This window comes from Clostridium guangxiense, assembly GCF_021043395.1.
GTDB classification, from domain to species: domain Bacteria; phylum Bacillota; class Clostridia; order Clostridiales; family Clostridiaceae; genus Clostridium_S; species Clostridium_S guangxiense.
In genome coordinates this window covers 1-51,295 of sequence record NZ_JAJNKE010000031.1, presented here as the reverse complement: position 1 = coordinate 51,295, position 51,295 = coordinate 1, and the positions used below count along the sequence as shown (strand labels likewise).

The following is a 51,295-nucleotide window of genomic DNA, read 5'->3' as shown; positions in this document are numbered from 1 at the left end:
TAGGAGTTTTTTTCTGCTCAACGGCATAAGCCTTTTTTCTTCCACTTGCTTAGCAAGTGGTTTCCTTCGTTACACAAAAAATTGCACAAGCCTCATATAGCTTGTGCAATATATATTCCTTAACTACGTCCTCTTATTTTCTTTATAGCTAATACAACTGGCACTATTATAACAACTGCAACAGCAGATTCTATAGAACCATTAAGCCCAGCAACCCCATATATAGCTTTTGCAGCACCACTTACACTTATTTTAGCAGCCTGTGCATATCTTTCTGCATACAAGAAATAAATCATTGTAAGTACTCCAACAGTATTGGTAAGTGTTCCAACTACAGCGGTTATACCAATTCTAAGTGGTTCATTGCACTTTTTAAGTAATGCATAAGTATAATAAGCAGTAACCCCTATAAGCACTCTTGGTAAAATTGCAACCAATGGATTCATAAAGGCAAAAGAAAGCACACTAGGAGTCATCATATTTTGGATCATACTAAATACTCCAAACATAAGTCCTACTAAAATTCCAACAACAGGTCCTTCTATAATTGCACCTATAATTACTGGAATGTGCATAATTGTTGCATGAGCAATTGGAAATGGTATGAAGCCATAACCAGTTAGTCCCAAAGTTACAGAAATTGCAGATAACAGCCCAACAATAGTTAGTTGCCTTGTCTCAAATTTACTCTTAGCTAATACATTTTTATTCAATTTTTCCCTCCGTTCTTATTCCACTTTAAGGATATAAGTCGAATAATATAAATTAATTTTATTTAGGCTACAGTTTCAGAAGAATACTGTTTCCAAAGAAATTCAAGATTATTATATCACACAATTTAAAATTTTTTAACAAATAATTTAAAAAAGTACTGTTACTTCTCGTAAAGGATAAAGCAAAAAATGATAGGATTAATAAAAACTCTATCATTTCTCATAAAATTAATTTTTAACCATCTTATCAAATGCTTTTTCTACTTTTGACTTATCCTTAGAAATAACAAAAATTATAAAATTTTGTCTATCCTGCAATAAACTATTTTTAATTAACTTATATTTCTCAGGTGAACTTCCTTTAAAATCATTAGCTCGTTCATTTAACCTTTTTTGTATCTTATACCTAAGTTCATTTATACTACTTAAATACTTAACTTTAAGAACTAAAATTTCTTCAGGATTATCTTTGGATTTTGATGTATATAAAGCAAAATCTGTAAGTTCAACTTTATTTATCTTATATAAATCTTCAAGTCCTTTAGCATCTTCTTTTTTTAATGTAGATATATCTCCAATATTTTTAATTTTTTCATCAAATTCCTTAACTGTTACACTTCCTTGATCTATGCAACCTGAAGTCATAAAAATAATTATAACCACAACACTAATCAATCGAAAAATCTTACTCAACCAAACATCCCCACACATTTCTTATATTCCTAAGTTAAATAAACTCTAATGCGTTTTTTCTAAATCGCTAATATTAACACTTCTGCTATGTATTGTATGGTCCCATTCCTTATTATCTTTATCTAAAATTGCCTGTATGCAAATAGGTAACCATGTTATTATATAAATTGGCATTATTATATAATATATTAGTACTTTAAAATTAAATTTTCTCTCTGCAATAAGCAAAATTGGTGTATATAAATAAATTACTACTCCAACTATAGACATAAATATAGCAAGCGCACTAATACTGTGGTGTGAAACTGCAATGCTATTATAGTTATTCGAATAATTAAAAAGCTGTATAACTACTCCCACCATATTTATAAGTGTTGTTAAACCAAATAAAATAAATAGTATAGGTTGAATAGTATAAATCGCGCAATCTATTGCCGTAAAACTTGCCTTTCTTATGCCCATTTTTATAAGTTTAAAAAAGTATCTGCTACTTACATCTACAAAACCCTGCATCCACCTTTTTCTCTGTCTCCAAGATTGAATTAATGTAAGAGGTTTCTCATCATAAACAACTGCATCATAAGCAAAATCAACTTTATATCCATTGGATACTAATTTGCAAGTAAACTCTAAATCCTCTGTTAAACAAGTGGCTCCCCAGCCTAATTCTTTAAGTATTTCTATGTCCATGCAGCATCCAGTACCACCAAGTTGACTTGAAATTCCAAGATTGACTCTTGAAAGCTGAGCCATTCTATTATTTGCCCAAAATGTTATTGAATAGCTTCCAGTAATCCAAGTATCCATAGGGTTTTTGCTATCTAAATAGCCTTGAATTACCCTAGAACCTGAATAAAGTTTTTTATTCATTTCCTTTAAAAAGTTTCTGGATACAAGATTATCAGCGTCAAAAATACATACCGCATCATATTTTTTATCCATGTTAAATATTTTGTTAAACATCCACTCCAATGCATAACCTTTTCCCTTTTTCTTGTCATTAAATCTTTCGTGAACTAAAGCCCCAGCTTCTCTTGCTTTCTTAGCTGTGTTATCTGTACAGTTATCAGCAATTACAAATGTATCATACAATTCCTTAGGATAATCTAAATTATTCAAACTAACTATTATATCGTTAATAACAACCTCTTCATTATGAGCAGCAACTATTAGTGCAAACTTTTTTTCAGGCTTTATTAATTTTAAATTCCCTTTTTTATAAATTCCAAACAAAGCTATTATTAAATAATATATGGAGAAAACAAAGGCGAAATATGTTAGTGAATTTGAAAAAAAGATTAGTATATTTCCGATTTCTTTCATTATTATCCTCCCTAAATAAATTTCAAATCTTTAAGCGCCATTATATTCAAATTATAAGTAACTTAATTTATATAGTGCTAGGTACAACCTTTTCCTTATAATTATATATGTCTTATTAGTAAACGTCAAATAAGCATTAAGCGTAAGTTATTACTGTAATTTTAACCAAATATTAATACTTTGCTCTGCAACTGCTTTAACTTATCACAGCTTAATACCACTAAATTTCCATTTTCTAAGTATGACGCTTTTAAAAACACATCCCCTTCTTCACATTTTATTAATTTTTTATTATTATTTCCAATTATCTTTACATAATCCCCATAGACAATCCCTATATTTCCTTCATTGTATATAAAATCAATTATGTCAAGGGTATTTTCTATATTTATTTTTTTAAAGCTTCCATCTAAATTGTATACAAAAAATTCATTATTACCATTCTGTACAATTGCCTTATAGTTCTTGGACGCGATATCGATTACACTTTTTATATTAATGTAATTACAAAATCTATAAAATGAAGGATATAGCCCCATAATTTCTTCCTCTTTAAGTATTTCTAAATTGCCCTTATTCAAATCCATTCTTATAAAAGTCATATTATATAAATCAAGTATTATAATATCATTATCGTACCATAAATAGACTTTGGAAAATATAACATTCTTTAAGGTATTTTTAATAAAAATAGTTTTAACATCATAATTATTAAGATTAATATGTACAAAGCATCCATTTTCTGGGCAAAATAAAATTATCTCATCAGATTTGCTATTTACATAAGAATAATGTATAACAATATCTTTAAAAATATTTATTTTCCTTACCAATTTAAGATTACAATCCAAGACTTCAATACCTTCATATCCATCGTTAATTATAATTTTATCTAATACAGTTTCCATAAAATATATATCATTTTCTATGATTATCTCTGCATGCTTCTCGCTCATAAATATCCTCCTTAAATATCACAAAAATTATAAGTCTTATATCTATTATAATTATCGTATATTAATTGGAATTCTGAAAAATATCCAGCATGTCTTTGGCGGCTCGTAACAACTCACTTTTATTATTAGTTTCAGGTTTTTCAATAACAATTTCAAGCAACTTATTAAGTATTTTACCTATAAGTCTTCCATCTTTTATTCCAATATTTATCAAATCGCGGCCATTTACAGCTAAATCTTTTAATTTAAAGCAATTGTTTTCAGCAATAACCTTTTTAAACATTTCTTTAGCAAGGTTAATTTTTTCATGACGCTCTTCATAATACTCTGGATTTTGTGACCTTATATCCGCTTCTTTTATTTTTAGTAAATCAATAAAGTTTCTTTCTCCTATAATACTTAAAACCTTTCTTACCTGTCTAAAAGTGTTCAACTCAACATCATGAAACTTAACAAGAATTTTCACCTTCTCTATAGTGGCATTATCATATTTTAATCTTTTTAGTATATTTTCTGCCATAAGAAAGGATTTTTCCTGATGACCATAAAAATGATCTATTCCCTTATCATCTCTAGTTTTACAAAGCGGTTTTCCAATGTCATGAAAAAGCATAGTAAGTCTAAGTGGTAAATTTCCTTCCACATATCCTAAAGATTTTTCTATATGAACGCCTACGTTATAAATATGATTTGGATTGTTTTGCTCACACTTAAAGCAAATTGAATACTCCGGAATTATATAATCTAATAATTGATAGTCATAAAGATTTGCTAAATAATTTGGGTTATGTGACATTAAAATTTTATTTATTTCATTTTGTATTCTCTCTACAGATACCTTTTTAATAAGACTATGATTTGATTTTATGGCCTCTGCTGTTTTTTCTTCAATTTTAAAGCTTAATTGTGCTGAAAATCTTATTGCCCTAAGCATTCTAAGTGCATCCTCATTAAATCTTTTATCAGGATTCCCAACGCATCTTACCACTTTATTATTTAAATCCTCATATCCATTAAAATAATCCACTAAACCATCTTTTTCATTGTACGCCATAGAATTTATTGTAAAGTCCCTTCTGGATAAGTCCTCTTTTAAATCATCTGTAAATTCAACACTATCAGGATGTCTTCCGTCTGAATATTCTCCATCTATACGAAACGTTGTAATTTCATACCCATTCTTGTCAATCATTACAGTCACAGTTCCATGCTTTAAGCCTGTAGGAATCACTTTATGTCCTGCCTTTTCAAATATTTTTATCATATCTTCTGGCTTTGCTGACGTTGCTATATCCCAGTCATTTGGCTCTTTTAAAAGCAAGCTGTCTCTTACACATCCACCGACAATATAGGCTTTGAATTTATTTTTTTGAAGTATACTTACGACATAACTAGGCTTCTCAGGCACTTCTATCATATAAAGATCACCCACTTACAATATTTTTATGTATAGATAAATCATTCTTGTTAATTTAATTTTCCAACGCATTATATACAATTCTACCACAATTCCATTTATGTTACAGCCTATAATTATTTTTGCCTTATTTTCTACTTTTATGAATACAAAGTCTAAATTTAAAACAAAGCCAACTATAAAGGTGCACAGAATTCTTACATTCTGTGCACCTTTAAGTAGTTAAATTTAATTATCACTCTTTGTTACATCATATCCAAACCACTTATTTGATATCTTTGATATAGCTCCGTCCTTTTTAAGTTCATTGTATGCTTTTTGATAAGCGTCTTTTAAGGCTTTATCATTTTTTCTAAAAGCAGCTCCTATTGGTTCTTTGCCTAAATATTTTTCTACCTTTTTAAACTTTCCAGGGTTTTTAACCATGTAGTAATCTCCTACCATTGGGTCAGCAACTACTGCTGCTATTCTTCCATTTTGAAGATCTAAAAAAGCATCCGTTGTAGCTTCATATTTTTTTACATCTTTAAGTCCTGAGAGCTTGCTTAAAGCATCCTGTGAGGTTGTTCCTGCTTGACATCCTACAACCTTCCCCTTAAGATCATCTGGACTTTTTATTGAATTATCGCCAGTTTTTAAGAATATAGCACAGCCTCCATTTATATATGGATCAGAAAAAAGCATTTTTTTCTTTCTATCATCAGTTATGCTAACAGTTGACTGTACAAAATCAAATTTTTTAGAATTAAGCGCTAAAAAAATACCATCATAGGCATTTGTAACTATTTGAAGCTTAACTCCAAGTTTTTTTGCCACTGCATTTGCAACATCAATATCAAAACCAGCTATTTTATTATCTTTGTCTCTAAATTCCATTGGAGGATAATCATCAGAAAGTCCTACCTTTATAACTCCTGCCTTTTTAACACTATCCAATGAATCATCCTTGCCCTTACTACCAGTAGAACAGCCTGCAAGAAGTGATATGCAGAGCATTAAGGCTAATATTATTGATATTTTCTTTTTCATAAAACCGCTCCCCTAACTCATAATATATACACGCTTGCATTTAAATACAAGATTTATATATGATGTTTCCATCATAGGACGACCTACCTATATCGCCTCTATATCTACATGTATATTTATAAATATTATAGCGTGTTTATTCATAAATTACAACCACTATTGCTGATACCAATAAGATTGAGATTTATACAATTGCGTGTATATACCATTTTGGTTAAGTAACTTCTCTGGTGTTCCATCCTCTACAATACCTCCATCACTCATGACAAGAATTCTATTTGATAATCTTGCAGCACCAATTCTATGAGATACAATAAGAGAAATCTTTCCTGATGACATTTCTAAGAATTTCTTGAATATACCTGCTTCAGCTAGTGGGTCTAAAGAAGCTGTTGGTTCATCTAAAACTATCAAATCAGAAGTTTTAATATCTCCTCTTGCAATTGCGACTTTTTGCCATTGTCCTCCAGAGATATCTATTCCTCCATATTCACGTCCCAGTATAGTATCAACCCCGTGTTGATAATTTTGAATGAACTCTAAATAGCTATGATTTTTAATGTATTCCTCTACATATGACTTATCATAAAGCATATCTGATTTTCCAAAACCTATATTTTCACCAACCGTCATCTGGTACCTTGTGAAATCTTGAAATACAGCGGAAACTCTTTCATAGAGCTTATTTCTATTTAATTTAAAAATACTCACGCCATTGTATAAAATATCTCCTAAAGTCGGTGTATATAATCCTAAAATCAACTTAGAAAGTGTACTTTTCCCCGCACCATTTTCACCTAAAATAGAAATACTTTCATTTTTATTAATAGTTAAGCTTAAATTCTTTATTGTGCCCTCTTTACTATGAGGATATCTAAAACATACATTAATAAATTGAATGGTATGAATTGGCTCTGTAAGCTCTTCATGTCCTTGCTTTATCCCATCTTTATTATTAATTAAGTTAAAATAATTTGATATAAAAGGAATGCTATTTATTGTTTTCGTTACCTTATCTATTAAACCCTCTGCATGCTCTTGAACTGTAGAAAATGCTGTCAGCATAGCTGCAAATACAGAAACAGTAATATCACCGTGAAATGCCATATAAGACGACAATATTATGCCTATTCCTAATCCAATAGGACGGCAGGAATCTAATATTGCAGTTCTTATGAATTGCTTTTTTTCATACTTCCAAACATCATCTGTTATTTCTTTCAAATTATCATAATATTTTTTTTGCATATAATCATTTGTACCAAATATACGCATATCCCTATTCGTATTTCTACCGCATAAAATTCCCCACAAATAATCCGTAACTCTTAACTTTTCTGTTTGATTATTACGCAAAATAAAATATTCCTCTCCACGTAAATAGCGTGAAATAAAATAAGGAATCATCGTGAAAACAGCTAGAAGCATAAGCATTGGATTGTAAGAACCAATAATCGAAAATATAGATCCAATTGCAGAAACAAGCAAAGGGATATAAATAATGGAATTCACAATATCCATAATACTGTCATTGTAAGCATTCTCTTGTGCTTTATATATATTATCATAAAGTTCATTGTCTTCAAATAATTTCATTTCTGTATTTAGCACTTTATTATATACATTTTTTAATAATTGAATCCTAAATTTCTGTAAAAGTAAAGATCTTAAGTACGCATCGGCTGGAGTATACAAATAGTAGCTTGGACAAATTACAACAAATGCAATAAAGGGTATTATAAGTGCAGTATAATTATTTCCTCCTCCTATAATATTTTGCAGGGCAGTCAGAATAAGAACATTAAATTTAACTTGCAAACCTTCTAACATACCGACCAATATAGACAAAATTAAAATTGTATAAAACTGCTTTTTAGCTGATTTGGCAATTAAGTAAACTGCTCTAAAATATGCTTTCATGAAATATTCTCCTCCCTATACCATTCTGACTGAACCATAAACATTTTATAATATTGCTTTTTTTGTTTCATAAGCTCTGCATGTGTGCCATTTTCTATAATCTTTCCATCCTCTACAACAAGAATTCTATCCCCGATCTTTGCACTTCCTAATCTATGTGAAATTAAAATACACATCTTATTACCCGCTAAGCGTATAAAAGACTGATAGAGTTCCGTTTCTGATTTGGGATCTAATGCTGCTGATGGCTCATCCAAAATCATAATTTTAGCATCTGATAAAAAGGCTCTTGAAATACATATTTTTTGCCACTGTCCCTCTGACAAGTCTGAGCCTTCCCCATAAACATTGCCTAGCAAAGTGTCATAACCATGTGGCATGCTATTAATAATGTCATATGACAACCCTTTTTTTGCTGCCTTTGTAATCTTCTCATCATCATTTATATATTTTATATTTCCAAATCCAATATTTTCTCGAACAGTAACTTGATACTTTGTATAATCTTGAAATACACAGGAAAGTAACTTTTGTCTTTCCTCAACTTTCATGTCATATACGCTTCTTCCGTTTATTGATATACTTCCAGAATCAGGCTTGTATAACCCAAGCGCAAGCTTAATTATTGTGCTTTTCCCTGCTCCATTTTCACCGACGACAACTAACTTTTCTCCCTGCCTTATAGAAAATGAAATCCCCTTTAATACAGGTTTATCACATCCTTGATATATATTTTGCCATTCTATTATATACGGCTCGTTCTTCTTCAGCTTTGTGCTGCTCATCTTCTCTTTTTAATTTAACTAATATCATTGGCAGCACAGTTGCAAATGATATCGGAAGTGCCCACCAAGCAATTCTTATTATAATAAGTGATAGTAAAATTGTTGAAATAACATTTTTGCAAAATTCAGCTACATTAAACACTGTATTTGCCATATCTTTTTCCGAATTTTTTTCTACCCTTTTACACAAATCATACACATTAGTATTCTCAAAATTCATATATTCAATTTTCTTCAATTTATTTGAAATCATTAATTTGGCTTTAATATTAATTTTCTGGTTTAATCTTAATTTTAGTAATTCAACAAGCTTATTTATAATAGGAAACAAAATCAAGGCTAATACCATAGCTGTTACCCAAGGTAATATTTCATTGAATTTCCCCCATGTTTTTAATGAGCTTATAACTATATTAAGTACGTTACGTAAAAGTAAAAGATTAACGATTTCATTTAAGCCAAGTACTAAAATCAAACTAAATGTTACAACCGTTAAAAATGGTGCACAAGAATACATCACCTTAAATCCCTTAGTAATATATCTCTGTTTTTTTGCATTATCGTAATTGCTTTTCATTATTCAAATTCTCCTTTGCCAAATAATTCATTATAAACTTTAACAAAACACTTAGTTTCCAAAGTTAAATATTATATATTATTGGGCATTACAAAAAGACAGAGAAAGTTTTATGAAATATTGAAAAAACTTTCTTTGCCTATAACTTTGCAATTCATTCTACTCATAACCACCCGGAATCCACCATCTATCGCTTTGCAGCGGATTATAATTCCATGCTAATTTTTCAACGCTGGTCATTACCTCACCATTGTCTTCTAAATACTGAAAAGGTGGATGAAAAAACACCATATAATTAGATGCTGGAAATTCTTTAATCTCAAAACCATCTGGTATTTCTCCATTATAGTCTATTGGGACACCAAATCCATAAAAATAACCTCTTTTTCCAGCTTCATAAAACCAACCTGCCATATGAGGCCCTACGCTTTCACTTGCCACATTCCTCATACTTTCAATTATGACGCAAACCTCATCGCAATCATGATATTTCGAAAAATCACAGTAATTATTTACTCTTATATCCCATATACCAATATATTTATGAGCGGGAATATACTCAAACCTAATACTTGGTTCCTTTATATTACTCATTCTATTACCTCCTATAGGTATATAATCTTCAGGAGAAAGCACGTCTTGTTTGATAGAAAGCTGCACTGGTTTAGGACTTTTGCGATATGTTAATGGAGTTAAGCCATAAGCATTTACAAGGGCCCTCGTCAGAGCCTCTTGTGATGAATATCCATACTTTAAAGCAATATCAAGTATTCTAACATTCGTATCACGGAGCTCCAGAGTTGCATGACACAAACGCCTGCCTGCTATATAGCTTTTTAATGTTATCCCTGTGATCTGGTGAAATAAATAAGAACAATAATAAGGTGAATACCCTATTTTCTGTGACATCTCCAATAAACTCGGCTTATTCTCAATATTTATTTCAATCCAGTCAATTATTTTTTGAATTGATACTTTCCATTCATTCATACGCTTCGCTCCTTTCATAAATAATTCTATCAATTTAATCTAATGAAAACTTGACATAACTTGCGGAAATTCTGGCAGAGCACAGAGTACAGTTAAGGATGATTTTTCTCAGCTACGCTTTAAAAAATCTTAAACTTAATACGCGCAAAGCGCTTAAAATATGGTGTTCAGCGCAGCTGAAACTACTAAGTTCTAAGATTTACCTGAGGGAAACGAAAGGTAAATCAACCTTCACTGTACTCTGTCCTTTGTACTTTGCCTTTCAACTTCCAGTTTATAAGGATAGTTCTAGAATTCATAATTTTTAATAAAAATAATAATAAATTATTTAAAATAATGCACTATAAAGATTCACGTCAAAATTCCGTAGGAACGGAGGAATTTTTCCATTGTATTACCGTGGGAGCGAAGTAACAATGCTGAAGGAACAGTTTAAAAAACTCCTAATAAATCTTGATAAAAAAATCATAAAATACTTAGATATTTCAATTGTCTGAGCATTTTTTTCAGCGAGTTATTGAAATATCTTAGGATTTTATGATTTTTTTATCTTAGATTTATAGAATTTTTTTAATGCGACGAAGCATTGTTACTTGAAGTACTCTATTCCTATAGCTTCACGAACTTCTTTTAATGTTTTGCTGGCTACTTCTTTAGCTTTAAGGCTTCCTTGCTTTAGCATTTCATATACTGCTGGAATATCCTTTTCAAATTCTTTTCTTCTATTTCTTATAGGCTCTAACTCCGCTTGTAAGACTTCATTTAAATATCTCTTAACCTTAACGTCTCCAAGTCCGCCTCTCTTGTAATGTTCTTTCATTTCATTTATAGTTTCTTTATCCTCACCAAAAGCATCTAAATAAGTGAATACAGGATTATTTTCAACTTGACCCGGATCCTCTACTCTTAAATGATTAGGATCAGTGAACATACTCATAACCTTTTTCTTTACTACATCAGGTTCATCACTTAAGTATATAGCATTTCCTATAGATTTGCTCATTTTAGCCTTTCCATCTGTACCTGGAAGTCTCGCACAAGTTGAATCTGGAACCATTACCTCTGGCTCTACCAATACTTCTTTTCCATAAATATTATTGAAGCTTCTTACTATTTCTCTTGTTTGTTCAATCATAGGAAGCTGATCTTCCCCAACTGGTACAAGTGATGCTTTAAATGCCGTAATATCAGCTGCCTGACTTACTGGATAGATAAAGAATCCTGCTGGGATACTTGCTCCAAATTCCTTCTGTTTTATTTCTTCTTTAACTGTAGGATTACGCCCAATTCTAGCTACAGTTACTATATTTAAATAATGTACAGTAAGTTCAGCTAGTTCCGGTATTTGTGACTGTACAAGTATTGTTGACTTTGCCGGATCTATTCCAACTGCCAAATAGTCAAGCGCAACCTGAATAAGACTATTTCTAATCTTTTCTGGGTCTCTTGCATTGTCTGTAAGTGCCTGTTGATCTGCTATCATTATGTAACTTTCATAAAGTCCAGAATCTTGAAGTTTAACTCTATTCTTTAAAGAACCAACATAATGCCCTAAATGTAATTTTCCAGTTGGTCTATCACCTGTTAATATTATCTTTTTTCCCATACTAATTTACTCCTCAATATTAAATTAAAATCTGCATATGTCTATTGAATATAGGATACATCAGCTTTTATCAAAAAGTCAAGGCAATCACACAATAGGTTTTGGCAAATTTTAAAACGTATTTATATAAAGTTTTAGAAGGATAATTAGATTGCATCCAAAACGCCATAGATGATCGTTATCCTTCTTGAATTTATAATTAGTACTTTTTTGAACAAATGACTTTATAATTTAAATCCTTCTGTCATCTCGTTTAGTTTCTTTGACATCTCTGATAATTTATTCGTAACTTTTTCTACTTCATTCATAGTTGAAAGTTGGTTTTGTATACTTAAATTTATATTCTCAGTACCATTTGCTATTTCACTTGCTCCATCAGCTATATCGCTAATAACCTTCTCCATTTCCTTAGAGCTTTTTGCCTGCTTATCATTATCGTGATTTATTTGCTCTATTTCATCTACTATGCTTTGTATATTTGATATTATACCTTGTATACTTTCTTTTACTTCAGATGCTCTAGATACGCCATTTGACACCTTTTCGTCAACTTGTTCTACTAAATTAACAGCATTAGATGATTTTAACTGGTTTTCTTTTATAAGATCCGCTATTTGCGATGCAGCATTATTGCTTTCATCTGCTAGTTTTCTAATTTCATCTGCTACTACACTAAATCCTCTGCCTGCTTCCCCTGCACGCGCCGCTTCTATAGCTGCATTTAAAGCTAGCATATTCGTTTGTTCTGATATGGAAGTTATCATTTTTACAATATCCCCTATTTGATTAGAAGATTTATCAAGGTCATCTATAACATTTGATACTTCTCTTGAAGCTGATGCTATATCATTTATAGATGATACTACTTGAGATATTTTAGCTGCTCCTTCTTCTGCTGATTCTTTTGCCATTTTACTATTTAATGCAGTATTTTGAGTTGCATTAGAAGTTGACTCTGAAAACTCTGCCGCTTCTGTAAGTGCCGCTGTAGTTTCTTCGGCTGCAGCTGCAGCATCTGAAGTACTAGACACAATTTGAGATATTGTCATTGAAACATCATCCAGCGACTTAGCAGTTGTTGAAGTTGCATTACTCATATTTTCGCTTAAGTTAGTTATTGTTTTAGCTGACATGGATACTTCTTTAATTATTGCGTGAAGCTTATCCATAAACAAATCAAAATTTCCACTTAATTCACCTATTTCATCTTTGCTATCGTAACCTATTCTTTGAGTTAAATCACCGTCATTCTCTGATATTTCCTTTAATTTTGAAGTAACTTTTTTAACTGGTGCCACAATTTCCCTTATTATAATGCCAGATACAACTAAACTTATAAGTACACTTATTACAAGTATTACTATTATCTCTATAACTGTACCCGTAAAAAGATTTTGACTTTGTTTATAAGTTACATTTGCAGCTTTAACATGCTCATCTACAATTTTATCGAAATCTGAAATCAAAGTATTTTTAACTTTATCAAAGTTTTGTACAGAATTTCTATCATTCTTGTTGTTCTTAGGAGGTGTACCATTACTTTGTTTACTTTGATTTTGTGTACTTTTCATTTCCTCTACTGCGTTTATATATGTATCCTTGGCTGTTAAAAACTTGTTGTAGTCTTTTAACAAGGTCTTAAGCTTAGTACTGTTTTTATATTCAGGATTATTTTTATATTGAGATAATTTTTTATTTAAAACTTTTACTCTCGCTGTTATATTGCTTTTTATAGTGGTTATTGATGAACTATCACTCTCAGTGTCCATTAATGAACTTGCTTGAGTTCTAATGTACTCTACATCTGACTTCATACTTTCCAAGCTTATAATTGGTGTCATTCTTGAATTATTTAATTCTTTAATTTCCGAATTAACATTATACACTTGCACTATTGAAGTTACACCGATTATCAACAGAAACACCAGAAAGCTAATTGATAATAAGCCGATTTTTTTTGTAAGTTTCAAATTTCTAAAAAATTTCATACACTCCACTCCCTCTTTTGCTTGTAAAACTCTTCTTTTTATGTAATACCAATATAACATAATTTATTAAGCTAAGTCTCACTAAATTTGTGGCAGAATTGGTGCAAATTCATATAAGCTGAAGCCTAAATTTAAAGGTTCTTACTTTAGCAAAAACACAAACTAAATTAATATAATGTATTAAAAAAACATGCTGATGTAATTTCAACATGTTTTTTCTAAAAAGATATAAATTTATTTTCCCTTAAACCCTTCAAAGGTTACAAATTCACCTACAGGTTTCCGATATCCTCTCATCCGCCTTTTACTTGTATCCTCTTTTCCCATTGCAATGAGAAGCACAGGTTCAAGATTTTTAGGTATATTAAATAAATCACATACTTTTTCACTGTCAAAGCCAATCATTGGGCAAGTATCCCATCCCTTACTCTTTGCTATTAGCATAAACATCATAGCTGACAAAGCTGCGTTTCTTATAGCTTCATCCCTTTGAAATTCTTTTCCTCTGCCAACATATAAATTATTTATGCTTTCTATCATATTATCATAATCAAATTTAGACATAATTTTCAAATCTAACATTCCTGAATAAATCTTGTCAGCCTTTTGATAGCCTTCTCTATCTCCAAGTACCAATATAGCTGCAGATGCAGTATGAATCTTATACTGATTAAACGCTGCCTTTCTTAATTCTTCTTTTTTATCTTTATCTGTAATTACCAAATAGTTAGCATGCTGAATATTGAAACAAGAAGGTGCTAACTTAACCAGATTAAAAATCTCAATAAAATCTTGCTTAGGTATTTCTATTCCTTCAATAAAATTATTTGCCGAATGCCTGTTCTGAATTATTTCCTTTAAATCCCCCATTTTTTTATACACCATCCCTACATATAAACTTATATAAGTATGATACTCTTAGATATTAAGTATCGTCAAGCAATATTAGCTGCAATTTATTATAGATAAACAAGCTGAAATATTTAAATTACCAATACCAAATTTATCCTTACAAACTGGAATTTAACTCAGAGTACAAAGTACAGAGGACAGAGTACAGTGAAGGATGATTTTTCTCCGCTGTCGCTACAAAAAATCTTAAACTTAATGCACGCAAAGCGCTTAAAATATAGTGCTCAGCGTAGCTGACACTATTAAGTTCTAAGATTTACCTGAGAGAAACGAAAGGTAAATCCACCTTCACTGTACTCTGTACTTTGTACTCTGTGCTCTGAATCAACTTCCGGTTCATTAGGATAAATTTGGAGATTGCAATTTTAAAGTTTCAAGTTGTCTATCTATATAAACAAAAAGTACAGGACCTCAATCCTGCACTTTTACATGTATTCATATTCAAATAAATTTCATAGATAAAAATCAGACCAATAGCTTGTCTATCTTTCTACTCCACTGTATAAATTTCTTTTATCTCTGTACAAATCTGCAAATAAAATTAAAAATAGTATAGAAACAATAACCTTATATGCACCCATATTGTAGTAAGGCGACATAACATTCCAAACAAATGCTGCTATAATACAAAAATCTAACACACCAAGTACCTTTATATACAACTTTTCATAGTGCTTTCCTAAATCTTCATCCTTACCTTCATAATCTTTATTGACATGACTTCCATAAAATATTTCCAGTACAAATCCAACATTTATAATCAAGCTTAAAATTCCTAAATGGTTTATGATTGTAAAAGCAAGTGATAATAAACTTATTATTATAGTGAAACTTTTTACTAAAACAAGTTTTCTCATATCAAATTACTCCTATTTTTTATATATTACATTTATAATATCACTTTTTCACTACTATTTAAATATAATTTTCTTATTTTTTTGAATAATTATTTAAATTTATATATACTTATACCCTAAGTCTTATATAACATCATATTAACAATTATTTAGTATTAATGCAGCATCATCTTTATTAAAACTGATTTTTTATAAAACTACGAATTAATTCCCAATTCTATAAGCAAATTGCTCAGTCTCTTTTTTTCCTTTTCTGCTGCTTCAAAATTTATATTGTATAAATAGTGATGGAGTAAATCCGCATCTTTGAGAACTTCATCATAAGCACTGTCTACACTATGATGCGCTATAGAATTACAAATAATATCAATCTCCTACTCATAAAATCCCCTTCAAACTAAAAATCTACATATCAAACGCAAGTTTATAATATCTATCTATTTTATCATTTATTTCTTTCATATTTATATACCTTGCTTCTCTTATAAACTCTTTTCCATCAATAAATACCAAAATGGCTGGAAGTGTAAAAACATTATAAGAAGCAGATAGTTTTATATTATTTTCTACATCTACCTGAACACTTGTAATTTTCGGATATGCTTTAAGGATTTTTTCTAGTTCTGGTTTTATAACCTTACATATGCCGCAGTCTTTGCTTCCAAAATATATTAATAAAATCTTATTTTCATTTATTAATTTTTCTATAGTATCTTTTGAATAAACTCGGTTCAATTAGAACCACCTTCAAACCAAAGACATTCCTTGTGCCAAGAACAAGTACCACAAACTTCATTAGCTGAGTTTTTATTAGATATTTTTTTATTAACTAAATCAAAAATTTCTTTTGGCATCTTAATTTCACCACTTTTTAAATTAAGCTTTTCAAGAACTTTTTTATCCATAAAATCAACTTTACTTGAATCGGCACATTTTCCTCCCTTTCTATTGCTGCAAGGTCCACATATATCATCACAGCTATCTATAAGCTTTATTTTTAAATCTTTATTATCTTTTATATATTTTATTATCTTGTCCATATTTTTCACAAATTCTTCATTGTAGCCATAACCTTGAAATCCCTGCATACATAGAAAATGATGAGCTCTTATTCTTAACATAAATTATTCCTCCGCTTTACGTATTATAATTTTTTATTATCATTTCCTAAGCTTTAAACATATTAAATTTTTTATAAAAACCTACTAACATATATATTAGCACAATTAATTAAATTTTTCTTCAATTCATTTTCAAATATACCATATACAACTGCCGAAGATTTTATATACGCTTTAATTCCAAATGCAAAAACACATTTTTTCACACTTTACATACTTCATATATACTATATTGCTGCATAAAATATGTAATTATACTGCCAAAGTCAAAATGCTGAAAAGTTCCAGCATGAAAATGCATAAATGTTGCATTGTAGAGGTATATTCATACCTATTTGCTATAAGTTGAAAAAATAAATCACTATAACTTATTTTTTAAGTATACTTTCCTAATTTTCGTCATTTCTAAACTATAGGGTTAGTTTTGAGACTTTTTTACTTCCGCAACAAGTTCTTTTGCTTTCTATTTAAAAAGCAAAAATCACAGCATTTATTTCCCATACCCAACGTTCCTGTTCGAATAAACTTTACTTTTTTCATTGAACCATAAATTACATGGTCTGTTTCACAGAAAATTTTGCAAAGTTCAAGACAAGCATTCTCTACACATGCATCATACCAGAGACATTTGGTTATGTTATATTCTACAGATGTTCTGTCATTTTTTATCACTTCAGTTATCCAATTATCACTCTTATTAACTACACCAACCATCATCTTTCTAAATATATAGAAGTATCCCGGTATGAATTCAAACATTGAATACTGCTTATTCAATTTTTGTCCTACAATAGTAAACATATACTTTTCAACCGTATCATACGCTCTTTTCTGCTCACCTAATTCCTCTTGCAATACCTTATATAATGAGATCCTTGGAAGAATTGTTTTAGTCAATGTTGCCATCTGATTATTACTTTTTCCTGTCGTCAACTCAAGTATTGTTTGTAATTTGCTCTGTTGTAAATCATAAATTTTATTGCCTAAGCTTTGACCAAATTCCTTTATCAAAAATTGTTGCATAATGCTTCCTCCTTATCTTTTACAATATTAGGTAGTATCTTTATTCCTTCCATATATAATATTTGAACGTGCCATAGTTATGCTCTCCTGCTATTGAATATGGTATAATTTAATACATTCACAAACTTCAATATTGATTTAAAATATAGCCTTAGCCTTAATAGTATTATAGAGGTTCAAGTCCTCATAGGTACTCTAAAAACCGGACGATTTTGGAAGGCTTGAAAGAATAGATGTAATGTTTCAATTCCTCATAGGTACTCTAAAAACTAAGGGATTATGATGGCAAAGATTTAACTGATTTAAGGTTTCAATTCCTCATAGGTACTCTAAAAACTTTAGTATTCCATTTATCTAAATCCACAGGATCACGGTTTCAATTCCTCATAGGTACTCTAAAAACAGTCCAGCATCACCATTACCAAAAGAAGTGTATATGGTTTCAATTCCTCATAGGTACTCTAAAAACTTTAAAGGCTCTAAGCCCTGTTTCATGATTTCACCTTGGTTTCAATTCCTCATAGGTACTCTAAAAACCTAAAATACGAGGAAGAATTATCAACACCAAGTCCTGTGTTTCAATTCCTCATAGGTACTCTAAAAACGTTTACTAATCGAAGATAAAAGCACCGAACTAAATTGTTTCAATTCCTCATAGGTACTCTAAAAACCTCTCTAACTTTTGTGCAACGCCTTTATCCCTAGTCAGTTTCAATTCCTCATAGGTACTCTAAAAACGGTGTAAGCTTCATAAAAAGATGTTTACATTTTAAAGTTTCAATTCCTCATAGGTACTCTAAAAACATAGCTTTTCTATTAGCTACAAATTTATGTGAAGCTAGTTTCAATTCCTCATAGGTACTCTAAAAACTTAATATTATTTATTGAGGTTATAGCATTATAGATTGTTTCAATTCCTCATAGGTACTCTAAAAACTATAACAGATTTAAAAGTAGAGAACTTTATAGAGTGTTTCAATTCCTCATAGGTACTCTAAAAACCTTGTTGCTCTGCATACCATTTCGAAAGCAATTCGTTGTTTCAATTCCTCATAGGTACTCTAAAAACCTTATATGAGTAGACCGCGAAAAAATCCCGATGATGTGTTTCAATTCCTCATAGGTACTCTAAAAACATAGTCTCTATGATAAATGAACAATTAAAAGATGTGTTTCAATTCCTCATAGGTACTCTAAAAACAACCGTTGTAAATTACAAGTGTTTAAAATGTAAAGGTTTCAATTCCTCATAGGTACTCTAAAAACTGAAACTCCTGCTGTATTATCTGCGCTTCTCCACGGTTTCAATTCCTCATAGGTACTCTAAAAACCCATCAAGTACAGCATACATCAGCTTTCTTAAAAAATCAATTTTTAAGAAAATTTATAAAAAAATATAAAAAATCAATCTTAGCCCGCCATTTTCCTATAAACTAAAAAATCGTCAACCCCGGGGTTTTTTACTCTATTGGGGGTCGACGACAATTTTATTTTTTATTCATTTTTTATAAATTTCAATAAGATCTAGAAAATTATAAAAAGATAACAAGAGCATATTATTTCTTAGTTAACCGGTAACTTTTCAGATAATATTTCACAAATTCTTTTAACTTTTTTTGATTTTTTATCAACCTTACCTTTTTTAGAAACCTTATATTCCCACTTATCTTCTTCTTTAAAATATTTCTTAACAAATTTTGCAAGTACTATTTTATCTGAATCCTCTAATATATCAACATTTTGGTCATAAAATTTTATAATTTCATTATACTTTTTAGTTTCATCTTTTATTTGATTCAGCTTATATAATTTTATCTCAAAGCTACTCATACCTTCCGTTTCCTTTTTTAATTTTTCTTCTTCTTGTAACCTCCTTTTTAATTCCTCTGCTTCTTTCAATTCTCTTTCTATTCGCAATTTTTCCATTTGCTCTTGTCTTTCTTTTTCTTCTCTTAATTGCTTTTTAACTTCTTCTTTATCTATGTCAAAATATCCATATCCAACTGAAGTTTTGGCACCTATTCCATGAAAATTTAAAGCATCAATAAAATTATCTATCACAAATTCTTCTATAGTTTTTTTATTATGTTGATCATTTTCTTCCCATGCTACATTTAAAATACTTTTATCTATTGCTATATTAAATTGAAAAAGCAAATCTTCATTTTTATTTTTTTCTACTACCAAAAATGGTATCGGATTTGGTTCCTCTGAATCTAAAGGTTCAATTTCTCCATTATAGTACTTTCCATAATGCGGTGTCATGATATCTCTTTTTATTTGAAAATCATTACACGGAAAAGAATCCATAAAAATTACTTTTCCCGAAAGATTTTTATTATTCTTTAATTTTCCACCAAATATTAACAAGAACTCCTCTTTTGATATATCACTGTCTCCTTTTGAATCAAAATATTCTTGTATTACATAATTTCTAAGTATTCCCTTAATAGCTTGCCCTGGAATATATGGTATACCATACGTATGATGGAGTGTAATACCTGTTTCAAATACAGATTGATTTCCAAGTCCGACTATTAATTTGTCATTTACTTTCCCTTTAAAACTTATGCAATAAAATTTCTCATTTAAGCTATCCTTTATACTATTATTATTATTCTTTATATTTTTTAATATAGTTCTTTCATTTTCATTCATGCAATAGCTTTCATCTAAATTAAAAACATTAGTAAATTTATTTATTAAAAGAGATTTGTTCATATCTTTTCTTCTTGCTTGATTATCATATAAATAATTCATCATATTTCTATAAACATGATATTCTTTCATTTCAGGACGATCTTTATCTGCTTCCACTAAAACAACATCGTTTTTCTTATATTGTAAACTTTTTTTAGTATTTTCTATATTATCACCATGCACAAAAGATATAATGTTTTTATTTGCTCCTTTTACTATTCTAACCTCCATTTTATCCTTCTCCTTCAATCATTCCATCAGCAAACCTTTTAATCCAGCCAAATAAGCTCATCATTTCCTTAGTTATTAACTTATATTGTGATTGATTTAATTCTGTAACTGCTTGTATATATTTTGCAATATTAATAGTGTTATATTTATCATCATTATCATTGATATCTATTTCATACTTTTCAAAATCTATTAAATTATTGATTTTATCATTCTCATAGTTCCATTTTATTATGTCATTTAAAATTTTATTATTATACTGTTTTTTTATAATATCTTCTTTTTTAGGATTTTCAATATTACTTTTAGATAAAACAAAAACCAAAGTATTTATAAAGCCGTTTTTCTGAATTAATGTAGATATCTTTTTTACTAAAGTTTTATATTTTTTATTATCAATATATTTATCATCTTTACCTTCTTCTACACATTTCATTGCAAAACTTGCTACATTAAGACTAGCATTCCTTAGATTTGACATCTTTATCGCCTACCTTACCTAATCTCTTTACAAAACCTTTTCCAATAGTAGCATCTCCACCGACTTGAAATACTTCATCTACAGTATTATTAAAATAGTTTAATATGTCTTCTGAGGTTTTCTTATTATTTTCATTGAAAGAAGGTGCTCCCAAAACCATAAAATACATTATGGTTTCAGCTGGCAAATATTCTTCTGTAAAAAGTCCTGTGCCTTCAGCTGCCCCTGTATTCACACTTATTTTATTTCTAGTAATTATTTCAGTATACATAGTAACCAAATCAATAAAATCTGAATCATTTAATATTACTATTCTATTAGTATCTAAATCATTTATAGTTTTAAATAGATTTTGCAAATTTATATTCATAGAACTTGCAGATTTTTCAAATATATATTCCTCTAAAATTATTTTTTCTTCCTCCGTATTATTAATGTATTCTGCAGAATTTACATTTATATTTAAGTCTACAGTAAATTTTTCATTTTGGAATTTTAAATCTTCTATCCATCTTTTTATAATATAAGGACAAGTTGCTAATTTAAATATATCTGTAGCTGATTTAACAGGGAAAAATAGCAATTTTGCATCTGTAAATCCTATTGCACTTGAATAATCTTCTCCATATTCTGGTCCAAATATAGTATATAAATCTTTTTTTAAATTATCATGTATTGTATTATCATTACTTTTAAATTTATTATATAAACTATGCTTTATTGATCCTTTTAAACTTGATGCCTCTATTTTAGGTATATTCGAATGTTTCTCCCTTTGTATCGGCATGTCCACACTTTCAAGCCCATCTCCTGCACCTGCATGAACTGGTGTAAGTGCTTTTATATATATGATTTCTTTATCTTTATACATTTTTATTTCTCCTCACATAATTGTATATTTTCTATTCAAGTAACCTTTTAATTTTTTCTTCACTTATTTCATCTATTGCTATAACATTTAGTTCCACTGCTTCTGCCTCTCTTACAGCTTGTGATTGTTTTTTTAATTCATCATTTAGGCTTTCTTTATTTTGAATCTCACATCTATAGAGTGGTGATAATAATATTGGCATTCCAAATACACCAGCTAATCTATAAGTTGTATACTTGTTACTTTTGGCATTATCACCCTTCATTCCGCCCGATTTGCACTCAAAGTTTACAACCTTACCAGTATCCGTTAAAAGCACGACATCTAATTCATCTATGATATTACCATTTTTAGTTTTATCATCATCATTATCATATTTCTCAAAATAGGTTTTCAGGCTTGTCTTCATCTCTATTACTTTAGAATTATTTTTTACAATATCATATATTCTGTGAGCCGTTAATTTTTCAAATATATATCCTGCTGGATATGAACCGTAAATTTCATGAGATTCCAATATATCATATTTATTTCCTTGTATATCCTTATACTTTTCTTTAACTTTCTTAAATAATTCTTTTACATACTTAATTCTTTCTCTTGTATTATCTTTAGTATCTTTAGTATTTTTAATTGCATTTGAACCTAACAATAAATTTCTAAATGAGCCTTCATAGTCCTCGTTATCATATTTAAATTTTATTATTTCACATTTCTTATCTATAGTTCTGTTTGCATCTAATTCAATAATCTTATATAACTTTTGATAAAATTCATGTTCTTCAATGAATTTTTCATTAGTATCAAGACACAATTTACCTTTTTGTTTAAATTTAACTGTACTCTTCTCAAGATCTTTTGTTTTAAAACCAGTTAAATTTAATGTCGTTTCAAAAGTAATATCTTGTTTTCCATAATTAGAGCCAGTCTCGGATAATAATTTACCATCACAATCATTAACAATTAATTCTTCAGTATTTCCTTCAATGTATATCAACCTATCTTCTTCACGTTTTAAGCTTTTATCTTTAATTAACTCACTTATTGCTAAGGCTATTGTCCTTTGACCTCCTGTAACATGCCAATATATCTCTCCTTGAGACTTTTTTATTATCTGTGCATTTAATTTTTCCTTTAGTTTTTTTAAATTTTGTATATCTTCAATAGAAAGATTTATATCTTTCCATGAAGCTTTAACCTTAAATTCCTTGCATTCCTTCTTTAAATAGTCATCCCACTTATTTGATTTTATATTAATATTAAATTTTTTTATAGTATCATCGTTAAACGTTATATTAAATATTTTTTTAGGTTTACATGTTCTTATAATAAGAAAATTAGTTATTTGATTTAATGTTGAACATACAACCAAATTTTCAACTTCGTGTTCCATTTAGATACCTTCTTTCACTACTATATGTTCATTGAATCCTTTTGAATTTTTAGACTTTATTCTTAATTGTGAATTTTCATTTATAACTTCTATTAAAACAACTGTTCCTGCAGCATAACCTTTATACATTTTTCTTATTCCTGATTCCATATCAAATCCACCAATATAAATTGGTTTATCACTTGCTATTCCTAAAATTTTGATATCTTGTCCAAATGCTTTTTTAATATCTTCTTTAAAAAACGTATCACTTGTAAATATTACTTTATAAATACCTTGATTTAACTTTGTTACTTTTTTTTCAGTAAAATTTTTTATAAAATCATTTTCCATTTTTTCAAATCTACAAACTTTATTTTCTCCACCAAGTTTTAAATATCCCTTGTCCAGTTCTTGTATTTCTATTCTATTATAATTATCATTTAAATAGTTATAATAAATCTCATATTCAACCAAATATGACCAATTGTTATTTTCTTTAATATCATCTAAAAATTCTGTTTGTTCAATTTTGTAAAGCATACCTTCTTCTACAGATTTTGTTGCCTTGTCGATTTTAATTCCAACCTTATTATTTTTTATAAACACATCATTTTCATTTATTAATTCAATTTGTTGACTTATCTTATTTGAATACAAATCATTAATATCTTCTATATTTATATATTTATTACTTACCCTTTTATAATCACTATCTTCAGGTGATTGTAAAATTCTTTCATAAGATATAGAAGCTAATAATGCATTATCTACTTTCTTAAATTCACCAAAAACTTTTTTACCTTGCGAATTTATAAATAAATCCTTTGGTGCTGAGATGTATGCCATTTCAGTTGTATTGTTGTACAAATATACTTGATGTAACTCTAATAGCTCTTCATGATCATATTTTCCTTTCTTAAAAAACTCACTTCTAAATTCATCATTCTGACTTAAAATTGATGTAAATATAGCTCCAAAAAATACAGATGGGTAAGGAGTATTCTTACTTCTTATAAAATTATTCATTCCAAATTTAAATTGATTTCCATCTCCAAAAAAAGTATTATCACACGGTTTTATATTTAAAAGCTTCATTGTATCACTACCTTTAATTTCTTATTCAAATTTAATTGAAGATAATTTTTCATTTATTTTAAGTACATTCATTATATTTTTGAAATCAACATATTCTTCATTAGATTTCATTTCTATACAATTTTCACTAATAACATTCTCTAAAAAATTAATTATTTCATCTATATATTTATTAATTTTTTCTTTTATATCTTTACTTTTATCTTCAATCATTTTACTTCTTAAAATCAATCGTTTAAATTCACAACTTACTATAGCACGAAAATCCCGTATTTCTTCAAAAGTAATATTATTAAAATTAAATTTTGACATTTCATTTTCAAAATTATTTATATATGAAAATGAAATATGCTTCTTTACAGAATCAAAATTTTTCAACAATTCAAATAACATTCTTAATTTATTTTTCTTTAAATAACACGTTATTTCTTTTCCGTTATTTATTATATAATTTATGGAAACACCATTTTTACAAATATTATCTTCTTCATATCTTTTTTTAACATTCTCAAGTTCAATTCTAGTTTTACTTAAAGCATAACTCATAGGATCTTTACATTGTGCAATTGTAATGCTCATTGAATACGTCATTTCTTGATTAATTTCCTTATATTCTTCTTTAATTTTGCTTTGAACTTCTTTTTTAAATAAATCATCTATTATTTCTGCAACATTTATAATATCTTCATTAGGCAAAATGCCTAAAAAATCATCCCCACCAGAATATATAACATCACAACATGTGTCTCTTAATGCTTCTCTTAAACTTTTACCAAATATAATTAACTTTTTAGATATATTTTGCTGATAATCTTTTAACTGAGATCTGTCCTCTAAGTATTTTCCGCTTATCCATTTTCCCAAATTATCAATATCAAATTGGATAAAACAATACTCGTAACTTGGACATTTTATCTTTTCGCTTACTTCCTTGCCATCATAATAGAGCTTATTCATTTTTTCTTTGATACTTTTAAATATTCTGACACTTTTTATTAAATCTAATTCATCATTTTTCAAATCATCTTTAACTTGTATAAACTTCTTTGATTTCTTATTAACATTATCTAAACTTAACATTTTAATAATACTTTCTATTGTAACCTTGCTATAATATTTATCTTGCTGCTCTTTTTTAAATACTTCTCCTAAACTTTTAGTTATATTTTCTAATTCTTTTCTATTTTCTTCTTTCCACTTTTTTATAGCTAGTGAATAAATAGAAGATATACCTTCCCCGCTATATTTCCTCTTAAATAAACATAATGGACATAGTTCTTCATCTACGCTTAATCTATATTTCTGCCTTTCCTTATAATTAAAGTTTTGAGTGCAAATATTATGTTTTCCACATATCAAACATTTTTCACCACTATCTTGCTGATTCTGTTCAAATTCATATGTATTTTTTAAGCTTCTAATTAATCTTGTCAACTTTTCATAAGCCTCAACATATTTGCCTTCCTCTATTTTCTCTATTCCCCAAAACAAATAAAAATTTTCTTTAATATTGATCTTATATTCTACTTTTTCATTAGTAATAGGTATATTAAAGCAATTATATATTTTATTTTCTATGCTCTTCATATCAATCATTTTTTCTATATCTTTTATTTCGATAACCATATAATTTGAATAATCAACGCCACTTATATCTTTATGATTTGGATATATAAATTCACTTTTTGCATTTTCTTTAATGAGTTTAAATATTTTTTCCATAATATCAGATATAATTTTGCTGCTGTTTCGTAAATCTAAAAGTTTTCTTGATTCCTCTATATAAGTTTGTACAGGTCCTATTGTTATACCTAATAAATAATTCATCATTTTTTTCCTTTCCCTATTTTTATTAATTCTTCAACATATTTATTCACATAATCCTTATTAGCCTGTTGCTCATTTTCTCCTCTTATATTCAATTTGTTATATATATAATTATAATTTAATTCCTTTATAATCATGTATTTATTATCATCATTTTCCCAAAATGACACACATATTGGCGATGCAAATCTTTTTAATTGTTTATTACAATTTCCTAATACATTTTTATTAATCTTTTCTTTATTATCTATTTTTTCAGTAAAATCATTATACTCATGTACTCTATCATGTGTTAACTGGGATATATTGCTTATTAATTGCAAATAATCTCTATCATTTTTAATATTAATTAATATTAATTTTTTTATATACGGATAATTTAATTCATTGTTGACTTCTTGAAATTTCACCTCTAGCTCTGATATTTCAATTTTTCTCATTGAATATTCTCCATTTTTATATGTATCTTTTAATATATCTATCGGGTTTTTCTTTAACGTATCTTGATATTCATTCTTTCCATCTATCTTTATTTCATTAATTTTAAAAGAGCCAAAACCTTTTCTTGAGCGTCTTCCTATAGCCCCCATTATAGATACTTGCAATAGCAATTTTATATATATCTCTACATCGATATTTTTTTTACAAATCATATTTAACCAAACTTTAGTTGAACCCTTAATACACTTGATTGGATTAATTTTATCTTTCTTATGTGGCAAAATACATTCTTCATATATATTTTCACGTTTAATATTATCTTTAATCACAAATGATACAGGTGATTTTATAGAACTTTCTTTTTTAAAACTTTTATCTATATTAGATGTTGTACCAAATAAATATCCTTCTTTATTTCTCATATCATCTAAATTTTCAAAATAATATATTTCCCTAAATATACTTCTCATAAGTGATTTTAATTCTGTTATTCTAAATTCAACTACTTTTCTATCCCCATAACTAAACATTGGAGTTAAAACCTCTAATTCGATCTCTACTCTTTTCAATTACTTGATCCCACCTTTTTATTTGTCTGGCGTTGAAAAATCCATCTTCCACAATTAAACTTTTCTCACCGTTCCAACTTCTTGCACATTCATATCAACATTACTTATATTTTTCTACACTTTCCTAAATATTCCTCCAATTTAATTCAAATTATTGAAAATTATTTATATTACTACCAAAATTTTTAAAACTAAGATAATTTATAACATACAAATTCGACATAATACTTAATCATGTTATATTATTTCACACAAAAAACAAACTCCACTAATCTAAAATAATATTTTCATATTACTAAAGATTAGCAGAGTTTTTTATCCACTTACGGTGAATAAAAAATTTAACGACTAATTCATTTTTATTCTCATCTATTCAATTTTTCTCATATAATCCAGATGCTTCAGACATACAGTCAGTATCCATTCCCATTAATAATAATTTTTTTACAATTAAAATTTCTTTTTGCTGCTCTCCTTCTTTTATTCCTTCTATTCTTCCATTTCTTTCTGCTGCTTTTATGTCTAGAACTGTCATCTTACCTCTTCTATAATCCGCTATGTTGTATGAATTCTTCAATTTTATATCCTTTATTTGCTCATTTTTGTCTACTATTGAATTTATAAATGCTATTAATATGTCTTTATTTTCTTCACTTCCAAAAAGCTTTTTAAATGCAAAGTCAACCTTCGGGTTTAGCCTGCACATACTCTTCACTCTCCAACCTTTTTTTATTTTTATATTATATTAACACAAATTTATGGATTTTGTATATTGAATGTTTTAAAAGATGTGAATTTTAATATTGACGATGATTTTATTCCTTATAGGTGTTCTAAAAACAATACTACTCGGGGTTTGGGTCTCTGACCCATTATCCTTCTTAACCCTATTGTCATCTCTTTTTTCATTCAAAGTCTGTTTCAATTCCTTATAGGTACTCTAAAAACTTAAATCTTGACACTTTCCTATAATCCTTGTAAACTGGTTTCAATTCCTCATAGGTACTCTAAAAACAATTTCCATCTACTAATGAAGCAAAAGATGCTTATAAGTTTCAATTCCTCATAGGTACTCTAAAAACGTAAGTGCTGTAAAAAGTGCATTAGAAGGATATACATGTTTCAATTCCTCATAGGTACTCTAAAAACGTGGGCCACATAAAAACAAACGAACAAATTCAAAGTAGTTTCAATTCCTCATAGGTACTCTAAAAACTTGACGCTGTAGGTTCAGCAGAAGATGATTTCTTAGGAGTTTCAATTCCTCATAGGTACTCTAAAAACAAAAATATCAAGAACAAGCTTGGGAAATTATAGAAGTGTTTCAATTCCTCATAGGTACTCTAAAAACAATTATTAAATTTCTTTCCCCTTTCCACGAAACAAACGTTTCAATTCCTCATAGGTACTCTAAAAACAAAATTAAAAGCAGACCTAAAAACTTATAGATACACTTAGTTTCAATTCCTCATAGGTACTCTAAAAACATAGTTTTGAATTGTACTTTATTCCTTCACAATCAAGTTTCAATTCCTCATAGGTACTCTAAAAACGCCATAGTTTGTTGTCCAGCACTTGCCTTATCAAAGTTTCAATTCCTCATAGGTACTCTAAAAACCCATCAAGTACAGCATACATCAGCTTTCTTGAAAAATCAATGTTTAAGAAAATTTATAAAAAAATATAAAAAATCAATCTCACCCCGCTATTTTCTTATAAACTTAAAAATCGTCGACCCATCAGGTTTTTTACACTATTGGAGGTCGACGATAAATTTAACAAGCTTAATGGAGTTTTATATTTCTTAATATATATTACGTTCAAAGCATTTTTCTACACAACCAAAGCCTTGAGAGTTTTTAGATCCAAAGCCAGAATTATAACCTATATTTATAAGTTCTTCTGAACCAGTTAAAATAAATTCACCATTCCAGCCCTTTATAACTGTACTTTTATAAACAATTATTTTTTCCTTTAGTTTAGAGTTTTTTAATGCCTTTATTTCAAAACTATCATCTACTGGCATTTTACCAAAAGCAGCTTCATACTTCTTTATCAGATTTTTTCTTACAAGCTCCGTAAATTCATTCTCAAATGGACTGTAATAATAAGTTTTCTTTTTATCCTCATTTTCAAAGGTACTATATATTACAATAGGTGATTTTGTATAAACTTTAACACCAGGCTCAAGAACATTTTTTTCACATTTTATATCCTTTATGTGAACAATATTATTTCCAAGCCTTACTTCATCACTCATAATAATTCCATTAGCCAAATATGAAAGAAATTTATCATCCTGAGCTGCAACTTCAAGTTTTACTTTATCTTCATATGTTATTGTCTTTTCATTTCTATCTATAGAAAATTTACCTTGAAGCCTTGAAAAAGTGTAAAGTTTATAGGTTCGGTTTCCTGCTTTATAGCCAAAATCGTGTATAAATTTCTGATAATTTTCATCACTTAGCCAATTTAGAATAACTGCTTGAACAATATGATTGTACTGCTGCGGTAATCTTAAAGGATTGTTAAATTCAAAGTTTATTGTTAGTCTCATTTTACGCCAACTTTCTAAATAATATAAAAATATTAATTTTAGGCTTGTACTAATATTTTACTCATAAATCTATTGCTATTTATAATTCTTTCTATACCTAAAACTAATTTTTAATTTTTTATCATTAAAATCTTCTCTAATAACCCCTGCGTTTTTATACGAGTTTGAAATCTCGATTGCTTCCTTTAAATTTCTTATATGTACTCTAAAAACTTAATTAAGATTTGTGATACCATAGTTCAAGAATCATGTTTCAATTCCTTATAGGTACTCTAAAAACTACCTTTTAATACAAATTTAAATAGTGCGGCTAAGGTGTTTCAATTCCTTATAGGTACTCTAAAAACAATTAATTACATTTTATAAAAAGGAACTAGAAAAAGAGTTTCAATTCCTTATAGGTACTCTAAAAACGCTTATAGTTCAGGAAGCAGAAGAACTTTTTTCTAAGTTTCAATTCCTTATAGGTACTCTAAAAACTTTTTTAGCAACAAACATAATACATTCCACATTAGAGTTTCAATTCCTTATAGGTACTCTAAAAACGTATCAGGGTTAACTTTTACTCCGTCAATTATTATAGGTTTCAATTCCTTATAGGTACTCTAAAAACCATATCTGGAACTATGGCAAACAGGGGAGCAGTAACAAGTTTCAATTCCTTATAGGTACTCTAAAAACGCAAGAAGATGGGCATATTAGCGATTGGCATATGCTTCGTTTCAATTCCTTATAGGTACTCTAAAAACAGTCTATTGGACAGGTTGCTGATACTACATCAAATTGGTTTCAATTCCTTATAGGTACTCTAAAAACTATCAGAACCAAAAGTATTAAACCAAGAAAGCTGAGTTTCAATTCCTTATAGGTACTCTAAAAACAAGATGAAGCCAAGTTATTTATATCAGATTTGAATGTGTTTCAATTCCTTATAGGTACTCTAAAAACGTTTACGGAAGATGAATGCTATCCATCAAATTCAATGTTTCAATTCCTTATAGGTACTCTAAAAACTGTTTTCATCTTGCAAGTTTAAGTTGTTGCTGTTACAGTTTCAATTCCTTATAGGTACTCTAAAAACCTTTACGCTCTTCATTTGTTGCATATTTTCCAGTTATGTTTCAATTCCTTATAGGTACTCTAAAAACCCACCGAATATAGGATACATCAGCTTTCTCAAAAAAGCAACTTTTAATGAAACTTTCGTAAAAATACTAAAAACCAATCTCGGCCTGCTATTTTCCTATAAACTTAAAAATCGTCGACCCCCTAGGTTTTTTACTCCATTAGGGGTCGACGACAATTTTTAGTTAACTTTCATATAGTATAGTTCTGTTAAAGTTTTTTATTAATGTTCTTACTCATTTTATCAATCTAACTACATTTTTTACTTATTTCTTAATCCCTTTATTTCATCAATAGAAAGTCCTACCTTTATTGCTATAGTTTCATCATCTAATACATCTAAAAAATTTCTTGCTATACTTATTCTCGCTTGCAAATCCCCTTCTTTTATTCCTTCTATTCTTCCACTTCTTTCTGCTGCTTTTATTTGTGCTCTATAATCCATGAGCGCCTTTAAATCATTCTCATATATTTCTCTTTCTTCTTTGCTCAAGTACATTATATCAAGCTTTTCTATAGCTTTTTTTACATCTTTATCCTCTGCCAGCTCTTCTGGAATATTGTCTTTATCAAGTTCATATGCTCTGCTTAAAAATGCTATCCACCTATCTAAACCTGTTTTTAATTCTTTATAATCCTTATTAAATTTATTTAATTCTATAAAATGCATTTCAAACATATTTGAAAATTCTTTCATAGTTTTTGTGTTATATATTTTAAATTCACTGTGAAAATCTTCTTCCTTTAAATAATTAAAATCCAATATATTTATGGATATAGTTTTCCTTAGTTTCTCATAATCTTCTCCACTTTCTATTTGGCTTGAATATACCTTTGACCAATAATAAAGTGCTCTCTTATCAAAGAAATCCTGCTGTGATATCTGCATTTCTATGTCATACCATACATCTTTATCATCCACTGCTTTTATATCAAGTATTGTCATTTTGCCTTTTCTATAGTCTGCTATATTGTATGGATTTTTTAGTTCTATATCTTTAATTTGCTCATTTTCATCTATTATTGAATTTATAAATGCTATTAATATGTCTTTATTTTCCTCGCTGCCAAAAAGCTTTTTAAATGCAAAGTCAACCTTTGGGTTTAGCCTGCACATACTCTTCACTCTCCAACCTTTTTTATTTTTATATCATATTAACACAGATCAATGGATTTTGTATATTAAATTTATTTTAAAGATATAAATTTTCACATATATAATGCCTTAATCCTCATAGCTTCTCTAAAAAACTTATGTGAGGAGAAGAAGGCTAAAAAGTATTTTGGTTTTAATCACTTATAGGTACTCTAAAGACAAAGAATAATAAGCCTTACATATGACATTCTTATTGTTTAAAACTTCAATAAAAACCATGAATACTGACATTAACATAGAATAAAACAAGAAATCTTACACAAAATAACATTGGAGGTGTAATACTATGGAAATAACATTATCACAAAAAGAAAGAATGTTACTAGAAGATCAAAAAAAGCATGAACAAATTTGCATAGAAAAATATACTAATTATGCAAATCAAACAAAAGACAATAACTTGAAACAAATATTTAATGCGAATGGACAACAGGAAAAAACCCATCTTGATAGCATCAATCAATTATTAAGTGGTAAGATTCCTCAAATCAATCAGCAGCAGCAAAATCAAAGTTCAGGTCAAAATGCAAGCACTCAAAACCCAAATATAAGTATGAGCAATACACAAAACCGTAATTCTAGCAAGGCTGATACCGACATGTGTACAGATTTATTAATGACAGAAAAATATGTTTCAGGTGCTTACGATACCAGCATTTTTGAATTTAGAGACACTAACGCTCGTGATGTACTAAATCATATACAAAAAGAAGAACAAAAACACGGAGAAGCCATATTTAAATATATGGAAAATAACGGGATGTACAATATTCAATAATTTTATTATTATACTACTATCAATTATAAACCATAAAAAAATCACCATATACTATCAGTATGGTGATTTCTTATCCAATCATCATTTTTTTATTTGAAATGAATAATAAGCTTTCCATCCTTATAGCTCGCACTTGCAATTTCTTTTGAATGAAGTTTTTGAGGAAGTACAAAGTTCCTCTTTTCATTTTTTATGGATACACTAAGTTCATCGCCGCGCTGGTATAAATCCAGGTCTTTTTTGTCAATAAAGGGTATGCTTATGGAAAAATCATAACCATCATCACATTTTTCTATTTCAAATATTTTTCCTTCAAATAATATATCACTGGGATTCGAGTCATTATAAATACGACTTCCAAGGTAAAGAAGTTTCTCATATTCTCTTACCTCACTATTCATAAGCTCCACTTTAAAAACAGGAATTGGACTAAAGCTTTCACATATGTCGGCTATACTTTCATTTTGGATATTAAGCCACTTTTCGAAATATCCACTGGCACCCTCCTTCGAAAACACTTTATTTATTATAACGGCATCAACATTAAAATCAAATAAGTGAAGGTAAGAAAAGCTTTTTTTAGCTTCCTTTATAACTATTTTTTCTGGAGTGGTTACTATCCTTATGCTAACCTTAGTTTTATCTAACATAAGCTTATGGAGATCATCAATTTTAAAATAAAGGTGGTCAAGCTCATCGAAAGTTTTGTCATCTGGCATTGGAATTTTCACAGTTTTCTCCACTACTGGCTTTGTTACCTTTGCCATCCTTCTCTTTATTGGAAATATCTTTTCCATCCACCATTTAAAAAGTTCTGGGAATTTTAAAAGGGACATTGTCTCACCAGTTGGCGCACAATCTACGATTAAAACATCGTATTTTCCTTCATCACTTATTTCCTTTATTTTAAGTAAGGCAAGAAGTTCATCAAAGCCTGGAAATACAAGAAGTTCCTCATTTTCTATGCTTTTAGCAGCTTTTGTAAATATAAGCTTTTGCATATACTCTTTTATATTTCCCCATTGAGCCTCATTTTCTAAAACCGTATCTATTTCCATAGCAAATAAATTTTCTTCTATTTCAAGAGGGGTATTTGAAAGTTTCTCATTAAAGGAATCCCCAAGACTGTGGGCCTGATCTGTACTCATTATAAGAACTTTCTTTCCTTCCTTTGCGATTTTCGAAGCTGTAGCAGCAGATATACTTGTCTTCCCAACGCCGCCCTTACCCGTATACAATATAATTCTCATCTTAATTTCTTCCTTTCTAATTTATGTGAACTTTCTTACATTCCTTAGGCTCTGATCTTTTATCCAATGACTCAAAAGCAATGTCCTTTAAGACATTTAAGGCATCCTTTTCGAAATCATCAATTTTCTTTTTTAATCCATCTGGCAATATTTCCTTAATTGCACTATACCTTAAAGCTTCAGCTTTTATGATCTTTTTTATAAATTCCTTATTCACTTACTTCACTCTCCTCATTAAAGTATATGGTTAAAATTCCATTATCGAATTTTGCTTTACTTACAGAATATCTTCTCATAACATCTGGCATTAGAATATTTCTCTTAAAGTTTCCTATTTTGATTATTAGCTCGTTATCCCCCTCATGAAGGTTTAGTTGCTGCTTTTCTGTAAATGGAACCTTTATAGTTAGTCCATAACCATCATCTAGTTTTTCAAAAACTTCACTTTGAGTTGTTTTTAAAACCTTAAATATATTTTTGTCCTTAAGTGAATCTTCCACTATTTTGTATAGACACTCAACTCCATTTATATCAACTGGATACCATCTTATTTTGTAGATTGGCATATTTGAAAAGGTATCTTCCAAGGTTTGCACATACTCTTTTTGTATTTCCTTCCACTTGTCAAAGAAGTTATTATCGATATCTTGTGGCAAAATTCTATTTATATAAAGCCCATCCACATTAAAATTGTAGAGATTTAAATACATATAATTTCTTTTTGTCTCATCTACAACCATTTTTTCAGGTATAGTTACGAGCCTAAGGCTGCATACTTCTCTGTCCTTAAGGAGTTTTTCAAGCTCGCCCAATTTCACGTATAACTTTTCTATCTCATTTAATGCAGTAGTATTTGGAAGTTCAAGCTTAAATGCGGCCTTTGAGATAGGTCTTAAAACCTTCACAGCAACCCTGCCTATTGGAAACAGCTTTTCCATGTACCAAGATAAAATTTCTGGAAGTCTCAAAAGCGAAAGTGTTTCTCCTGTTGGAGCGCAATCTACTATAATAAGATCATAGATATTTTCATCATATATTTCCTTGATTTTTAAAAGAGAAAATAGTTCCTCCATTCCTGGGAATACTACTATATCATCGAAAGCCTCCTCATCCTTGCTGTTTTTAAAACTCATCATTTTCTTAACAGCTTCTGAAATAGAACCATAATATCTTTGCAATTCATAATTTGGATCTATTTCAAGTGCCCAAAGATTTTTCTCTACCTCTTTAGGTTCTTTTTCTAATTCCTTCATAAATATATCACTTAAGTTGTGAGCCATATCTGTGCTTACTATTAAAGTTTTCATGCCTTCCTTTGCTGCTTTAACTGCATGTGCTGCTGCTGTACTTGTCTTGCCAACTCCACCTTTGCCTGTAAAAATTATAATCCTAGACATATTATCCCTCCATTCATTCCTTTTAAGAATTGTTCTTGTATCGAAGTATTATTTTTAAAAACAACTCAGTTTCCTGAGCTATTCGATAGTGAAAACATTGTGAAACTTAAACTGTGTATGTTCAAAAATTCTAATGTCCAAGGAATTTTGGTGCATACATAGTTTTTTAGTTGAACTGTTTTCACAATATAGTTATCTTTTTAATCTTTTTTCTGCTGCTTTTTGTATCCTTAGAATGCATACCTTCCATCAAAACGCTTCTTACCTTATTAAAAATACTTACTGCTGCTGACTTTTCATCTCCTGTAAGCTTTTCATAAACTTTTTTAGTAAATCCTAATATTATATCTTTTTCTTTATCTATGAATTCACTGCCTTTTGAGGTTAAAATTATTTCTACAATTCTTCTATCCTCCTTGCTTCTTATTCTTTCAACCATATTTTTCTTTTCTAATCTATTTATTACCCCAGTAGTTGTATTAAGTGGAGCATTTATGTACTTTGATATTTCTGTCATATTGGCTGTTTTGCATCTATGCAAAAATATGAGCACCATAATTTCATTTTTAGAGTAATCCATAAAGGCACTATTCCATTTGTCAGGAAAAATTAAAAATTTAAATTCATCAATATATGAAAAAATTATTCCTTCAAAATCAATATTTCCATTAGATTTCACAATGTCACTTCCTTATTTAGTTCTTCTCACGAAGTATATTTTTATTCTAGCATCGAAGCATTTTTTTGTCAACAATAAAATTACAAAAACTCATTTAAAATAAATATTTTATATAAAGGATATGCAGTTTTGTTAAATACAATTTCTTACTTAGGTGAGATTTTTGCATAATTTGAAAAATAAAATTCATATTTTCATTTTTTATCTGCAATTTTTCATGCTTATGTACAGATTTATAATATATTTTTGACGTGTTTTTTCTATCACCTTCATCATTGTTAAACACGCCTAGATTAAAAAAAGTTATAATTAATTGCAGTTTTAATTTTGCATTTATCAATTAAGTGTCTATGAAAACGTTTATAATTATTACATTGTTAAAAATATCATGTTATACTTAAATTAATTAAATATTTATCATAGTAGTTTTTACACTTTATATACAAAATTATGATTCTGATGTCAATTTTGCATATTTTCATTTATTGATAGAAATATAGTGACTTTTTTCCTTCATTTATGTATAATAAAGCTAAAGAAAAACAAATAAATTTTTAAATAGATAATTTTAAAATAAAAGGAGTTGTTTAATATGTCATTATTTTTATTAATAGGTTTAGTATTATTATTCTCAGTTTTATTTTCTAGCAATTCAGATGTTTACGATATCCCAGAAGAATTTCAAGCTTGCCCTGAAGTAGCAGAAATGAAGGCTTTCTATAATGATAGATACGAAGTTTTACTATAAAATCCACTTAAATACCTTTTTACTTAGGCATTGATTTTTAGAAATTTAAATAAGTTTCTAAAAATCAATGCCTTTAATAATGTTTTATACAAATTTTATAAACTATTTATAAAATTGAAATACAATATATATTCCTATAATGTAAAATATTTTATTATGATTAGTCAAAGTAATATTAACCCAAGGAGGTTTATATATTGAATAAAAAAATTGAATTTAAAAAAGATACCATTGGAATATCATTGATTTTAATATTATCTGCTGTACTTAACTTTACAAATTTAGGCATTGAGGGGTATGCTAATACTTTTTATGCTGCTGGTGTAAAAAGTATGCTAATGAACTTTAAAAATTTCTTTTTTGCTTCCTTTGATCCAGCGGGCTTTGTAAGCATTGATAAACCACCTGTAGGCTTTTGGATTCAAGCTATATGTGCAAAGGCATTTGGTTTTAGTGGATGGAACATAATTTTACCACAAGCCCTAGCAGGTGTGCTTTCCGTTGCTCTTATATATTATATTGTAAAAAAGTCCTTTGGAATTACCGCTGGATTAACTGCAGCATTATGCCTTGCGGTAACTCCAATATCAGTAGCAGCCGCTAGAAACAATACAATCGATAATTTACTTGTGTTATTTCTACTTCTCGGATGCTGGGCTGCCCTCACAGCTGCCGAAAAAGGAAAACTGAGTTATCTTATATTAAGTTTAGTTTTTGTAGGCATAGGCTTTAATATAAAAATGGTAGAGGCATATATGGTAGCTCCTGCCATATATATAACGTACCTTCTTGCATCAAACATGAGTTTAAAAAAGAGAATAAAGAACCTTACTTTAGGCACAATTGTACTTTTAGTAATTTCGCTATCTTGGGCTATAATTACAGATTTAATACCAGCAAATAATAGGCCTTATGTTGGCAGCAGTACTAACAACACAGTTATGCAGCTTATAATAGGTCATAATGGATTAGAGAGAATTGGTCTCGGCAGAAGAAATGGAAACAAAATCACAATATCACAAAGGACAGTCGAAAACATGAGCAACTTAAATAACATACAAAAAAGATTGAGGCAAACAAAATATAGAGATGGATTCAATCAATCAAATAATGGTATGAATTTTGGACGTAATTCGAATGCCGGCATATTTAGGTTGTTCGGAAATGGCAACATGTCGGACCAAATATCATGGCTTTTACTATTTGCCATAATTGGATTTGCTGCTGCTGCAATAAAAGAAAAATTAAGAACTCCTTTTAACACAAGAAAAAAATTATCTTTAATATTATGGATCACGTGGCTAATACCTGAATTTATTTACTTTAGTTTTTCAAGAAATGTAACACATACCTACTATTTGACGACAATGGCACCTTCCATTGCAGCTTTAGTTGGAATTGGTTTATCCGCCATGTTAGCATTTTATAAGCAGCGGGGATCAAAATCCTGGTTCTTGCCAATTTCCCTTATTGCTAATGCATGTGTTGAAATACTTATTTTATCTTACAATTACAATATCTCAAAGGGATATAAGATTATAATTATATTGACAGCTATTTTATGTATTTTATCTTCAATAATATTGTGCATAATTAGCTTAACAAGTTCCAATACAAAAGCTTTAGATAAATTATTGATTAGCATCGCCTTTATAGGAATTTTAGCAGCACCTACAGTTTGGTCATTTACTCCAATGTTTTATAAAATGAATGGAAGCAGTCCATCCGCCGGGTTAGAACTTTCACGAAGCAATTATAACACCGAATCAAGTGTTGGCGGCAATTCAAAGCTTATAAAATTTTTAGAGAATAACAGAAAAGATGAAAAATACCTTGTTATGGTTCCTTCCGCTACATCTTATGGCTCAAATTTAATACTTGAAACTGGTGAACCTGTAATGGCACTTGGTGGCTTTAGTGGTTCAGACCCAATACTTACTTTAGATAAATTTAAAGAATTGGTTAATAAAGGCGAATTAAGATATGCTTTGATAAATATAAGTAACAACCGAAGCTTTGGAGAAAGTAATTCAAACAATAGCATTATGAATTGGATTAAAGAAAACGGCAAGACTATTCCTTCTAATCAATGGAAAGACTCCAATTCTTCAAGAAATCAGAGGCAAAGCGAAAAGTTTGGTGTATCAAACAATTCCACTCAATTATATGATTTAAAATCAAAATAAAAAATTCGTCGATCTCTTAAATTTTCATATAGAGGTCGACAAAAATTTTTTACTGCTATTTTTTCTTTCTATAAACAAGGAAATGAAATATGACAGCAACAAATTGAAATGCAAAACCAACCACGCACACTCCATTCCATCCGCTGTGTTCAAAACTTATAGATGCTAGGTATGATCCAAATGCTCCTCCTATAAAATATGAGACCATAAAAACAGTATTTATTCTGCTTCTAGCTTCATCATTTAGTGCTTGTATTCTAGCCTGGTTAGAAACTTGACCAGTTTGATTTCCAAGATCAAGAAGTATAACTCCTGCTATTAATCCAAACAATTTATACCCAAAGAAAAAGAAAATCACATATGCTAATGTAGAAAGCACAACTCCAATTCCAACTGCAAATTTTGGAGATTTCTTGTCAGCCACCCTTCCTATTATAGGTGCTGCCGATGCTCCTACAACCCCTATAAGTCCAAAAAGACCTGCTTCTCTTGTACCCATATTGTACACGTTTGATTGAAGTAAAAAAACAAGTGATGTCCAAAATATACTGAAAGAGCCAAACATAAGCGCTCCATTTATTGCAGACTCTCTAAGTACACGTTCTTTTTTAATAATACCTGATATAGAAAATATAAGTTCTTTATATGAAAGCCTAGATGTAGGTTTACTTACAGGCATAAGGTATTTTATGAATACAGCTAACAAAAGCATTAAAAGTCCTGCAATAACATATACAGTTCTCCAGCCAAAAGCTTGCCCAACTATTCCACTAAAAACTCTAGAGAGTAATATTCCTATAAGAAGTCCGCTCATAACTGTTCCTATTATCTTTCCTCTCTCAGAAGGCTTGGCAAGTTGAGCTGCAAACGGAACTATGAGCTGCGGAATAATTGTAGTAAAACCAATAAAAAAAGATGCCACAAGAAGTGCAAAGTAATTTGGTGAGAATGCTACTGCCAAAAGAGCTATTGCCACAAATATAAGCATTTTAGTAATCAAAGAACGTCTTTCCTTCATATCTCCAAGTGGTACAAAGAAAAATAATCCAAGAGCGTATCCTATTTGAGTCAAGGTTACTACAAATCCCGCGCTGGATTCCGATATATCAAAAGCTTTTGTCACTTGAGTTAAAAGAGGCTGTATAAAATATAAATTTGCAACAGTTACCCCACAGGTTACTGCCATTACTAATACCACAAATCTAGTCAAATTAAATTCTTTTTCATTGTCTATGTTTTCTTTATTAATCATTATCGAATCTCCTTCTAAATATAGGTGCAGCTTACTTTGTATAGATACTATACATTCAACTTAAAATAAAAATACCAGTGTGGTATTTTATATGTTGGCTTTGAATCTTCTAAAAAATTCATACAGAAATTTTCTATCTTCTGTAGTAGAATCCTTTAATATTTCTGCTATCTTATGCTCATATTCCTCATGGTATTTTTTATGATTAGAGTAAGCAATTTCACCTTTTTCAGTCAGCTTAATAAAAAGCTTGCAGCTATTATCTTCACATGCCTCCTTACATATAAATCCTTTTGCTTCAAGCCTTTTAATTGTTTGAGATACTGCTCCTCTTGTTATATTCATTTTACGCGCTATACCAGAAATATGAAGATTTTTAACTACTGTAAATACTTTGCTTCAAGTTGTTCTAAAAGCTTCATGTATTTTTCTTGAATATTATTTTTCGATGATTCTTTTTCGAATTCTTCACATTCCTTATCAATTGTAGTTAGTGTTTCTTTACTTAATTTTCGATTAGCAAAAGTGTATACTGTGTTGTCTTCCTTTTCTATATGCCTATATAAAAGTTGCGTATATGCAACTGCATTTGCTATAACATCAACCTTACTTTCATCATCTCCATTTTTAACCCTTGAAAGCGCATTTTCAAGTTCCATCATATGGAGTCTTCCAAAATCGTGTTCTACCAACATTCCATATTTAATTAGTGTTTCAGCAACTCCGCCTATTTCGTCTACCATGCGATTAAACAAAAACTTTTCTTCTTTTCCATGATGCTGTTTATCTGCATAATTTCTTACAAAATCTATCATCTTTGCAAAGTCATCATAATCAATTTTATCTTCCTTTAAAACTCTATAACTTGCCTTTCTTAAAACCACTAACATTCTTTTTATATTCTTATGTTCATCTACCATAAGTTGAATACCATCCATAATAAGCACCTTCTTTTTAATTATAACTTCACTATATATTATTTATTTTGTGCACTAAATTTAAACCTATAGTTTGTTAATTAATTCTTTCTTTTTACAACAAGTATTTGATTCTTTTTTAAATTTAAAGTCCCAGTTATATTTAAATCTTGATTATTTCCATCAGACGAATATATCACTTGTGCATTCATTGAAGGTAATCCTGTACATTTAGAATCTTGATCACCATTTATCATTGTATATATTTCTTCTTTACCACTGCTCCTCTTAAACGCAAAAATATTACTCTTACCTTCATCAATATTCTCAAAACTTCCATTTCTTAAAGCTTCATTATTATTTCTAATCTTAATAAAAGTTTTATAAAAATTCAAGAGAGAATTTTTGTTTGCTTCTTGGACATTTACAGCGACTAAATTTTTATCATTATAAATTTCTTCCCAATAAGTATTTTTATTTTTGTCTTTATTGCTCCAAATAAATGGCTGTCTAATATTTTCATCAGGTTTTGCGCCAGTCATTCCTGTCTCTTCGCCATAATATATATAAGGAGTACCTGGTAAAGTTAAAAGAATCGCCGCTGCTTCTTTACATTTATCAACCGAGTTTAACCTGCTCATAACTCTCTCAAAATCATGATTGGATAGGAAAGTACTGTCATTATAGTCCTTATTCTTAGACTTGTAACTTTTATATACATCATTTATTTCAGTTCCAAGTTCGTTAATATTGTCATTCTTTACAGTGTCCAAAATATCCGTACTCAACTCAAAATCAAAACATGAATCAAGGGAAGTCATATAATTTGCCACAACATCTTTGTTATCTGAAACTTCTCCTACAGCAAAAGCACTCTTATTTACACCCTTAATGTATGTCTCAAATTCTTTCCACCACTGGAGATTCTTATTAGTATTGCCGTCATATATATGCTTCGCCGCATCTAATCTAAATCCATCTACCCCCATATTTAAATAATATTTTGCTATATTTTTTACTTCAGCTCTTACATTTTTATTATCATAATTTAAATCAGGCATACCTTGATCAAACATTGCATAATAAAAACTGTTATTCTTATACACCCAAGGCATTGTACCTATAGTAGAATGTTCATTAATTACTCCTTTATCATTTGTCCAATTATAATAATTTCTATATTTACTTTTTTTATTATTTGCAGATTCAATAAACATAGGATTTTTGCTGCTTGTATGATTAATTACTAAATCCATAAATACTGCAATATCTCTTTTATGCGCTTCATTAATAAGATTATAAAAATCATCCATAGTGCCATAATCTTGTTGAATTGAATAATAATCTGATATATCATACCCATGATAGCTTGGACTTGCATTTATAGGCATAAGCCAAATCCCTGATACTCCTAAATCTTTAAGATAATCTAGTTTTTCTGTTACTCCTTTTAGGTCACCAATACGATCCCCGTTACTATCGTTAAAAGCTCTTACAAAAATTTCATAAAACACTCTATCATTATATTTTTTATTTGTTACATATTTTTGAGCCGTATAAACCTTATGTGATACATTTAATAATTTACTATTTTTATTGTTGCTATATGAACTTTTCTTATGCTGAGTTAAAAATGCTAATGATATAAGAACTAACAATATAAGTCCCAATCCCATTGTCTTTTTCTTCATACATATTCCCCCTTATGCAATCGATTGCACAAAATTGCGTAGCAATAGCCACTTTAATAATTTATATCGTACCATCCTTAACAGGCTTTGTAAACATTTTCTTAATTTTATTCACTAATATAATATCCATCTACTAAAAGCCTAATCATAGACATTTTATTAAAATCATAATTCCGCGGTTTGTGAAAATGTTTACAATTACTTTTTTTTTAATAAATTGCTCCTTTATTTAAATTAACTGTAATCTTTATGCAATAGTTTTAACAAATTATGTTACAAATTATCATTTGCTTATAAAACTTGCATTTTTAAATTTGTTTCAAAAAACTAATGACTTTTTTCTTGCATTTATGTATAATAATTATTGAAGGGAGTTGGTTAATATGTCTATATTATTATTAATAGGTTCAGTATTGTTATTATCGGTTTTATTTCCAGAAAACATAGATGTTTATAAAATTCCTAAGGAATTTCAAGATTGCCCTGAAGTGCAGCAAATGAAATCTTATTATGATGATAGATATGAATATTTATTTTAAATAGAGGCGTATACATACGCCTTTCTTTTTTATTTGGCTATGTTTTAAAGGACAATCTTCTTTTAAAACATAGCCTTTTATTTAAAAGAAAATCTTTCTCAATTAACTCTTTTTCAGTAATAAGTGCCAATAATTAATTTATCCTCAATTTCCACATTTTACTTTTACCACTTTTAATAAACTCCAATAGAACAATTGGTATTATTGCATTTTTTAATTTATTTGTTAAAAACTAATGACTTTTTTCCTTCATTTATGTATAATATAAGTGTACCAAATAATTGAAAAGTTAGTACGAATAGTGATACTTATAAAATTATTTTTAGTAAATGAAAGGGGCTGACTTATATGTCTATGTTATTATTAATAGGTTTAATATTATTATTATCAATTTTATTCCCTGAAAACGTAGATGTTTATGAGATTCCTAAAGAATTTCAAAATTGTCCTGAAATAGAGCAAATGAAAGTTTTTTATGAAGATAGATATATTTATTTATTTTAAAAAGGCGCCACTTGGACGCCCTTTTTTATAGTGTTGCTAAACTTAAAAGTTTACTTCTAGTATAATTATATTTTTCTCTTGAAAAATCAAATATAGTCCCATTGCTTAAAAATACAGTGTTTTCCACGATAAGTGAAGGGTCTCCTTCATTTAAATGTAGAAGCAAAGCTTCATCTTTATTTAACTTTTCGCAGCTTATTATCTTATCCGCAAATTTAATTTTTAATTTAAGATCATTTATTATATAGTCATATATTGATTTTTTACATATATCTTCATTCAAATATAAAATTATATCCTTATTAAAAAATGACTCTTCTATGGTAAATGGCTCATCATTCATATATCTTACACGTCTAACGTGATATAGCTTAGTATGAATTTTACATTTCATTTTTTCAGCCAGTTCATCATTTGCCTCAATTAAACTTAAATCCAAAAGCCTGCTAGTTAACTTATCCTTAGAAAAAGTCCTTGTAAGCCCGCTCATGTCCCACATTGGCACACATCCGGGTTTAGAAAATTCTCTTAAAAACACTCCACTTCCGTGAACTTGATATATATATCCTTTACCAACTAAAACCTCTATAGCTTTCCTTATAGTGTTTCTGCTGACATTAAACCTCTCCATTAGTTCTTCTTCGGTTGGAAGCTTTTTATCATAATCAAATTTTCCATCTAATATTTCTCTTTCAAGTTCCTCAATAACTGCACTATACTTTTTTATAATTCTTCTCCCCTTGTTTCAATTATATTTTTGTACCAATAGAAGGATAACTTTTTCTTTCTTGCTAGATTATTCTTGTGATCTACATATATAAAACCATACTGTTTTTTGTATCCATTTAACCAGCTTAATAAATCAATAACGGACCAAGCGTAATATCCCTTAAGGTTTATTCCTTCTTGGATTGCCTTTTTTACAACCTTTAGATGTTCTTTTATAAAATTAATTCTTGGAACATCTGCTATAACATCTTCTATTATTGGATCCTCATCACCTAGTCCATTTTCGGTAATATAGAGTTTAACATCTCCATATCTTTTCTTAAGCATCCTAAGTCCATCTAAGAAACCTTCCGGAGAAATTTCCCATCCCCATTTTGTATATACTTTATCCTTCATCATTACTGTTTTATAAACTCCATCGAAGGAAGGATTACCTGGAGCCCCAGTAGAATTTTCTCTATTTGCTTTAAACTCTTCTTCGGAATCAATCTTCATAACTCTTTTAGGCTGATAATAATTAAGTCCAATAAAATCATTTTTATCAGCTGATTCCTTAAGTAAATCCAATTCTTCCTTAGTCCAATCTGGTGTTAATCCTTTTTTCTTTAGCTCATCAACTACATATTTAGGATACTCACCTTTTAATATTGGATCATAGTACCAAAAAGTATCATAGTAATTTGCATGTTTTGCTGCAAATATGTTTTCTTCTTTATCATCAACACTAAACGCAGGATTAAATACATGAGTTATCCCAATTTCACCGTATTGTTTTAAACTTTTATATTTCTTTACAGCCTTAGCATGTGCCACAAATACATTATGTGTTGCCTCAAAATACTTTTTAACATCGTTAACAATACCAGGTGGATGTGCTCCTGCTAAATAACCATGCCCACAAAAAACTATAGTTTCATTAAAAGTTATCCAATGCTTAACTCTATCTCCAAATGCTCTAAAACATACCTCAGCATACTTATTAAAAGCATCTATAGTTCTCTTATTAGTCCATCCTCCCGCTTCTTCCAAAGTCTGTGGTAAATCCCAATGATACAGGGTGACGAAAGGAACTATTCCATACTTTAAGCATTCATCAATTAAATTGTTATAAAATTCAATTCCTTTCTCATTAACCTCACCATCACCATCTGGTATTATTCTTGACCATGAAATTGAAAATCTATAAGATTCCAGACCCATTTCTGCCATTAATTTAACATCTTCTTTATACCTATGATAATGATCTACAGCTACATCTCCATTTGTTCCCTCAAATGTCTTCCCTGGTATTTTGGAAAATACGTCCCAGTTGCTAACACCTTTGCCATCTTCATTCCATGCACCCTCTACCTGATAAGATGCAGAAGCAGCTCCAAACAAAAAATCCTTTGGAAATTTCATTTTCTTTCCTCCTTTAATTAGTATTAAAATTCATTGGTATGAATTAATTATATACTTATAAATTTTCAATGTAAAGCTTTTCTCATGCAAAAAAAAATAGTTGAACAGGGGGACTATCCAACTACGATAAATATTCTTTTTAATTAATTCTTTGTTTTACTATGATTATATATTATCAGATTATTGTTACAATTTTATGAAGATAATAAATACAATTTATTAAATTGAAATTTACTCTTTTAAAGTACCCTTTCCAAAAAATCTTTAGTTCTTTTCTCTTTTGTATTTTTAAAGATTTGTTCTGGTGTACCTTCTTCTACTATTTTTCCTTCTGCCATAAATACAACTCTATCTGCAACCTCTCTAGCAAATCCCATTTCATGTGTAACAACTACCATTGTCATTCCTTCTTCTGCCAGTTCCTTCATTACATTTAGAACTTCACCAACAAGTTCAGGATCAAGAGCAGATGTAGGTTCATCAAAAAGCATTATATCAGGTTTCATACACAATGCCCTTGCTATAGCAACTCTTTGTTTTTGACCTCCTGAAAGTTTTGATGGATACATATCTGCCTTTTCAATAAGTCCAACTTTCTCAAGTAATTTTTTTGACCTTTCATATACTACCTCCTTGTTTTCCTTCTTAATAACTACTGGGGCTTCCATCACATTTTTTAAAACAGTCATATGGGGAAAAAGGTTAAAGCTTTGAAAAACCATTCCCATTTTTATTGTTATCTTTCTTAAATGCTCTCTATTCTTAAATTTAACTTCTTCTCCCTCTATAAAAACCTTACCACCATTTGGTTCTTCAAGATGATTAAGACATCGCAAAAATGTAGATTTTCCAGAACCTGATGGTCCTATTATTACAACAACCTCACCTTTTTTAACATTCAAATTCAAGTTTTCAAATACAGTTAGATTATTAAAACTTTTAGTTAAATTTTCAACTCTTATCATATAATCCTTTGTTAAATCATTTACTGCTTCCATTTTACTTCCTCCTATTCATTTGCATTAGTATATAGCCAATTTCTTCTCAATCATTCCATAAACTTTAGTAAATATAGTCGTTAATAGAAGATAAAAAATTGCTGCAAGTGAAAATGGTTCAACAAGCTTAAAAGTAGTAGAATATACCTGTTGTGCTTGTCTCATAAGTTCTGCTAAAGATATTGCAGATACCAATGAAGTATCTTTGAGCATGGAAACGGATAAGTTTCCTACTGCAGGAAGTATTACCCTTATAGTTTGTGGTAATATTATTTTCGTCATAGTCTGAACATATGTAAATCCAAGAGCTTTAGATGCTTCAAACTGTCCCGTATCTATTGAAATAATTCCACCTCTTATAGCTTCTGCCATATATGCAGCTAAATTTAAGCTTAGTGATAAAGCGCCAGCAGCAAAAGGACTAAGTTCTAAGCCAATACCAGGCATTGCAAAATATATAAACATTACCTGCAAAAGCAGTGGGGTTCCTCTGAAAAACCATATATAAAAGCTTGAAAAAAAGTTAAGTATCTTAATGTGTGATATTTTAAATAACGCTAAGAAAATTCCAATTAGTGTTCCAAATATAAGTGCTGAAATTGCCAATTCTACTGTAATAAGAGTACCTTGTAAAAACAATGGAAAAATTTTTGAGAAAACACTGAAATCCATATATTTTACCTCCTTAAAATACTTTCTCATGTTATTCTTTAGCTTTGTTTTAAGCAGGCGTACATTTTACACTTGTTTAAAACATAGCTTACTATTTAAAAATATTCTCTCTTACTACTAAAATGTTTATAGTAAAAGAGAATAAGGGGAAAACTTTTTTAATTTTACTTGTACAAATCAGTTCCAAACCATCTTATTGAAAGCTTTGAGAAAGTTCCATCAGCTTTCATTTTATCTAAAACTTTTTGAACTTTGTTATTTAATGCTGTATTTCCTTTAGTATATGCAATACCAACATTTTGAGATGCTATCGGCTTATCTAAAATCGCATCAAAACTAGCATCATTTTTCTTGTAATATGCAGCGATAGGACCTTCTGTTACAACAGCATCGAGTCTTCCATTTTTTAAATCAGTGTAGGCATCTGTTATTTTATTATAAGTCTTTATTTCCTTTAATCCACCCATTTTTTCAAGTGTAGCTTGATTTGCTGCTCCTATTTGACAACCTACTACTTTTCCTTTTAGATCATTTGCTGATTTTATAGATGTATTTCCACTTTTAACTGCTATAATTTCATCTAATTTAAAATAAGGTTTTGAAAAATCTATTTCTTTTTTTCTTGCATCTGTAATACACAAGGTTGATAAAATCGCATCATATTTCTTGGCTTTAAGTCCCATCATTATTCCATCCCATGCTGTTGGAACCCATTTAACTTTTACTCCTAATCTTTTTCCAACTTCTTCACCCATATCAATTTCAAAGCCTACTAATTTATTGTTATTCTTTTGATCCCTATATTCCATAGGTGGAAATGTATCGTCTACAGCAAATGATATTTCTCCAGATTTTAAATACCCTGATGACTTATCTTGAGAGTTACTTGCTCCGCTTTTGCTGCATCCTGTTAATGCAGTAGCTGCTAAAACAAAGGTTAAAGCTAAAACTATAATTTTTTTCATCCTTAATCTCTCCCATACTCTTTATTTATACTAATTTTTTCTTATATTCTGTTATTCCTGCTAATACATATAGTGCCATCCATGAAGCTACATGGCTTGAAACATTATTTGCATCTTGAGGTGGATATATTTCAACAAAATCAAATCCAGCAACTCCCCTTGCTGCAATTCCATGAAGAAGATATGCAAGCTCAAAAGTAGTTAATCCACAAAAATCTGGAGGTCCACCTGGGTTGCAGGCTGCATCAAGTGCGTCGCTGCAAACAGTGATATATACCGCATCGGTTCCGTCTTTAACCACTTCCAAAATTTTATTCAAGGTTTCCTGTATTCCATTTAGTTTTACATCGAAACTTGTAATTACAGTAGCACCTTTTTCCTTAGCAAATTCCTGCTGTTTGGGGTTATTTCTAGGTCCTCTTATTCCCACATGAACTACATTTTTAGGATCTACATTATCCATTTCATAAATCCTATAAAGTGGAGAACATCTAGCATATTTTTCTTCTCCATACTTATCAAGATTATCGAGATGTGCATCGAAATGTACTACTCCAACTTTTCCTTTTACATTTTCACATATTGCCTTTGCATCTGCTGAAGCAATAGAATGGTCGCCTCCAAATATAATTGGTATTGAGCCTTTTGCTACTACTTCAGAAACTTTTTCTCTTATACTATCTAAAGATTTCTCTATTTTTCCCGGATATACAACAGCGTCTCCATAATCAGCTGCCTTTATATAATCAAATATATCAAAACCTATCTCAGGTAAAAACCCACCATATCTAGTTGATGCTTGTCTAATTGTTTTTGTTGAAAGTTCACATCCAGAAAATGAGTTCCATGTAACAATACCTTCCCATGGTGCTCCAATTATTACAGCATCATATCCGTCTATCTCACTTTCTTCACTTATTACTGGAAGCCCCATAAAAGATGGAACCCCACTAAAAACCTCATTTATTTTTTTCCCCGGCACATAGCATATAGGCTTATTCTCCATTAAAATTCCTCCTCATCTACTCTTATGTACTGCTCATACTTAAATTTTCTATTCAACATATTTTTCATTATTCATTCGATATTATCGAATTGCATTTTATAATATAAGATATCTTGATTACATTATACATTATTTTAGCGATTTTGCAACAATTTATTTTATATTTTATTAATTTATTATTTTTATGCTGCTTATTATTAAATATCATTTTTTTAAAATTTTAGTCATTATAAATTTTATTTCCTTTTTAAGCAAGAACATAGTATAATTATTTATTGAAATTAATTGTTTTAATGTGGATGTAATCACTATAAATAGAATAATCTTCATGAAGGGAAATGGGGAATAATGGCTGAAAAAAAATTAATACAATCTATAAAAAGAGCATCAGATATACTGGACTGCTTTAATAATTCTAATAATGAAATGAGTTTAAAGGATATATGCGACAAAGTCGATTTAAAAAAGAGTACAGTATTCGGAATAATAAAAACTCTTGAAGAATGTTCATACATAATTCAAGATCCTCACACAAATAAATACAAACTAGGATTAAAATTTATAGAAAAATCAAGAATAGTATCAGAATCTATGGATATAAAAGCTATCGCTTTGCCGTACATAAAAACTTTAACTAATAAATTTAAAGAAACTTCTCATCTCTGTCTATATGAACAAAATTATGTATACTGTGTTGCCAATATTCAGTCAGATGAGGGTTTTTTGTTTATGAGCTCAAGGGAAGGCAATAAACTTCCTATATATGCTTCTGCTTCTGGAAAAGCTATTTTGTCTAACTTTTCTGATGAAAAAATTGCAGAAATTTTGAATAAAACTGAACTAAAAAAGCTTACTGAATACACAACTACAGATATAAAAAAGATAAAAGAGGATTTAAAAGATATACGTAAAAACTTCTATTCTCTCGAGGACGAGGAGACGGAGATAGGTGCATACAGTATAGCTGCCCCAATTAAAAATTATAATAATCAAGTTGCTGGAGCCATAAGTATGACGGGTCCTAAAACAAGGATGCAGGAAAAAAAGCTTTATATAATAGATGCATTATTATCAGCTTCTCTTTCTATATCAAAAGAGCTCGGTTATGATAATATAGAATAAATAAAAAAGGAGTGTCGCATTAAATTTATTTCTAACCGTAATTTATAAATATTGCGAAGTAACAATGCTTCGTCACATTAAAAAAATTCTATAAATCTAAACCTCAAAAATCATAAAATTCTA

Annotated in this window: 46 protein-coding genes, 1 pseudogene and 3 CRISPR repeat arrays; of the genes and pseudogenes, 6 read left to right on the top strand and 41 right to left on the bottom strand. The window is 29.3% G+C overall.

Annotated elements, in window-relative coordinates; all coding sequences use genetic code 11:
• Positions 1 to 119: 119 nt before the first annotated feature.
• The 27 genes and pseudogenes from LQK79_RS15555 to LQK79_RS15425 form a co-directional block, all read right to left on the bottom strand.
• Complete coding sequence (locus LQK79_RS15555) at positions 120 to 713, bottom strand: ECF transporter S component (RefSeq protein WP_053242307.1); 594 nt, start codon at positions 711 to 713, stop codon at positions 120 to 122.
• 228 nt (positions 714 to 941) lie between these two features.
• Positions 942 to 1,406, bottom strand: a complete 465-nt coding sequence (locus LQK79_RS15550) for a DUF4358 domain-containing protein (protein ID WP_053242306.1) — start codon at positions 1,404 to 1,406, stop codon at positions 942 to 944.
• Positions 1,407 to 1,451: 45 nt separating this feature from the next.
• Positions 1,452 to 2,729, bottom strand: coding sequence for a glycosyltransferase family 2 protein (locus LQK79_RS15545; RefSeq protein ID WP_053242305.1), 1,278 nt, complete (start codon positions 2,727 to 2,729; stop codon positions 1,452 to 1,454).
• Positions 2,730 to 2,890: 161 nt separating this feature from the next.
• Entirely contained in the window at positions 2,891 to 3,685 is a 795-nt protein-coding gene (locus LQK79_RS15540; RefSeq protein ID WP_053242304.1) for a hypothetical protein, read from the bottom strand.
• A 61-nt stretch (positions 3,686 to 3,746) separates the two neighbouring features.
• Positions 3,747 to 5,102 (bottom strand): CCA tRNA nucleotidyltransferase, encoded by a 1,356-nt coding sequence (locus LQK79_RS15535; protein ID WP_231017140.1) that lies wholly within the window; start codon positions 5,100 to 5,102, stop codon positions 3,747 to 3,749.
• 228 nt (positions 5,103 to 5,330) lie between these two features.
• On the bottom strand, positions 5,331 to 6,131 hold the full coding sequence (locus LQK79_RS15530; RefSeq protein WP_231017139.1) for an ABC transporter substrate-binding protein: 801 nt from the start codon (positions 6,129 to 6,131) through the stop codon (positions 5,331 to 5,333).
• Between the two features lie 156 nt (positions 6,132 to 6,287).
• Positions 6,288 to 8,051, bottom strand: a complete 1,764-nt coding sequence (locus LQK79_RS15525) for an ABC transporter ATP-binding protein (RefSeq protein WP_231017138.1) — start codon at positions 8,049 to 8,051, stop codon at positions 6,288 to 6,290.
• Positions 8,048 to 8,836 carry an ABC transporter ATP-binding protein gene (locus LQK79_RS15520; RefSeq protein ID WP_231017137.1) on the bottom strand — a complete coding sequence of 263 codons (789 nt, stop codon included), beginning with the start codon at positions 8,834 to 8,836 and terminating at the stop codon, positions 8,048 to 8,050. Before LQK79_RS15520 ends, LQK79_RS15525 begins: the two co-directional genes overlap by 4 nt.
• Positions 8,766 to 9,413, bottom strand: coding sequence for a hypothetical protein (locus tag LQK79_RS15515; protein ID WP_231017136.1), 648 nt, complete (start codon positions 9,411 to 9,413; stop codon positions 8,766 to 8,768). The genes LQK79_RS15520 and LQK79_RS15515 overlap by 71 nt, the downstream gene beginning before the upstream one ends.
• 159 nt (positions 9,414 to 9,572) lie before the next feature.
• Positions 9,573 to 10,403: a helix-turn-helix domain-containing protein gene (locus LQK79_RS15510; protein ID WP_231017135.1), complete on the bottom strand. Its 831-nt coding sequence runs from the start codon at positions 10,401 to 10,403 to the stop codon at positions 9,573 to 9,575.
• 589 nt (positions 10,404 to 10,992) lie between these two features.
• Positions 10,993 to 12,009 (bottom strand): tryptophan--tRNA ligase, encoded by a 1,017-nt coding sequence (gene trpS / locus LQK79_RS15505; RefSeq protein WP_053242296.1) that lies wholly within the window; start codon positions 12,007 to 12,009, stop codon positions 10,993 to 10,995.
• A gap of 224 nt (positions 12,010 to 12,233) precedes the next feature.
• The gene (locus LQK79_RS15500) at positions 12,234 to 13,997 is read right to left on the bottom strand and encodes a methyl-accepting chemotaxis protein (RefSeq protein ID WP_053242295.1); all 1,764 of its coding nucleotides are present in this window, start codon (positions 13,995 to 13,997) and stop codon (positions 12,234 to 12,236) included.
• A 234-nt stretch (positions 13,998 to 14,231) separates the two neighbouring features.
• Complete coding sequence (locus LQK79_RS15495; RefSeq protein ID WP_053242294.1) at positions 14,232 to 14,867, bottom strand: nitroreductase family protein; 636 nt, start codon at positions 14,865 to 14,867, stop codon at positions 14,232 to 14,234.
• A gap of 524 nt (positions 14,868 to 15,391) precedes the next feature.
• Complete coding sequence (locus LQK79_RS15490) at positions 15,392 to 15,766, bottom strand: hypothetical protein (RefSeq protein ID WP_053240663.1); 375 nt, start codon at positions 15,764 to 15,766, stop codon at positions 15,392 to 15,394.
• 405 nt (positions 15,767 to 16,171) lie between these two features.
• Positions 16,172 to 16,501: a thioredoxin family protein gene (locus LQK79_RS15485; protein WP_053240662.1), complete on the bottom strand. Its 330-nt coding sequence runs from the start codon at positions 16,499 to 16,501 to the stop codon at positions 16,172 to 16,174.
• Positions 16,498 to 16,887: a DUF1284 domain-containing protein gene (locus LQK79_RS15480; protein ID WP_053240661.1), complete on the bottom strand. Its 390-nt coding sequence runs from the start codon at positions 16,885 to 16,887 to the stop codon at positions 16,498 to 16,500. The genes LQK79_RS15485 and LQK79_RS15480 overlap by 4 nt, the downstream gene beginning before the upstream one ends.
• A gap of 435 nt (positions 16,888 to 17,322) precedes the next feature.
• The gene (locus LQK79_RS15475; protein ID WP_231017134.1) at positions 17,323 to 17,910 is read right to left on the bottom strand and encodes an L-2-amino-thiazoline-4-carboxylic acid hydrolase; all 588 of its coding nucleotides are present in this window, start codon (positions 17,908 to 17,910) and stop codon (positions 17,323 to 17,325) included.
• A gap of 173 nt (positions 17,911 to 18,083) precedes the next feature.
• A CRISPR array of direct repeats spans positions 18,084 to 19,241; the repeat unit is 30 nt; unit sequence GTTTCAATTCCTCATAGGTACTCTAAAAAC.
• A 232-nt stretch (positions 19,242 to 19,473) separates the two neighbouring features.
• The gene (cmr6, locus tag LQK79_RS15470; RefSeq protein ID WP_231017133.1) at positions 19,474 to 20,841 is read right to left on the bottom strand and encodes a type III-B CRISPR module RAMP protein Cmr6; all 1,368 of its coding nucleotides are present in this window, start codon (positions 20,839 to 20,841) and stop codon (positions 19,474 to 19,476) included.
• A gap of 1 nt (position 20,842) precedes the next feature.
• Entirely contained in the window at positions 20,843 to 21,322 is a 480-nt protein-coding gene (cmr5, locus tag LQK79_RS15465; RefSeq protein ID WP_053240649.1) for a type III-B CRISPR module-associated protein Cmr5, read from the bottom strand.
• A complete protein-coding gene (gene cmr4 / locus LQK79_RS15460) occupies positions 21,300 to 22,193 on the bottom strand; it encodes a type III-B CRISPR module RAMP protein Cmr4 (protein WP_053240648.1) in 894 nt (297 codons plus the stop codon). Before cmr4 ends, cmr5 begins: the two co-directional genes overlap by 23 nt.
• 31 nt (positions 22,194 to 22,224) lie before the next feature.
• Positions 22,225 to 23,586, bottom strand: a complete 1,362-nt coding sequence (locus tag LQK79_RS15455; RefSeq protein WP_231017132.1) for a hypothetical protein — start codon at positions 23,584 to 23,586, stop codon at positions 22,225 to 22,227.
• Positions 23,587 to 24,663, bottom strand: a complete 1,077-nt coding sequence (locus LQK79_RS15450) for a type III-B CRISPR module-associated Cmr3 family protein (protein WP_231017131.1) — start codon at positions 24,661 to 24,663, stop codon at positions 23,587 to 23,589.
• Between the two features lie 21 nt (positions 24,664 to 24,684).
• A complete protein-coding gene (locus LQK79_RS15445; protein WP_231017130.1) occupies positions 24,685 to 26,490 on the bottom strand; it encodes a Cas10/Cmr2 second palm domain-containing protein in 1,806 nt (601 codons plus the stop codon).
• Positions 26,490 to 27,500, bottom strand: coding sequence for a type III-B CRISPR module RAMP protein Cmr1 (gene cmr1, locus LQK79_RS15440; RefSeq protein WP_231017129.1), 1,011 nt, complete (start codon positions 27,498 to 27,500; stop codon positions 26,490 to 26,492). Before cmr1 ends, LQK79_RS15445 begins: the two co-directional genes overlap by 1 nt.
• Before the next feature lie 496 nt (positions 27,501 to 27,996).
• Positions 27,997 to 28,206: pseudogene (locus LQK79_RS21250) on the bottom strand (PD-(D/E)XK nuclease family transposase); the annotation flags it as partial.
• Positions 28,207 to 28,418: 212 nt separating this feature from the next.
• Positions 28,419 to 29,118: direct repeats of the CRISPR family, unit length 30 nt; unit sequence GTTTCAATTCCTTATAGGTACTCTAAAAAC.
• Positions 29,119 to 29,304: 186 nt separating this feature from the next.
• Positions 29,305 to 30,057: a CRISPR-associated endoribonuclease Cas6 gene (gene cas6 / locus LQK79_RS15430; protein ID WP_231017128.1), complete on the bottom strand. Its 753-nt coding sequence runs from the start codon at positions 30,055 to 30,057 to the stop codon at positions 29,305 to 29,307.
• 182 nt (positions 30,058 to 30,239) lie between these two features.
• Positions 30,240 to 31,205: direct repeats of the CRISPR family, unit length 30 nt; unit sequence GTTTCAATTCCTTATAGGTACTCTAAAAAC.
• A gap of 239 nt (positions 31,206 to 31,444) precedes the next feature.
• Positions 31,445 to 32,299 carry an Rpn family recombination-promoting nuclease/putative transposase gene (locus LQK79_RS15425; RefSeq protein ID WP_231017127.1) on the bottom strand — a complete coding sequence of 285 codons (855 nt, stop codon included), beginning with the start codon at positions 32,297 to 32,299 and terminating at the stop codon, positions 31,445 to 31,447.
• A gap of 325 nt (positions 32,300 to 32,624) precedes the next feature.
• Between LQK79_RS15425 and LQK79_RS15420 the strand changes: the two genes are divergently transcribed.
• The gene (locus tag LQK79_RS15420) at positions 32,625 to 33,116 is read left to right on the top strand and encodes a spore coat protein (protein ID WP_231017126.1); all 492 of its coding nucleotides are present in this window, start codon (positions 32,625 to 32,627) and stop codon (positions 33,114 to 33,116) included.
• An 89-nt stretch (positions 33,117 to 33,205) separates the two neighbouring features.
• On the opposite strand, the gene LQK79_RS15415 is transcribed toward LQK79_RS15420, so the two are convergent.
• The 4 genes from LQK79_RS15415 to LQK79_RS15400 form a co-directional block, all read right to left on the bottom strand.
• Positions 33,206 to 34,366 carry an ArsA family ATPase gene (locus tag LQK79_RS15415; RefSeq protein WP_231017125.1) on the bottom strand — a complete coding sequence of 387 codons (1,161 nt, stop codon included), beginning with the start codon at positions 34,364 to 34,366 and terminating at the stop codon, positions 33,206 to 33,208.
• 16 nt (positions 34,367 to 34,382) lie between these two features.
• Positions 34,383 to 34,583: a hypothetical protein gene (locus LQK79_RS15410; protein ID WP_231017124.1), complete on the bottom strand. Its 201-nt coding sequence runs from the start codon at positions 34,581 to 34,583 to the stop codon at positions 34,383 to 34,385.
• Complete coding sequence (locus LQK79_RS15405) at positions 34,576 to 35,763, bottom strand: ArsA family ATPase (RefSeq protein WP_231017123.1); 1,188 nt, start codon at positions 35,761 to 35,763, stop codon at positions 34,576 to 34,578. The genes LQK79_RS15410 and LQK79_RS15405 overlap by 8 nt, the downstream gene beginning before the upstream one ends.
• A gap of 181 nt (positions 35,764 to 35,944) precedes the next feature.
• On the bottom strand, positions 35,945 to 36,442 hold the full coding sequence (locus tag LQK79_RS15400) for a MarR family winged helix-turn-helix transcriptional regulator (RefSeq protein WP_231017122.1): 498 nt from the start codon (positions 36,440 to 36,442) through the stop codon (positions 35,945 to 35,947).
• Between the two features lie 592 nt (positions 36,443 to 37,034).
• Between LQK79_RS15400 and LQK79_RS15395 the strand changes: the two genes are divergently transcribed.
• Together LQK79_RS15395 and LQK79_RS15390 are read left to right on the top strand one after the other, a co-directional pair.
• Complete coding sequence (locus LQK79_RS15395) at positions 37,035 to 37,190, top strand: endoglucanase (RefSeq protein WP_157055616.1); 156 nt, start codon at positions 37,035 to 37,037, stop codon at positions 37,188 to 37,190.
• A 197-nt stretch (positions 37,191 to 37,387) separates the two neighbouring features.
• Complete coding sequence (locus tag LQK79_RS15390) at positions 37,388 to 39,376, top strand: glycosyltransferase family 39 protein (RefSeq protein ID WP_231017121.1); 1,989 nt, start codon at positions 37,388 to 37,390, stop codon at positions 39,374 to 39,376.
• A 55-nt stretch (positions 39,377 to 39,431) separates the two neighbouring features.
• Here LQK79_RS15390 and LQK79_RS15385 read toward each other — a convergent pair whose 3' ends face one another.
• From LQK79_RS15385 to LQK79_RS15370, 4 genes are all read right to left on the bottom strand, one after another.
• Complete coding sequence (locus tag LQK79_RS15385; RefSeq protein ID WP_053240636.1) at positions 39,432 to 40,628, bottom strand: MFS transporter; 1,197 nt, start codon at positions 40,626 to 40,628, stop codon at positions 39,432 to 39,434.
• An 87-nt stretch (positions 40,629 to 40,715) separates the two neighbouring features.
• Positions 40,716 to 40,994, bottom strand: a complete 279-nt coding sequence (locus LQK79_RS15380; protein WP_278279541.1) for a MarR family winged helix-turn-helix transcriptional regulator — start codon at positions 40,992 to 40,994, stop codon at positions 40,716 to 40,718.
• Between the two features lie 14 nt (positions 40,995 to 41,008).
• Positions 41,009 to 41,566: a hemerythrin domain-containing protein gene (locus LQK79_RS15375; RefSeq protein ID WP_053240634.1), complete on the bottom strand. Its 558-nt coding sequence runs from the start codon at positions 41,564 to 41,566 to the stop codon at positions 41,009 to 41,011.
• Between the two features lie 80 nt (positions 41,567 to 41,646).
• Positions 41,647 to 43,236 (bottom strand): alpha-amylase family glycosyl hydrolase, encoded by a 1,590-nt coding sequence (locus tag LQK79_RS15370; protein ID WP_231017120.1) that lies wholly within the window; start codon positions 43,234 to 43,236, stop codon positions 41,647 to 41,649.
• A 383-nt stretch (positions 43,237 to 43,619) separates the two neighbouring features.
• Between LQK79_RS15370 and LQK79_RS15365 the strand changes: the two genes are divergently transcribed.
• Both LQK79_RS15365 and LQK79_RS15360 read left to right on the top strand, forming a co-directional pair.
• Complete coding sequence (locus tag LQK79_RS15365) at positions 43,620 to 43,775, top strand: endoglucanase (RefSeq protein WP_157055615.1); 156 nt, start codon at positions 43,620 to 43,622, stop codon at positions 43,773 to 43,775.
• Positions 43,776 to 44,123: 348 nt separating this feature from the next.
• Positions 44,124 to 44,279: a hypothetical protein gene (locus LQK79_RS15360; protein ID WP_053240631.1), complete on the top strand. Its 156-nt coding sequence runs from the start codon at positions 44,124 to 44,126 to the stop codon at positions 44,277 to 44,279.
• 25 nt (positions 44,280 to 44,304) lie between these two features.
• On the opposite strand, the gene LQK79_RS15355 is transcribed toward LQK79_RS15360, so the two are convergent.
• The 6 genes from LQK79_RS15355 to LQK79_RS15330 all read right to left on the bottom strand — a co-directional run bounded on the left by LQK79_RS15355 (position 44,305) and on the right by LQK79_RS15330 (position 50,050).
• Positions 44,305 to 44,985, bottom strand: coding sequence for a GntR family transcriptional regulator (locus LQK79_RS15355; protein ID WP_278279540.1), 681 nt, complete (start codon positions 44,983 to 44,985; stop codon positions 44,305 to 44,307).
• A gap of 17 nt (positions 44,986 to 45,002) precedes the next feature.
• Positions 45,003 to 46,409, bottom strand: coding sequence for a GH1 family beta-glucosidase (locus LQK79_RS15350; protein WP_053240629.1), 1,407 nt, complete (start codon positions 46,407 to 46,409; stop codon positions 45,003 to 45,005).
• Positions 46,410 to 46,648: 239 nt separating this feature from the next.
• A complete protein-coding gene (locus tag LQK79_RS15345; RefSeq protein WP_053240628.1) occupies positions 46,649 to 47,407 on the bottom strand; it encodes an amino acid ABC transporter ATP-binding protein in 759 nt (252 codons plus the stop codon).
• Positions 47,408 to 47,431: 24 nt separating this feature from the next.
• On the bottom strand, positions 47,432 to 48,079 hold the full coding sequence (locus LQK79_RS15340) for an amino acid ABC transporter permease (protein ID WP_053240627.1): 648 nt from the start codon (positions 48,077 to 48,079) through the stop codon (positions 47,432 to 47,434).
• A gap of 164 nt (positions 48,080 to 48,243) precedes the next feature.
• A complete protein-coding gene (locus tag LQK79_RS15335) occupies positions 48,244 to 49,044 on the bottom strand; it encodes a substrate-binding periplasmic protein (RefSeq protein ID WP_231017119.1) in 801 nt (266 codons plus the stop codon).
• A 25-nt stretch (positions 49,045 to 49,069) separates the two neighbouring features.
• Entirely contained in the window at positions 49,070 to 50,050 is a 981-nt protein-coding gene (locus tag LQK79_RS15330; RefSeq protein WP_231017118.1) for an agmatinase family protein, read from the bottom strand.
• Positions 50,051 to 50,398: 348 nt separating this feature from the next.
• Between LQK79_RS15330 and LQK79_RS15325 the strand changes: the two genes are divergently transcribed.
• A complete protein-coding gene (locus LQK79_RS15325) occupies positions 50,399 to 51,172 on the top strand; it encodes an IclR family transcriptional regulator (protein WP_231017117.1) in 774 nt (257 codons plus the stop codon).
• The last annotated feature ends 123 nt before the right edge of the window (positions 51,173 to 51,295 follow it).

Bases quoted from the DNA above. Each gene is read 5' to 3' on its own strand.
- LQK79_RS15545 (WP_053242305.1), bottom strand. From the start codon at position 2,729: ATGAAAGAAATCGGAAATATACTAATCTTTTTTTCAAATTCACTAACA.
- LQK79_RS15540 (WP_053242304.1), bottom strand. From the start codon at position 3,685: ATGAGCGAGAAGCATGCAGAGATAATCATAGAAAATGATATATATTTT.
- LQK79_RS15535 (WP_231017140.1), bottom strand. From the start codon at position 5,102: ATGATAGAAGTGCCTGAGAAGCCTAGTTATGTCGTAAGTATACTTCAA.
- LQK79_RS15530 (WP_231017139.1), bottom strand. From the start codon at position 6,131: ATGAAAAAGAAAATATCAATAATATTAGCCTTAATGCTCTGCATATCA.
- LQK79_RS15525 (WP_231017138.1), bottom strand. From the start codon at position 8,051: ATGAAAGCATATTTTAGAGCAGTTTACTTAATTGCCAAATCAGCTAAA.
- LQK79_RS15520 (WP_231017137.1), bottom strand. From the start codon at position 8,836: ATGAGCAGCACAAAGCTGAAGAAGAACGAGCCGTATATAATAGAATGG.
- LQK79_RS15515 (WP_231017136.1), bottom strand. From the start codon at position 9,413: ATGAAAAGCAATTACGATAATGCAAAAAAACAGAGATATATTACTAAG.
- LQK79_RS15510 (WP_231017135.1), bottom strand. From the start codon at position 10,403: ATGAATGAATGGAAAGTATCAATTCAAAAAATAATTGACTGGATTGAA.
- trpS (WP_053242296.1), bottom strand. From the start codon at position 12,009: ATGGGAAAAAAGATAATATTAACAGGTGATAGACCAACTGGAAAATTA.
- LQK79_RS15500 (WP_053242295.1), bottom strand. From the start codon at position 13,997: ATGAAATTTTTTAGAAATTTGAAACTTACAAAAAAAATCGGCTTATTA.
- LQK79_RS15495 (WP_053242294.1), bottom strand. From the start codon at position 14,867: ATGGGGGATTTAAAGGAAATAATTCAGAACAGGCATTCGGCAAATAAT.
- LQK79_RS15490 (WP_053240663.1), bottom strand. From the start codon at position 15,766: ATGAGAAAACTTGTTTTAGTAAAAAGTTTCACTATAATAATAAGTTTA.
- LQK79_RS15480 (WP_053240661.1), bottom strand. From the start codon at position 16,887: ATGTTAAGAATAAGAGCTCATCATTTTCTATGTATGCAGGGATTTCAA.
- LQK79_RS15475 (WP_231017134.1), bottom strand. From the start codon at position 17,910: ATGCAACAATTTTTGATAAAGGAATTTGGTCAAAGCTTAGGCAATAAA.
- cmr6 (WP_231017133.1), bottom strand. From the start codon at position 20,841: ATGGAGGTTAGAATAGTAAAAGGAGCAAATAAAAACATTATATCTTTT.
- cmr5 (WP_053240649.1), bottom strand. From the start codon at position 21,322: ATGTCAAATCTAAGGAATGCTAGTCTTAATGTAGCAAGTTTTGCAATG.
- cmr4 (WP_053240648.1), bottom strand. From the start codon at position 22,193: ATGTATAAAGATAAAGAAATCATATATATAAAAGCACTTACACCAGTT.
- LQK79_RS15455 (WP_231017132.1), bottom strand. From the start codon at position 23,586: ATGGAACACGAAGTTGAAAATTTGGTTGTATGTTCAACATTAAATCAA.
- LQK79_RS15450 (WP_231017131.1), bottom strand. From the start codon at position 24,663: ATGAAGCTTTTAAATATAAAACCGTGTGATAATACTTTTTTTGGAGAT.
- LQK79_RS15445 (WP_231017130.1), bottom strand. From the start codon at position 26,490: ATGAATTATTTATTAGGTATAACAATAGGACCTGTACAAACTTATATA.
- cas6 (WP_231017128.1), bottom strand. From the start codon at position 30,057: ATGAGACTAACAATAAACTTTGAATTTAACAATCCTTTAAGATTACCG.
- LQK79_RS15425 (WP_231017127.1), bottom strand. From the start codon at position 32,299: ATGTGCAGGCTAAACCCAAAGGTTGACTTTGCATTTAAAAAGCTTTTT.
- LQK79_RS15420 (WP_231017126.1), top strand. From the start codon at position 32,625: ATGGAAATAACATTATCACAAAAAGAAAGAATGTTACTAGAAGATCAA.
- LQK79_RS15415 (WP_231017125.1), bottom strand. From the start codon at position 34,366: ATGAGAATTATATTGTATACGGGTAAGGGCGGCGTTGGGAAGACAAGT.
- LQK79_RS15405 (WP_231017123.1), bottom strand. From the start codon at position 35,763: ATGTCTAGGATTATAATTTTTACAGGCAAAGGTGGAGTTGGCAAGACA.
- LQK79_RS15395 (WP_157055616.1), top strand. From the start codon at position 37,035: ATGTCATTATTTTTATTAATAGGTTTAGTATTATTATTCTCAGTTTTA.
- LQK79_RS15385 (WP_053240636.1), bottom strand. From the start codon at position 40,628: ATGATTAATAAAGAAAACATAGACAATGAAAAAGAATTTAATTTGACT.
- LQK79_RS15375 (WP_053240634.1), bottom strand. From the start codon at position 41,566: ATGGATGGTATTCAACTTATGGTAGATGAACATAAGAATATAAAAAGA.
- LQK79_RS15370 (WP_231017120.1), bottom strand. From the start codon at position 43,236: ATGAAGAAAAAGACAATGGGATTGGGACTTATATTGTTAGTTCTTATA.
- LQK79_RS15365 (WP_157055615.1), top strand. From the start codon at position 43,620: ATGTCTATATTATTATTAATAGGTTCAGTATTGTTATTATCGGTTTTA.
- LQK79_RS15360 (WP_053240631.1), top strand. From the start codon at position 44,124: ATGTCTATGTTATTATTAATAGGTTTAATATTATTATTATCAATTTTA.
- LQK79_RS15350 (WP_053240629.1), bottom strand. From the start codon at position 46,409: ATGAAATTTCCAAAGGATTTTTTGTTTGGAGCTGCTTCTGCATCTTAT.
- LQK79_RS15345 (WP_053240628.1), bottom strand. From the start codon at position 47,407: ATGGAAGCAGTAAATGATTTAACAAAGGATTATATGATAAGAGTTGAA.
- LQK79_RS15340 (WP_053240627.1), bottom strand. From the start codon at position 48,079: ATGGATTTCAGTGTTTTCTCAAAAATTTTTCCATTGTTTTTACAAGGT.
- LQK79_RS15335 (WP_231017119.1), bottom strand. From the start codon at position 49,044: ATGAAAAAAATTATAGTTTTAGCTTTAACCTTTGTTTTAGCAGCTACT.
- LQK79_RS15330 (WP_231017118.1), bottom strand. From the start codon at position 50,050: ATGGAGAATAAGCCTATATGCTATGTGCCGGGGAAAAAAATAAATGAG.
- LQK79_RS15325 (WP_231017117.1), top strand. From the start codon at position 50,399: ATGGCTGAAAAAAAATTAATACAATCTATAAAAAGAGCATCAGATATA.